Raw genomic sequence first — 46,044 nt, forward strand, 5'->3', positions numbered from 1 at the left:
GGTCAGCGCCTCGCGCACCTCGGTCGGCAGGTCGTCCAGGTCCGGCTCGTTGCGCGCCGGGATGATCACCTCGCTGAGGCCGGCCCGGTGCGCGGCGAGCAGCTTCTGCTTCACCCCACCGATCGGCAGCACCCGACCGGAGAGCGTCACCTCACCCGTCATCCCGAACTCCGGGCGGACCGGGCGGCCGGTGACAAGCGACGCCAGGGCCGTCACCATGGTGATGCCGGCGCTGGGACCGTCCTTGGGCACCGCGCCCGCCGGGACGTGCAGGTGGATCCGGCGTCCCGCCAGGGCGTTCGGGTCGATGCCGAGCCGACGCCCGTTGGAGCGCAGGTACGACAGCGCGATGTGCGCCGACTCCTTCATCACGTCGCCGAGCTGGCCGGTCAGGGTCAGGCCCGGCTCGCCCTCCATGCTCGTCGCCTCGATGAAGAGCACGTCCCCGCCGGCGCCGGTGACGGCGAGGCCGGTTGCCACGCCGGGCACGGCGGTGCGCTCGGCCGACTCCGGGGTGAACTTCGGCCGCCCCAGGTAGCCGGTGAGGTTGTCGGTGTCGACGCGTACCGGCGACGGGTCGGTCGCCAGCGTCACCGCCACCTTGCGCAGGATCTTGGCGAGGCCACGTTCGAGCTGCCGGACACCGGCCTCCCGGGTGTACTCCCCCGCGATCAGCGCCAACGCCTCGTCGGCGATCTCCACCTCGTCGGCGGTCAGACCGGCCCGCTCCCGCTGCCGGGGCAGCAGGTGGTCACGGGCGATGGCGACCTTCTCGTCCTCGGTGTAGCCGTCCAGGGTGACCAGCTCCATCCGGTCCAGCAGCGGGCCGGGGATGGACTCCACCACGTTGGCGGTGGCCAGGAACAGCACGTCAGACAGGTCGAGGTCGACCTCCAGGTAGTGGTCCCGGAAGGTGTGGTTCTGCGCCGGGTCGAGCACCTCCAGCAGGGCGGCGGCCGGGTCGCCCGCGTAACCGGCGGCCAGCTTGTCCACCTCGTCGAGGAGCACGACCGGGTTCATCGAGCCCGCCTCGCGCAGCGCGCGCACGATCCGGCCGGGCAGCGCGCCCACGTAGGTGCGCCGGTGCCCGCGGATCTCCGCCTCGTCGCGGACCCCGCCGAGCGACACCCGGACGAAGTTGCGCCCGAGCGCCCGGGCCACGGACTCGCCGAGGCTGGTCTTGCCGACCCCGGGAGGGCCGGCGAGAGCCAGCACCGCGCCGGAGCCGCGACCGCCGACCACACCGAGGTTGCGCTCGGCCCGGCGGTTGCGTACGGCCAGGTACTCCAGGATGCGGTCCTTCACGTCGGCCAGGCCGGCGTGGTCGGCGTCGAGCACCGCCCGGGCCGCGGCCAGGTCGGTGTTGTCCTGGGTACGCGTACCCCACGGCATTTCCAGCACGGTGTCCAGCCAGGTGCGGATCCAGCCCGCCTCCGGGGAGGCGTCACTGGCCCGCTCCAGCTTGCCGACCTCGCGCATCGCCGCCTCGCGGACCTTGTCCGGCAGGTCGGCGCTCTCCACCCGGGAGCGGTAGTCGGCCGAGCCGTCCGGCTCGTCCTCGCCCAGTTCCTTGCGGATCGCGGCGAGCTGCTGGCGCAGCAGGAACTCCCGCTGCGACTTCTCCAGGCCCTCGCGGACGTCGCTGTTGATCTGCTCGGTGACCTCCTGCTCGGCCAGGTGGTCCTTCACCCAGCCGACCAGCAGCTCCAGCCGGGCGGTGACGTCCGGCGCGGCGAGCAGCTCGGTCTTCTGCTCCAGCGTCAACCAGGGCGCGTAGCCGGCCGAGTCGGCCAGCTCGGACAGGTCGGTCATCCGCTCCACCGCGTCGATGACCTGCCAGGCGCCCCGCTGCTGGAGCACGGAGGTCACCAGGGCGCGGTACTCGCGGGCGAGTTCCCGGGCCTTGCCGGCGGGAGCGGGTTCGTCGAGTTCGGTCGCCTCGACCCAGAGGGCAGCGCCGGGGCCGGGCACGCCGGAGCCGATCCGGGCCCGGGACAGGCCACGGACCACGGCGGCGGGCTCACCGTCGGGCAGCCGGCCGACCTTCTCGATGGTGGCGACCACGCCGACCGGGCCGTACTCGCCGTCGATGCGCGGCACGGCCAGCAGCTTGCGGTCGCCGGTCGTCCGTGCCGCGTCGATGGCGGCCTGGGTGGTCGGGTCGAGGGTCACCGGGATCACCATGCCGGGCAGCAGCACGGCGTCGGTCAGGGGAAGTACCGGAAGAGTTGCCATCGAACACCTGCTATCGCGTTGAGTTGAGCGTGTCTCACTCAAGTAACAAAGCGTTCCCCTTGTTCCGAGGTGTGACCCAGACCACTACTCGACGTTTGCCGACGGACCGGCAGCAGCAGGTCCCGGACCGCCCGGCCCCCGCCGGCCAGCGCCACGGCGACGGGAATGGCCAGGCTTGTCAACGCCAGGGCGAGCACGACCCGGGCGGGCAGCCCGACGCCGACGGCGAGCGCGGTCAGCACCGTGCAGACCACAAGCTTCACCCGGGTACCCGACAGGCTCCCGACCGTGTTCACGACGCGGCCGGGTTCGTGCCGTACAGCCGCGGGTCACCCGGCGGCAGCATCGGCTCGGGGGCGTTGGCGCGCGGGTTGTCGTCGTAGCGGAACTCCCCCTTGCCGTTCGGCGCGGGCCCGGACGCCCAGCGCCCCTGCGCGGCGTCCGTGCCGGAGGAGAAGCCGAGGTAGGTGTAGCCGAACTCGTCGGTGAACTCCCCGGAGTCCGGGAAGGCGTCCGGCACCGGCATGTCCTCCAGGCCGTCCTCCCTGAGCTGCTCGATGGCGGCCAGCCACATGTTCTGGTGCATGGTGTCGCGGGCCAGCAGGAAGCGCAGCATCTGCTTGACGCCCGGATCGTCGGTCATGTGGAACAGCCGGGAGACCTGCAGACGGCCCTGCGCCTCGGCGGTGACGTTGAGCTGGAAGTCGGCCAGCAGGTTGCCGCTGGCGGTGATGAACGCCCCACTCCACGGCACCCCGTTGCTGTCGGCGGGCAGCGCCCCGGCGCCGCCGTGGATGAAGTGCGCCGGGTTCGACCCGGCATAGACCGCCCCACCCCCGGGGTTGTCCGCGATGGCCTCGGACAGCGACAGCGGGGCGTTGTCCAGCAGGCGGGTGATCATCGTGACGATCATCTCGACGTGGCCGACCTCCTCGGTGCCGACGTCGAGCAGCAGGTCCTTGTACTTGCCGGGCAGCCGGCAGTTCCACCCCTGGAACAGGTACTGGTTGGCGACTGTCATCTCGCCCCACTTGCCGCCCAGCACCTCCTGCAGGCGGCGGGCGAACGCGGCGTCCGGAGCGTCCGGCTTGGCTTCGAACTGCAGGTCCTTCACGTGGCTGAACATTCGACCTCCTCGGTGCCGGAATGCTGGCATCGAGGCGGTTCCCATCCCGCTGACCCGGCCGGGCCAACCCGTGTCCCGGTCGGGTCAGCGCAGCGGGTGGACCACCGGCAGCAGCACCTCCAGCGCCACGCCCCGGGGCCGCAGCCGGTGCGCACGCAGCACTCCCCCGTCCACTGCCACCAGGTGTCGTACGATCCACAGCCCCAGCCCGGACATCCCGGCCGCCGGCGCCGCGCGGCGTAGCGCCACCAGCAGCGCCTCGTCCACCCGCCCCTCGTCGGTGACCACGATGCTCAGGCCGGGCCCGCGCAGCGCCGCGTAGACGCCGACGTGCCCGCCGGCCGGCCCGTGCCGCAGCGCGTTCTCGACGAGGTTCACCAGCACCTGCCGGGTCCGACCGGCCGGCACCGGCCAGGAACCCGCCCGTCGGGTGGCGCGAGCCCGTCGCCGACCCGGCGGCACCAGCGCGGCGACCTCCCGCAGGATCCCGGCCAACGGCACGGTGGCCTCCGGTGCGGCCGTCGGCGTCAGCACACCGACGCCGGCGGTCGCGTCGCGCAGCAGGCCCTGCAGGTGGGCGGCCTGGTCGCGGGCCAGTTCGGTGATCGCCCGCCGGTCCGCGCCGGTAAGCGTCCGGCGCTCATCGGCCAACGCCCGGGTCAACGAGGTCAGGGCGCTTACCGGGGTACGGAACTCGTGGCACAACACGCGCAGCAGCAGGTCCGCGTCGACACCCGAGGGCGGTTCGGCCCCCGCCTCCGGTCCGGTCCGGCGCAACCCTCGCAACAACCCCTGCCAGCCGTGGCGTGCCCGCATGCATCCGACTCCCCCCGTTCGGTGCGTACCGCATGATCGGTACCCGCTGGGGAACGGCGCAGACATGCCGGACGCACCCACCCTCAGACTCGCTGTCGTGGACGACCACCCCCTCTTCGTCCGCGGCCTCGAACTGCTGCTTCCGGTGACCACCGACGGACGCGCCGAGGTGGTCGGCTCGACCGGCGACGCCGCCGCGGCCGCCGCCATGGTCAGCCGCTGCCACCCCGACCTGGCGCTTGTCGACCTGCACATGCCACCACCCGGCGGCATCCGCGCGGTGGCAGCCATCCGGCGGACCACTCCACGCGTACGGGTGGTCGCCATGTCCGGTTCCACCGACCCGGCACCGGCGCTGGAGGCGCTGCGGGCCGGCGCCGAGGGGTTCCTGCCGAAGACCAGCGAACCGGAGGAGCTGCTGCCCCCGTTGCTTGCCATCCTCGACGGCTGGGCGGTGCTGCCCGCGGAGCTGCTGCGGGCCCTGCTGGGCCCCTCCCGCGCCGCGTCGGTCGACCTGGACGCCGAGGAGCGCCGCCTGCTGCGGGCGATCGCCGCCGGTCGCAGCACCGTCGACGTCGCCGAGGAACTGCACGTCTCGGAACGGACTGTGAAACGGATGACCGCCGCGCTGCTGCGCAAGCTGCGGGTTTCCAACCGCGCGGAGGCGGCGGCCATCGCCGGACACGCCGGCCTGCTTACCGATTGAAGCCGCCCCGGGGCCTGCGATTCCGCGGCGGTTCCCGGTTTTGTACGCCAGGCAATCGCGACGCGCCGAATGAATGGGACGCCTATTGTTGCGGATTCCCCGGTTGATAGGTCAGACTTTGGACACATCCCGCCACCTACAGGGAGTAATCGGCAATGGCGAGAAAAGTAATCACGGTGCTGACCGACGACCTCGACGGCGGGAAGGCCGACCGGACGGTCGAGTTCAGTCTCGACGGCGTGGCCTACACGATCGACGTCTCAGACGAGAATGCCGGCGTCCTGCGGAAGGCGCTGGACCCGTACATCAATGCGGGTCGGCGGATCGGGCGAGGCCCGGTGGAGAACACGCGGACAGTTCGGCGGCCGGGGCGACCGAGCGGCGCCGGAATGGACCGCGAGCAGAACCGGGCGATCCGGGAATGGGCCGTCAAGAACGGCTACAAGATTTCCGAGCGTGGCCGGATCCCGGTCGAGGTCGTCGAGGCGTACAAGAGTCGCTGACACGCGGCACACAGTGACGGGGTCCCACCGTTTCCGGTGGGACCCCGTCACTGTGTGCGCGGCCGGCCATCCGGGGCTGTGCACCCCGGCCGACCGGCCGACTCTCGAATCAGTTCACGTTGATGCGGATCGAGTCGAAGGCAGGGGTCTGGTTCGCCCGCTCCATCATCGGCAGACGGTGCGAACCGTCACCGGCCCAGACCGAGCACTGCGCCGTACCCGACTCCGGCAGACCCGGAATCTGGATGGTCACCTCGTCCGGCTGGGCGCCACCGCGACCGTCCTCGGTGGCGACGAAGAACGCCGGCACCTCCTGCGGCTCCGGCGGCGCGGTCAGGCTGTCCAGCATCCGGCAGGCGGTGTGGAAGTGACCCCGGACCAGGCCCTGGTCGTTGAGCAGCGAGCTCTCCACGTAGTACCCACCCTGACCGGCCGCGAGGAAGCGGTCGCGAACCAGGTTGCGGGTGCTGACGCGCAGGGTGAAGGGCTGGTTGCGACCGACCTGCTGCGGGAACTGGGTGATGAGCAGCGACGGGTTGTTGGCGGCGGCGCCGACCTCACCGAACTCGGTGCTCACGCACCTGTTGCCCTTCTGGAAACCGTCGTGCGCCTCCAACTTGCTCTCGTCGCAGTCGTTGGCCAGCACGCCCAGTCCCGCGCCGGGAGCGGTGCCGCCATTGTTTCCGCCGTTGTTGCCACCACCGTTGTTTCCGCCACCGGTGTTCCCACCGTTGTTGTTGCCACCGCCGGTGTTCCCACCGTTGTTGTTCCCGCCCCCGTTGTTGTTACCGGTGGGCTGCACCTGACACTCGGCGAGCTGCGCCAAACCCTGGGGGCGCGGACCGACCCGGTCGATAGCCGTCGTGATCCGGTCCAGCACCGCCTTACGCTTGCCGGCCAGCGGCTGCAGGATCGCATTGCGGATGAACGCGGCACCCTTGTTGCCCTCGGCGGCCAACCGGCGATCGGCCTCGGCGATCTGGGTCTGCAACTGCGCGAGATTGCGGTCGACCTCGGCTCGCGCCCGATCCGGCACCTGCGGCAGCTTGGCAAGCACATCGGGACAGGCGACGGCCGAGCCGGTGCCCACCGTGCCGTCCTTGCCGTCCTCGCACTCCGCCACCGACTCCTGACCATCACCCCAGTGGTTGCGCACCCAGCGGCCGTTCTGCCAGGTGCGGCTGGTCGAGGCGCCGCTCGGCGCGGTCGAGCCCGGGCTCGGCGCCACGCACTGGCCGGCGACCGGTCGAGGCTTGTTCGTCCGCCGGTCCTGGGCCGACGAGATCTGGGTAACGGCGACTACTCCGCCGAAGACCACGAGCGTGCCGACAACGGCCAGCAGACGCTTGCTCCGCGCGATGCCGGGTGACCGGCGCGCCCGAGTGGACCTGCGCATCGAATTGCTCTCCTTCTCGATCCGGTAGTGGATTCCTGCCCTCGGCGGACCGACGGATAGATGGCACGCCACGGCGGCGACCACCGCGACCTACCCGGTAACGTGTCGATGGCCGACGATGCCCTTTCCGCACCGTCTCCCGCGTCCGGTCGACGCGGTTGGGGAGATCCTCTTCGTTCGCGCAGGAGTACGGGACGGCGACGGGGAAGGTTCAACAGGCGCACAGAAAATTGCTCCGCCCCCGAGCGGATCGGGTGCGGAGCAGGGTTTCAGCAGGGAAAGCGGTTCGTCAGTCCGCGCAGAGGTGGTCGAACGCGAAACCGCCCACCAGTTCGTCGCGGCGTCGGCTCAGCGCCACGATCTCCGTGGTGAGGTCCGCGCGCGCCAGCAGATCCGGGCCGTCGGGCCGCGCGGCGCGCAGCCGTTCGCCCACCGCGACGGTCGCCAGGTCCTCGGCCAGCCGGGCCGCGTCGACGCCGCAGGAGAAGCGCTGCGCGGTCACCGAGACCCGCTCGATGAGGCACGCGTCGGGGCGCACCTGGACCCAGCTCCAGCCCTGCGCCGGGCCCTCGGCCCAGTGCACGTGCAACCCGCGCACGATCGGGTCGGCCAGCTGCCCCGCCACGTACGCCTCCACCGCCGCCGCGCGGGTCAGCGCGCCGAGGTCGTTCACCGGGCCGGTCCGGCCGTCGGGGAGCCGCCCGAGGATGTCGCGGAAGCCCACCGGAGCGGACTCGTCGTCACGGCCCGCCACGGCGGCACCCGCCACGTACGCCCGCGCGTCGAGCACGTACTCGACGAGGCGCCGGCCGTGCTCGGCGGCCCGCAGCGTCGGTGACCCGATGCGCAGCACGGGCAGCCCGACGGCGGCGCTCACGGCGTCGGTGAGGCGCTCGGCGCGCTGCTCCGCCGACCCGGCGGGCGGGACCGGGCCGATCGCCACCGCGACGACGGGCCGTCCGGTGTCGGTCGCGCAGACCACGAGGTCGAACGCCGCTCGACTGGCCGAACCCCACTGACTGCCCGTGACGCCTGGCGGACGCCCCTGCACCAGCTCGCTGAGCCGGCGCGTCCCGTACACCAGGTGGCCGGCGCGGTCGAACAGCGCGTCGCGTCCACCATTGGCGGGCATCGCCCGCAGCCAGCCGCGGTCGTCGCTGCTCGTCATCTGCCTGATCCATCCGCCGGTCGGTCGAACCGCGCCGAGTCTAGGCGGTCGATCACCCGTCCCGGCGGACCGGCCCGGCCGGCTGCCGCAGCGCCGTGCCCGGTGCGCTAACGGCAGACCGCCGTGACGACGACGGGCGCCTGCGGCAGGGCCGGCGGGTGACAGGCCCCGGGCGCTGCCGGCCGCCAGGCCGCCGCGACGTTGTGGACCATGTCCTCCGGCACGTTCTCGGCCCACCGGGACAGGTCGTTGCCGCCGTTCAGGCCACTGGCGAGCAGCACACCGCTCGAACCTCCTACCCGGAGCGCGACCAGCATTTGCTGCATGCCGACCGCCGGATAGCCGAGCGCGGAACACGCCACATCACCGTCACGCCAGCACTTCCAGGCGAGGGCCGGGTCGGCGATCGCCCGATCCGGGTACGGTGCCGAGAACAGGTCGAACATCACCGTCTCGCCGTAGTAGAGGGTCCGACCGACGCTCTGCCAGAAGTCGAGGGCGTACTCGAGGTCGGGTGCCGGCTTGGCGCAGACGGCACGTTCGTCCCGGCAGGTCGCCCCCGGCCCGGTGTAGCGGCCGTGGCTCCAGCCGAGAGCGAGGATGGGCGTGATGCCGGCGACCGTCAAGCGTTGCGTGTACGCGACGATCTCCTGCCGGTACCGCTCGCCGCCGAAGCGGGGGTCCACGTACGACAGGCCGAGCCAGCAGGCCTCGTTGAGCGGGACGTACACCGCCTGGACGCCGCGTGCGGCGAGCCTGGCCACGGCGGCGTCGTCGACCGGGCCGTCCCAGATGCCGCGCCCCCGCACGCAGCGGGCCTCCGCACCGGTGCGCACGAGCGGCGTCAGCCGTCGGGGGGCTGCCGCGTCGACGACCGGGGAGATGCCCCAGAGTTGGTCGCGCACCACGCTGACGTAGGGCGCCTGCCGCTCCTCGCCCGGTGTCAACACGCGGACGGACGGGTTCACGTCGGTCCACCGCGTCGCGCCCTGGTCGTCGTACGCCTGGGCGTGCAGGTAGTAGGAGCCAGCCGGCAGGTCACGCCACTGGGCGGTGTATGGCGCGGTCGTGTCGGTACCGAGCGAGGTGCGGTCCACCCCGGTGCCCCAGCCGAAGAACTCGACGCGGGTGATCCGCCGGCCGGGCGCGGGCGTGGCGACGGCTTCCGCGTTGATGGTGGCCGGGGCGAAGAAGTGGTCACCGTCTTCCGGCCTGATGATCGCGACGGACGGCCGGTTCGGGTCGGGAACGGGACTGGGTGACCCGGTCGGCCGCGGGCTCGGCGAGACCGGCGGCGGGGTCGACGGAGGCGGGCGCGGAGGCAGCACGGTCGTGCAGGTGACGCCGTTGAGCGTGAAGTTCTGCGGCAGGCCGGTCCGGACCCCGCGCGTCATGACGAAGGGAAAGAACTGCTGCTCGTCGGCCGGCAACGTGACACCGGGCAGGTTGCGGATCGTGACCTCACCGCCGTGCTGTTCCCAGCGCACACCGTCGACGTTCTTGACCTGCTCGGTCGGGTAGCGCAGCGGGAAGGTCAACGTCCACTCCGTGAGTGGCTGGCCGACGCTCAGCACCCTGAGGTCGCCGCGCAGCATCGACGGGTACTGGAAGCCGACCTGGAGCTGCGCCGCACACCCGCTGGCGGCGGACGCCGGGACGACCACGGCGAGAACACCCGAGGCGGCGGCGAGCGCGGCGACGGCCAGAGAGACGATCCGGTTCCTCATCAACGACCCCCGCCATCGATAGATGTCACTGGATCCTCGCTCCGATCGACGTCGGAAGTCAAGGCCGGCGACGCCGCGCGCCCCGCCGGCGCGCGAGCCGGGGTCGCCGGTGCGTCTACTCCGCGGCGCCCATCACCAGGCCCTCGATGGTGTGCTTCTGCCGGATCGGCTCCAGCCGGTCCACCACCGGGCAGGGCAGATGCTTCCGGACCGCAGGGGGCAGCCGTTCCCAGTACGCCCGGGTGACGGCCATGTCGTGGTGGGCCGCGTTTCCCGCGCCGGGCGCGTCGACGCCGAGCACCAGGACCGGGCGGGCCGAGGATGAGACGTTAGGGGTGCCGCGGTGGACGGTAAGCGCCGACCGGGCCGAGATGTCACCGCGCTGCGGATACTTGCGCACCGCCCGCTGCTGGTAGCGGGGATAGCGCTCCCGGGGCGGGAACATTCCGTGGTCGAAATCGGCCCCGTCGTCCCACTGGGTGCCCGGGGCGATCTCGAACGGCCCCATCTCCTCCACCGTGTCGACGGTGGTCAGGTTGAACGCCAGCGAGGTGAGCCGCCGCTGCCGCCGGGTCGCCACGGGCATCGGGAAGTCCCGGTGCCAGGGCTGCATCGCCGCTCCGGGAAAGGGGGTGTCGAAGCCCAACTCGACGATCTCGTACTCGTCGCCGAGGACCGCCCGGCAGACCGACACCACCCACGGATGGGTGACCAGCTCGACGAAGCCGGTCAGCTGCTCCGGATGGATCTCCACGTACCACCGCTGCGGGCCGCGTCCGACCGCGCCGTCGGGACGCGAGCGCGCCTCCTCGAACGCGACGGCCACGTCCCTGCCGACCTGGTCCACCCAGGCCGGGTCGAAGGCGCCCCGACAGGCCGTGATGCCGTCTCGGTAGAGGTCGCCGAGCGCCTCGACCGGAACGTCGCCGTCGGCCGTGGGATGCGTGGCGGGTGCCGCTGACCGAGCCGGTGATTCGCGCATCGGGGCCTCCTCGAGCGGACGACGCATTCCTTACAACGTTGTAGAAGCGTGCCAAGGGCCCGCGCACGACGCCAGCGCTCGACGGGCACCTGTGACCTGGATCACATCCAGCTCGTGTTCCAGGACACCCGACGAGGTGTATCCAGCGAGGTCGCCCCGCAACGGACCGGCTGGGAGGTCAGAGCATGTCGCGTCAGCAGTTCGGCACCCACGCCGCGAGCGGGCCGGCGCCTCGCCGACCCCGGACGGAGAGCCCCCGCCAGTCGCGCCCGGCCGGTGATCCGACCATTCGCCGCCGACCGAACCCGAAGCGAGCGGGACGACACCACCGGCTTCCCCCGCGACCCACCGCCTCCCGTCCCACGGCGATCGCCGACGCAACCGGCGGTGGGTCGCGCCGCGCAGCGCAGCGGCCGACGGACGACAGCGTCACGGCCGCGGACGTCGGGCGGATCGCGGCCGACGCGGCCTGCCGGGTCCCGGGCGTGTCCGACGTCCGCCCGGCCACCGTCCGCGTGGGCGACCGGGCCGTGGGCCTCGACCTGCACCTCGCCATCGAGTACGGCCACAGCGTGCCCGCCGTCGCCGACGCGGTCCGCCGGACGGTCGCCGAGCAGGTGCTCGCCGGCACCGGCCACGCGGTGGCCGCAGTGACGATCACCGTGCGGGACCTGGCGATGCCCGGCGCCGACGACGACACCGCGCCGCGCCCACCTGTCGTACGCCCCGAGCTGACCACGGCGACCGCCAACCGGGTGGCCACCACGCTGCTGGCCCTCGTCCTGCTCGCCGGTGGCGTCCTGCTGGCCGCGCAGGCGCTGCTGGTCACGCTGGGCCGCCCAGCAGCGCTGCTCATCCGCCCCGGCTGGTACGACACGCTGACCTCCACCAGGTGGCACGATCCCGGCGTACGGGGAGCGGCCGTTGCCGCCCTCCTGCTGGGTCTGCTCGTCCTGGTCGCCCAACTGCGCCGGTGGACGCCGGTCCGGCTGCGGGTGGACGAGCGCGACGGCTGGCACCTACGCCGGCGGTGCGTGGAGCGCCGGCTGACCGACGCGGCGGACACCGTGCCCGGCGTACGCGCAACCCGGGTGCGGGTCCGGCGCCACGGCGACCGGTGGCAACCCCGCGTGCGCGCCACCGGTGACCCGGCGGCCCGGGTCGAGGTCGAGTTCGCCGTGCGCCAGGAACTGCGTCAGCTCGCCTCGCCACACGCCGAGCGCATCGAGGTCCGACTGCTGCCCCGCAGGCGGCCGGCATGACCGATGCCGCGCACCGCCTGCTGTGGACGATCGTCGCGCTGCTGCTGGTGGCCGCCGGGGCGACGACGCTGGCGGCCGGCGCCGGCACGCTGCCGGGCGGCGATCCCGACGCGGTACTGCTCGGCGGCGGCCTGGTGGACACGTGGCGACTCGCGACGCCCTGGAGCACCCTGGCCGCGGCGGTCGCCGGCCTGCTGACCGCCGTCGCCGGCCAGCGTCTGCTGCACCGGACGCTCCGCCGCCCCGACCGGGCCCTGCGGGGCACGCTGAGCCAACCCGGCAGTCACCCCGGTCGTACCCGCCTGGCCACCGAGGTTCTCGTCCGCGCGCTGGAACGGGACCTGCTCCACGCGCCCGGGGTGCACCGGGCCCGGGTGGTGCTCACCGGCACGCCGCCGCGCCCCGACGTCTGGGTGCGGGTGGACCTGGCCGGCGACGCCCGCGCCGCCGGAGTCCGCGAGCACGTCCACGACGCCGTACGCCGGTTCGCCACGACGGCCGGCTGCCAACCGGCACACCTCGACGTGACGGCCCGGATCGAGCCGGTCCGATCCTGAGCCGGTCCTCCGGCACCCGTCGGCCACGGTCAGGGTCGTGGGGCCGGGCCGTCGGGGGTACAAGGTCCCTAGCCGGTGCGGTCCGTCGGCCCTGCCGCCGGCGCGGCCGAGGGCGTCCACTGGAGGTGCCACCGGGAAGCGCGGTGCGAGGCAGAGAAGGGACGTGGACACCATGACCGCGACGTTCGAGCGGACCACCGCCGAGACCACCGCTCCGGCGGCCGGCACCACCCGAGAGAAGGCCACCCGGTACGTCCTGGCCGGCATCCGGATGGCGCTCGGCTGGATCTTCCTCTGGGCCTTCCTCGACAAGCTGTTCGGCCTCGGCCACGAGACCGAGTCGAAAAACGCCTGGATCAACGGGGGCAGCCCTACCAAGGGCTTCCTCACCTTCGGTGTCGCCGGCCCGTTCAAGGACGTCTACACCGGCATTGCCGGCGCCGCATGGGCCGACTGGCTGTTCATGGCCGGTCTCGCCGGGATCGGCGTCGCGCTCCTGCTCGGCGTGGGCATGCGAGTCGCTGCCGTGGCCGGTGGACTACTGCTGGTCCTCATGTGGACCGCCGTCCTACCTCCGGAGAACAACCTCTTCATGGACGACCACCTCATCTACGCCGCGGTGCTCGCGGTCCTGGCGCTGGTCAACGCCGGCGACACCGGGGGCCTCGGCAAGCCCTGGGCGAAGCTGCCGATCGTCCGGCAGGTGCCCTGGCTGCGGTGACCGCCACCGCACCGTCGCACGGCGGGCGTCACCACAGGTGACGCCCGCCGCGACGTGTACCCGCCGATCCCCCTCATCGGTGGTCCAGTGGTCGTGTCGGGGCAGGTGGCGGGTCCGCCGCACATCGGTGACGCACTATCCGGCAGGATCGACGGTGACCGGACACATCACCCAACACGGCAGGAGATCCCCGCATGAACCAGGCAGCAGGCGCCCGATCGGGCAAGCCCGAGGTGGGTCCGATCGAGGGTGCGCCGCCGGCCGACCTCGTGACCGAGGACATCACCGTGGGCGACGGCCCGCAGGCCGAGCCGGGCCAGTTGGTAAGCGTGCACTACGTCGGCGTGTCCCACTCCACCGGCGGCGAGTTCGACTCGTCCTGGAACCGGGGCGAGGCCTTCGAGTTCCCGCTCGGCGGCGGTCAGGTCATCGCCGGCTGGGACCAGGGCGTGGCCGGGATGCGCGTCGGCGGCCGCCGCCGCCTCACCATTCCGCCGCACCTGGGGTACGGCGACCGGGGCGCGGGCGGCGTCATCAAGCCGGGCGAGACGCTGGTGTTCGTCGTCGACCTGCTCGGCGTGCGCTGATCGACAGTGGCGGGGGTCGCCCGGCTCGATGCCGGGCGGCCCCTGGCGCGCGGTCGGCCTCAGGCGGCCAGCACCAGGCCGCCTGCAGCGGCCGGCGGACGACGGACGGCCTCGACCAGGTCGGCGGGCACCGGGCGACGAGCGGCCTCGACCACCCGGCTGGGCTCGAGGATCGGCATCACCCGGTGCAGGCCGGTGGCGTGCAGCACCCGGGCCACCACCGGAGTGGGATCGACAAGCACCAGCTCGCCGCCTCGGGCCCGGACGCGCAGATGCGCGGCGAGCAACGCACGCACCCCGGCCGCGGAGAGCAGGCGCAACCCGGACAGCTCCAACTGCACGACCGGCCGCGCCGGCGCGGACCACAGGGCGGACCGGAACGCGGCGACGGTGGCGATGTCGACCTCGCCGGCCACCCGCACCTGGACCACCTGGTCACCCACGCTGACCTGCACGTCGATCCGGTCGCTGCGCTCTCCCATGACGTGAAATCTAGCCCCCACCACCGACAGTTTCGCCCCTCCGCGGAGTGATTCCGGGTACGCCCAGGGTCATCCCCCGAGGTGCCCCTCATCCCCCTAGGGGTCCAGGCCAGGGGCCTCGCGGTCGACCGAACGGCCAGGTGGCGCGCCGCGTGTACGACGCTTCGGGTTCACCGGGCATCGGCGGTGGAGAATGAGCCGATGGTGATCCCACGGCCTCGGCCGCCACGGCTGATCCGGCCCGTCCGCGAACCGGCCACCGTTCCGCCTCCCTTCAGCGGCGTGTGGGCGGCCACGGACAGCCGGCTCGACCAGGTCGACCTCCTACCTCTCCCCGAGGGGGCCGTCGGGCCGGAGGACGTGCTGGTCGACCCGGGCGGCCGGGTCATCAGCGGCGACGAGGACGGCAACCTCTGGTGGTGGCCTGCCGACGCGCCGGCCGGCACCCGGCCCCGGCTGCTGGCCGAGACCGGCGGCCGCCCTCTCGGCATCGAGGCGGACCCGTCCGGGGAGTCGCTCATCGTCTGCGACGCGTACCGCGGGTTGCTGCGGGTCACACCGGACGGGGTGGTCCACGAGCTGACCGGAACGGCGCCGCCGGTGCACCTGGCAAACAACGCGACGGTCGCCCGCGACGGCACCGTCTACTTCACCGACTCGTCGGACCGCTTCCCGGTCTCGCACTGGAAGCGGGACCTGCTGGAGCACCGCCCCAACGGCCGCGTGCTGGCCCACCACCCGGGCACCGGACGCACCGAGGTGGTGACCGACGGGCTGTACTTTCCCAACGGGATCGCACTGACCCCCGACGAGTCGGCGCTCATGCTTGTCGAGACCACCACCCACCGGCTGCTCCGCGTGGAGTTGCGCGGCGGGGTACGGGTGCTCGCCGACCTGCCCGCGTACCCGGACAATCTCTCCGCCGTGGGCGACGGGACGTACTGGATCGCCCTCCCCAGCCCCCGGGTGCCCATCGCCGAACGGCTGCTGCCGCACCCGCGGCTGCGCCAACTCGCCGCGCTGCTGCCCGACGCGATGCAGCCGCAGCCGCGCCGCTACGGGCTGGTCGCGCTCGTCGACGGCGAGGGCGCGGTCCGTCGTACGCTGCACGGCCCGGCCGGCAACTACTGGATGATCACCGGGGTACGACAACACGGCGACCATCTCTGGCTGGGCAGCCTCATCGGGCCCGGCGTGGCCCGCGTACCCCTGGCGTGAACGCGTGACGCCGACCCGGCGCGTGTCGGGCGGTGGCCGACCCCGACGCGGCCGGGATAGTTCCGCGGTGACGGGCCGACCCGCCGCGATGGTGGGTCGGCCCGTTGTCCGGTCTCCCGGCGCCCGGCGCCTCGGTGGCCGGCGTCTTGGCGCCTGGTGTCAGCGTCCGCTGACGGAGGGCGCCGGCGCGGGTGACCCGCCGGCCACCGCGCCCGGGTGCGCCGGGGCGACCGGCGCGGGCTTGAGCCCGGACGGCACCGGCAGGGCGCTGCCCTTGACGAACTCGTCCCAACTCACGTTCCACGCCGTCCAGCCGTTGCCCGGTTGCAGGTCGACCTCGGTGCCCTTGACGGTGACCAGGTCACCGACCTGGGTCACCCCCATCAGCCAGTCCGCTGCCGTGGCGGAGACGTTCGCGCAGCCGTGCGAGGTGTTGGTGTAGCCCTGCTCGCCCTCCGACCAGGGGGCCGAGTGGATGAACTCACCACCCCACGTCAGCCGCTGGGCGTCATCGACGTCGACCACGTAGCCGCCGTTCGGCTCACCCCGGGTGTCGAAGGTGGTCCGCTCGTGCTTCTCCATGATCACCATCTTGCCGCTGGAACTCGGCGTGCTCGGCTTGCCCAGGCTCACCGGGATACGACGGACCTGCTTGCCGTCGCGCAGCACCGTCATCTGCTTCGTGGCGTTGTCGATCTCCAGGGAGACCTGCTTTCCGATCTTCGAGGTGGCGTTCCGCTCGGCGTCCCCGACCAGGTTCTTGCCGATCGGTAGGCCCTCCAGCCCGGCGCGGACACTGATCGTCGTGCCCGGTCGCCAGAAATCGGGTGCCCGGTAATAGACCTGACTTCCGTCGTCCAGCCATGACCAGGCACCCGGCTGCGGCGGATTGGTCTTCACGAACAACCGGCGCTGCACATCCGGCCTGGCCTCTTTCGGAATTGCCGGGTCGAACGCCACGGTTACCGGCATCGCCGTGCCGTACGTCCGGTTGCCGACGAAATAGAGGGTGCTGGTGATCTGCGGCTTCGTGGACTTGGCCATCGTGGTGAAGGTGGTGGTCCGCGTCGTGGTCGCGCCCGAGTCACCGGTCGCGGTCACCTCCGCGGTGTACGTACGCCGAGGTTGCAACGGAGCGCTCGGCACCCAACCCGAGCCGTCCTCACGCGGTTCGGCCTTGACCTGCACACCCTTGTCGTCAGTGAGGCGGACAGCGGTGACCCGTCCGCCCTTGACCGTCGCGCCGACCTCGGCGCTGACCGGCACGTCGCGGGTCTTGTCCCCCGGTGTCACGCTGAGCTCCGGCGCCGTGGCGTGTCCCTTCGCCGGCCCGGCCGCCGAGTCCCGGTCGGCGGTGCACCCGACCAGCACGAGCGGTGCGGCTGCGATAGTTACCGCCAACAGCGTCAATCGCCGCCTAGACGTCATCTTCAGTCCCCCCGTTTTCGGCTTCCCTCTGCCACATTCTGTCGGCCCCGACAGGAGTATCCAGGGCATTCGGAAATAATCGGCGGCGCATTTATCGGCGCATTTTCCGATGCTGCGCCGTTGACGAGAAAAGCGCACTGGTGCGCCCCTCGGTACGGTCCGCACGTCGGCACGGCACCCGACCCGCAACGTCCGGTCCCACCCGGACCCCGCCACGCCCGCACCTATGGCCGCCATTGCACGAGTTCCGCCCCGCGCCCCGCGCCCCGCAGGTGCGGGCGCGGGCAGACACGGGGTGGTGCGCGCGTGGGATGCGGGCGTGGGACGGGTTTGGGCGGCTGCCGCACCTGCTGGGAGGGCTTTTGTCATTTAGAGCGAAACTTCTGCTCATCGAGGCCGAGCTTTGCCTTTGTCCGAAGGCAAGGGTAAGGTCGACTTTCAGATAGAAGGTTGCCCATTCGTCGATCAGCCTGCCTGCCTCCCTTGCCGGGTCGGCCGCGGTCCCCCTGAGGGGCGCCGACCGCAGCCACGCGTCGTCCTCACCGTCCAGCCGGAGCATTGCCTCCGGCCGGTTCGGCGCGCCCCGGCAACGGCAGCTGCTCGACAGTTGCCGACGGCACACCAGCCGCCAGGAAGGGACCACCACCATGGATCACCAGACCAACCGCTCGGCGCCGACAGCGACCTCCGAGGCGCTCAGTCGACGCGGGCTGCTCCGGGCAGCGACCGTATCGGCGGCCGCTGTCGGCGCCGCCGGGCTCCTCGCCGGCCCGGCCAACGCCGCGCCGGCCGGCGACACCGCCGGTCAGTCCCACGGCCGGCGCCGGGTGCCGGTGGACCGCATCAGCATCCAGCTCTACACGCTGCGCGACCAGCTCGCCGCCGATCTGCCGGGCACCCTGACCGCCCTGCGCCGCATCGGCTACCGGCGCGTGGAGCACGCCGGCTTCGTGGGGCGTACGGCTGCGGAGTTCCGGGCCGCGCTGGACGCGGCCGGGCTGCACGCGACCTCCGGGCACACCGCCATCCCGCAGCCGTTCGACGCCGCGACCTGGGAACGTGCCCTCGCGGACGCCAACACGGTGGGCAGCAAGAAGATCGTCCACCCGTACTTCGGTCGGGACGCCGAGGGGCGTCCGTACCGTGATCCGGCCGTTTACCGTGCCCTGGCCCGGGATCTCAACCAGGCGGGCCGGTTGGCCGAGCGTGCGGGGCTCGATTTCGGCTACCACAACCACCAGCTGGAGTTCGTGCCGCTGACCGACGGCTCGACCGGCTTCGAGATCCTCACCGGGCAGACCGATCCCCGGCTGGTCCACTTCGAGCTCGACCTGTACTGGACCTGGCGGGGGGCACACGACCCGGTCGACGTGATCCGGGCCAACCGCGGCCGGATCCGCCAGGTGCACGTCAAGGACCTGGACGTCGAGGGTGGCTTCGCGGACCTCGGCGACGGCGTCATCGACTTCGGCCGGATCTTCACCCACGAGCGGGAGGCGGGCATCGAGGAGTACATCGTGGAGCGCGACGACGCGGGCACCACGCCGCGCGCTCCCGCCGACGCCCTGGACACCGCCCGGGTCGGCTTCGACTACCTCGCCTCACTCCGGTACTGACCAGCAGCTCGGGGGACCACCAGACGAACAGGACGCTTTCGTGTCCGCCCTGCTCCTGGTGACGGCCGGCCTGGCCGCACCAACGACAGGGGCGACAGCAGCACCGGCGGCCGCGCCGCCGGACAACAGTTTCCAGAAGGTGACGCGGCACGATGAGCGGCGGCGACCGGAGAGCATCCGGCCGCCGCCGCTTCGCATTCCGCCCCGGCCGGTCAGCTCCGGCCCGCCGCCGTTGACCGCCGACCTCCCCCCGATCGGCTCCGAGCCACCGCCGTTGACCGCCGACCCTGACCGGTCAGGTCCAGTCGCTGTCGACGTGATTGTCGCGCCAGCGTCCACCCACCGGCGGGGTGTCCAGACGCATCCCGTCGTCGGCGTTTCCGGCGAGGTCGTTGTCCTCGACCCGGCAGTCCACGCAACTGCCCCGCTCGGTGATCCACAGCCCGTGGGTCTGGGTGCTGTTCTCGTGGTTGTCCCAGACCCGGTTGCCGCGGATGGTGGCCGAGTCGAACGCCGCGTCGATCGTGATCCCGGCCCGCCGCTCGGGTGCCGCGGACAGCTCGTACCCGCAGCCCGGAGGCGGCACGTCCCCGCTCCACGCGCTGATGCCATCGGGCCGGACCGGCGCCAGGACGAGTTCGTCGCCGGTGTTCGAGGCGACCATGGCCACGGCCCGTCCCACCCGCAGGACCTTGCCCCGGTGCCCGTCGTGCGGCCAGTTCGCGGACCGGTCCACCATGGAACGCTCGGCGTAGCGGACGGTCTCGCCGCCACCGCTGGCCGCCTGCGCGTACTGTCGCCCGTTGTTGCGGATCCGGTTGTTCAGCAGCACCGCGTCGGTCATCTGGTGGTCGATCCGGACGGCGTCCAGCCCGTTTCCCCAGAGTTCGTTGCTCTCGATCACCACGTCCCGGACCGGGCCCTGATAACCGCGCCCGAGGTCGTGCCCGTGGTAGCCGTGCTGGCCGTTACCGCTGATCCGGTTGCCCCGGACGGTGTACGGGCCCGGGCTGTTGCCGACGCTTACCCCGTCGCGGATGTTGCCGTCGATGACACAGTCGGTGAGCAGCCCACCCCGTCCGGCCACCGCCGCGGTGCCCTGCGCGGAGATGTCGAAGCCGGCCTCCAGGTTGCCGGTCATCGTGCAGGCGGAGACGATGAGACCGTCGGCGCCCCAGTCGGAGATGCCGAAGCGGTTGCCCTGGCTGTGACACCCGATGATGCGGTAGCCGCGGGGCGGGGGCCAGTAGTCCTTCTGCAGCTCCAGGAAGATGCCGTTGGTGCCGTTGGCGAGCGTGGTGCAGTTGGCGATGGTCAACCGCTCCACCGTGCCCCAGCCGCCGATGCCCACGCCGATGCCGGCGCCGCCGATCTGCTCGCCGTTGTCGAGGCGGCCACAGCCGACCACCACCACGCCGTCGATAAGCGAGTCCTGCAGGAAGTCGCAGCCCAGCCCGGTGGCCGCGGTGTGGTGGATGTAGAGGTTGCGGAACACACCGCGCACGACGTACTGCAGGCCCAGGCCCTTGGCGAGGTAGTTGTACTCGGCCATCGCCACTCCGGAACCGTCGATCTGGAAGTCGGCGAAGGTGCAGTCGGCGATGTGCCGGTCCCGGTCGGCACCGTGCTGCACGGTGGTCCAGAAGGCCAGCGGGGTCGGATCGGCACGGTTGCCCTCGTTGCTGAGCATGAACCGGGTCGCCGCCGGGCCGGCGCCGACAAGCGAGACCCCGCTGCGCCACACCGTGCCGGCGTCGCGGATCGAGTAGATGCCCGGCGGGCAGTAGATGACGCGGGCCCGGCCGTCCGAGGCGTACCCGGCGCCGAGGCGGTCCACGAGGGCGGCCAGCGCCGGCTGGTCGTTTGTCGCGCCGTCACCTGTCAGCCCGTACTCCAGGGCGTCGCAGTAGAGGGGGGCACCGGCAGCGGCGGGCCGCCGTACCCGTACCGAGTTCAACAGCAGCTCGTTCGCCACGGCCACGGGCGGGCTCCCTTCGACGCGTCCGGTGCGCTCCGGCGGGGCCGACTTCCCGAGAACGCGGCCGGGAAACCCCGGACACACGCCGGCCCCGGCGCCGCGTGGGCGGTGCCGGGGCCGGGAGTACGCCTCAGACGGCGGCGATCAGCAGCGCCGGGCGCTCCACGCAGTCGGCGACGTGGCGCAGGAAGCCGCCGGCCACCCCACCGTCGCAGACCCGGTGGTCGAACGTGAGGCTCAGCTGGGTCACCTTGCGCACGGCCAACTGCCCGTCGACGACCCACGGCTTGTCCACGATCCGCCCCACCCCGAGCAGGGCCGCCTCCGGGTAGTTGATGATCGGGGTGGAGCCGTCCACGCCGAACACCCCGTAGTTGTTGAGGGTGAAGGTGCCGCCGGTGAGCCGGGCCGGCGCGAGCGTCCCGGCCCGCGCCGCGGCGGTGGTCGCCGCCAGCTCGGCGGCCAACTCGGCAGTGGTGAGTCGCTGGGCGTCGCGCAGCACCGGCACCAGCAGGCCCCGGTCGGTCTGCGCGGCGATGCCCAGGTGCACCCCGGCGGACTGGACGATCCGCTGACCCTCGGTGTCGACACGGGAGTTGAGCTGCGGGAAGCGGCGCAGGCCGCTGAGGCAGATCCGGGCCAGCAGGGCCAGGATACTCACCGGCGCATCGGGCGTCGCCGCGTTGATCGCCGCCCGGGTCTCCAGCAACCCGGTCGCGTCCACGTCGACCCAGATGGTCACCTCGGGGATCTCCCGCCGGCTGCGGGAGAGCTTGTCGGCGATCACCTTGCGCACACCGGTGAGCGGGACGATCACGTCGCCCTCGCCCTGTGCGGTCGGCGCGACCTGCGGGTCCGGCACGGCGGCGAGCCGAGCGACCGGGACGGCAAGTGCCGCCTCGACGTCGGCGCGGCGGATCACCCCGCCGGGCCCGCTGCCCCGGACCGTGCCCAGGTCGACGCCGCGCTCCCGGGCCAGCCGACGCACGATCGGCGAAATGACCAGGGCCGCCGGCCCGGGGGCCGCCGCGCTCCCGACCACAGCCGGATCAGCGGCCGCGAGCAGACCAGAGGCCGCAGCCGGACCACCGCCCGCGACCGGACCAGCGCCCGCGAGCAGGTCACCGCCCGCAACCGATCCGCCGGCCGCATGCAGACCAGGGGCCGCGGTGGGAACGGCACCGCCGGTCGCACCGGCATCCGCCGCGGCGGCTTCGGCCGGTTCGGGGGCCACTGCCAGGCGGGTTCGACGCCGACGGCGGGTCGCGCCGCCGTGCCCGGTGCCGTACCCGATCAGCACGTTGCCGGAGCCGGCCCGCTCCTCCTCGCGGTAGGTGGCGTGCCCGGCGGGCTCGTCGCCGCCGTCCAGCGGCGCGATGGTGATCAGCGGCTGGCCGACCGGGCGGACCTCACCCGCCGCGCCGTGCAGGGTCACGACCCGGCCGGCGTACGGGCAGGGCACGTCGACGACGGCCTTGGCGGTCTCCACCTCGACCACGCTCTGGTCGACGGTGACCACGTCGCCCACGGCGACCCGCCACTCGACGATCTCGGCCTCGCTCAGCCCTTCCCCCAGATCGGGCAGGAGGAAGACCTGTGTCCGCTCGACGGTGGTCATGCCGCCGCCCAACGCGCGTCCGGCTGGTCGTCCCACTGGAGGCGGGCCACCGCGTCGAGCACCCGGTCGACGCCGGGCAGGTGGGTGTGTTCCAGCATCGGCGCCGGGTACGGGATGTCCAGCCCGGCGACCCGCAGCACCGGGGCGTGCAGCGCGTGGAAGCAGCGCTCCTGCACCCGGGCCGCGATCTCCGCGCCGACACCCGCGAAGCCCGGTGCCTCCTGGATCACCACGCACCGGCCGGTACGCCGGACCGACGCGGTGATGGTGGCGTCGTCGAACGGCACGATGGTGCGTACGTCGACGACCTCCAGGTCCCAACCCTCCTCGCGGGCGGCCTCGGCGGCCTCCAGCGCGACCGGGACCGCCGGCCCGTACGCCACCAGGGTGGCGTCGCGGCCGGTACGGCGCACGACGGCCCGGCCGAACGGCTCGGTACGCGCCGGCAGCTCGGCGTCGTCGCTGCCGAAGTAGAGCTTCTTGGGCTCCATGAAGACCACCGGGTCGGGGTCGTCGATCGCCTCGCGCAGCAGCGAGTACGCGTCCTCGACTGTCGCCGGGGTGACGACCTTCAGGCCGGGCGTGTGCGCGTAGTACGCCTCGGACGAGTCGCAGTGGTGCTCCACCCCGCCGATGCCACCGGCGTACGGCACCCGGATGACGATCGGCACGCTGAGCTTGCCGCGGGTCCGGTTGCGCAGCTTGGCGACGTGCGAGGCGATCTGCTCGAACGCCGGGTACGCGAACGCGTCGAACTGCATTTCGACCACCGGCCGCAGTCCGGACATGGCGAGGCCGACGGCGAAGCCGACGATGCCGGCCTCCGCGAGCGGGGTGTCGAAGCAGCGCTTCTCGCCGAAGCGGGCCTGCAACCCGTCGGTGATCCGGAAGACGCCGCCGAGCGCACCGACGTCCTCGCCGAAGACGACCACCCGGTCGTCGGCGGCGAGGGCGTCGGCGAGCGCGGTGTTGAGCGCCTTCGCCATGGTGGTGGCCATCAGGCGTCACCCTCCTCGTCGCGCGCGGCGGCCAGCTCGGCGCGGACCTGCTCGCGCTGCTCGACGAGCTGCGGGGTGGGCTCGGCGTAGACGTGGTCGAAGAGGCTGAGCGGGTCGACAGTGGGCTGGGTGTTCATCCGGGCGCGCAGATCCGCCGCGTACGCCTCGGCCTGCTCGGCGACCTCGGCGACCGCCGCGTCGTCGAGCACGCCACGGGCGCGCAGGTACGTCTCCAGGCGGGCCAGCGGGTCGCGGTCGCGCCAGGCGTCGACCTCGGCGCCGTCGCGGTAGCGGCTGGCGTCGTCGGCGTTGGTGTGCGGCTCCATCCGGTAGGTGTGCGCCTCCACCAGGAAGGGCCCCTTACCGGCGCGTGCGTGCGCGACCGCGCGGGTCAGCACGGCGAGCACCGCGACCGGGTCGTTGCCGTCGACCTGCTCGCTGGGCACCCCGTAGCCGACGCCCTTGTACGCAAGCGACGGCGCGGCGGTCTGCCGGGACAGCGGGACGCTGATGGCGTACCTGTTGTTCTGGACGAAGTAGACGACGGGCGCTTTGAACACGGCGGCGAAGTTGATGCCCTCGTGGAAGTCGCCCTCGCTCGTCGCGCCGTCACCGATGAAGGCCAGCGCCACGGTGTCACGACCCTGGTACGCCTCACCGTGTGCCAGACCGGCGGCGTGCACGCACTGGGTGGCGAGCGGGGTGCACTGCGGCGCGGTGTGCACGGCTGTGGGGTCGTAGCCGCAGTGCCAGTCGCCGCGTAGCAGGGTGAGCACCTCGACCGGGTCGATGCCCCGGGCAACCAGCGCCATCGATTCGCGGTAGGTGGGGAACACCCAGTCGGTGTCGCGAACGGCGAGCACGGCGGCGACCTGGCACGCCTCCTGACCGCGCGACGACGGGTAGACGGCCAACCGGCCCTGCTTGGTGAGCGCTGTCGCCTGGGTGTCGAACCGGCGGCCGAGCACCATCCGGCGGTACAGCTCCCGCAGCGCCTCGACAGGCGGCTCCGGGTAGTCGGTGCGGGCCGGCAGCGGCGTACCTGTCGGATCGAGCAGGCGGACCGGGTCGGCGTCCGGCAGCAGCGGGCGCGCCGGGTCGGGCGGGGTGACCGTCCGACGAGCGCGCGGGGATGCCCTGCGGACCGCCTGGGGTGTGGTCGTCACGGCGGGACCTCCTGGGACGTGTGGTGAGCCTATGCTTCCGCCTGAGGGATGATTGACTCAAGATCCACGCAGAAGGTGGGACGTCTGGCATGCGGGAGGCACGTAGGTGAGCCAGGAGACCGGAGACGCAGCGGGCGGGCCAACCGGATCGGGACGATCGGCCCGAGTTCTGGACGAGGTCGACAGGCGGATCCTGGACGAGCTGGTCCGCGACGGGCGGACGTCGGTCCGCACCCTGGCCGAGCGGATCCACATCTCGCGCACCAACGCGTACGCCCGGGTGGAGCGCCTGCTGCGCGACGGCGTGATCACGGGCTTCCGGGCGCAGGTGGCGCCCGAGGCTGCCGGGTTGGGCACGTCGGCGTACATGGCGTTGACGATCGAGCAGAACACCTGGCGGGAGGTGTCGGCCGAGCTGGCCCGGGTGCGCTACGTCGAGCACGTCGCGCTCCTCAGCGGCGAGCACGACGTGCTGGCCCTGGTCCGGGCTCCGGACAACGCCGCCCTGCGGGACGTGGTGCTGGATCGGGTGCAGCGCATCGCCGGAGTCCTGTCGACGCGGTCGTGGTTGGTCTTCGAGGAGTTCGACGGGAGACAGAGCCCGTGGCAGTAGCGCCATAACACGAACCAGATGACAAATACCCTGATCGGCCGGTTTAGGGAATAAATCCCCCGTACGCTCCGCGACGTGGCTATCGCAAACGAGTTGTGGACACAGGCCAGGGTCGTCGCCACCCCGCCGCCACCGCCCGCGCCGACATCGACGCCCGCCGGCCCGCGCTCCTTCCGCGGGGACATCGAGGGCATGCGGGCGGTGGCCGTACTGCTGGTGCTCCTCGGCCACGCCGGAGTGCCGCACCTGCCCGCCGGCTTCGTCGGCGTGGACGTGTTCTTCGTGATCTCCGGCTTCCTCATCACCGGCCTGCTGCTCGACGAACTCGACAACCGTGGGCGCCTCTCACTCGCCACCTTCTACGCCCGGCGGGCGAAGCGCCTCCTACCCGCCGCCGCGACGGTGCTCGTCGCCACGCTGGTGCTCACCTACTTCTTCCTTCCTCGCGGCCGCTGGTCCACGACGGCCTGGGACGTCATCGCCAGCGCCTGCTACGCCATGAACTGGCGCATGGCCGGGCAGTCCGTCGACTACGTCGCCGCCAACAGCGCCCCGAGCATCGCGCAGCACTTCTGGTCCCTCGCCGTCGAGGAGCAGTTCTATCTCGTCTGGCCCCTGCTGCTGCTCGCCCTCGGCTGGTTCGCCCGCCGTCGGGGACGCGGGCACCGCGGCCTCTACCTGCTCGGACTCGCCCTGATCGCGGTCCCGTCGTTCGCCTGGGCGCTGTACGCCTCACCGACCGACCCGTCGGCGTACTACGTCACCACCACCCGGATGTGGGAGCTGGCGCTCGGCGGCGCCGTCGCCGTCACGGCGACGCGGTTGAGCCGATCTCCGCGCCTGGTGGCCGTACTCCTCGCCTGGGCCGGGCTGCTCGCCGTCGGCGCGTCGGCCGTGCTGATCGGCTCGACGGCCGGCTTCCCCGGGTACGCCGCGCTCGGCCCCACAGTCGGTACCGCCGCCGTTCTCGCGTTCGGACCGGCGGCCGGCCGCGCCGGGCCCGCCCTCCTGCTCGGCAGACAACCCCTGCGCTACGTCGGCGGGATCTCCTACTCGCTCTACCTGTGGCACTGGCCGGTGCTGATCGCCGCGCAGGCGCAGTTCGGCGACCTCGGCGTCGGCGCCGCGCTCGCTGTCGTCGCGGTCTCGGCGGTACCCGCCGCGCTGACGTACCACCTCGTCGAGAATCCGGTACGCCGGTCCCGGACCCTCACCGACCAGCCGGCCGTCGCCCTGCGCGTCGGCGCCGTGTGCACCGGCGCGGCCGCGCTGGCCGGCCTGGCGTTCCAACTGGCCATTCCCTCGACGGACAACCCGACCCCCGCCTCGTCGGTCATCATGGGCCAGGTGCCCGGCGCCAGCACGCAGGCGGCCCCACCGGCGGCGCCCGGCGCCGCGGCTCTCGGCTCCTCGCCCCGCACCAGCCCGGCCGGACTACCAGTCGACCGGGTCGACTCGATCACCCCCAACCCGGTGACGGCGGCGCGCGACGCACCGTCGTTCCTGACGACGAAGAGTTGCCACGTGTCGGTGGAATCCTCGACGCCCGAGGTGTGCGTCTACGGCAACCAGAACGCGGCGACCACGATCGCGCTCGTCGGCGACTCGCACGCCGACCACTGGGTTCCGGCCATGCGGCGCGCAGCGGAGACGAACGGCTGGCGCCTCGCCACCTACACCAAGTCCGGCTGCCCGTTCCTCACGGCGGAGATCACCCAGAACGACAGGCCCTACACCTCCTGCACCGAGTGGAACCGGAAGGTACGGGAGGGGCTGCTCGGCGGGAACCGGCCCGACCTCCTGGTCGTCACCAACGCCGAGTATCCGGTCGACGGCGAGCCGGGGCGGTCCGCGATGGCCCGCGAGATGAGAAAGACGTGGAGCGGCATGGTCGGGGAGAAGATTCCGGTGGTGGTGCTGCGGGACACGCCGCTGCACCTCACCGACATCGCCGAGTGCGTGTCCAAGAACCCGAAACGCCTGACGAAGTGCGCCACTCCCCGGCAGGAGGCCCTCGGCCGTGGAGGCGGTCCCGCTCAGGAGGAGGCCGCCGACGGCCTCGACGGCGTCCGTCTGGTCGACCTGAACGACTGGATCTGCCCCGCGGACCGCTGCGCCCCCGTCATCGGAGGCGTCCTCGTCTGGCGCGACGCGCACCACCTGACCGCGACCTACTCGGCGTCCCTCGCACCTCGGGTGGGCGCCGCGCTCAAGCCGGTGATCGCCGGGCTGTGACAGCTACGTCCGGCGGGAGGCTCACCGCTCGGGCGGGGCCTCCAGGCCCTCCCGGTCGGCCAGCTCCAGCAGGGGCTCCAGCGAGTGCCGGTCACCGTCGAGGCCGGCGTGCGGGTCGCCACGCTCGGCGAACCGGGCCGGCACGGTGAGCACGTCGAAGTCCTCCGGTCGGGCGTCGTCCAGCTCGGCCCAGTCCAAGGGGGCCGACACGAGCGCCCGGGGGGTCGGCCGAATCGAGTACGCCGAGGCCATCGTGTGGTCGCGCGACATCTGGTTGTAGTCGACGAAGACCGGCCGGTCCCGCTGCTCCCGCCACCACGTCGTGGTCACCAGCTCCGGCAGCCGGCGCTGCATTTCCCGACCCAGCGCGAGCACCGCCCGGCGACACTCGCCGAAGCTCCACCTCGGCTCGATCGACAGATAGACGTGCAGGCCCCTGCCGCCGGTGGTCTTCGGATAGGCGGTCATGCCCAGCTCGGCGAGGAACGCCCGCACCTCCCGGGCCACCGGCACCACCTGCTCGAAGCCGACGCCGGGCATCGGATCGAGGTCGATGCGCAGCTGGTCGGGGCGTTCCACGTCGGCGGCCGACACCGGCCACGGGTGGAAACGCAGGGTGCCCAGGTTGGCCGCCCAGATCACCACTGCCAGCTCGCTCGGCGCGACCTCGTCGGCGGTCCGGCCGCTGGGGAAGGTGATGTGCGCCGTCCGCACCCAGTCGGGCGCGCCCGCCGGCAGCCGCTTCTGATAGAACGCGTCGCCGCGGTTGGTCTGCCGGGTCGCGATCGTCGCGCCCTCGAAGACGCCGCGCGGCCAGCGTTCCAGCATGGTCGGCCGGTCCCGCAGCGCGCGCAGGATGCCGTCGCCGACAGCCAGGAAGTAGCGGACCACGTCCAGCTTGGTCAGCCCGCGCTCCGGGAAGTACGGCTTGTCGGGGCTGGAGACGCGGACCAGCCGCTCCCCCACCCGGATCTCCTCCGCCGCCGTGGCCACGCCCCAGAGGGTACGGCGTGGGACGCCGGCCCGGGGGCGACCGGCCGGACCAGCCTGGCGCGCTGCCGCCCCCAGCCGACCAAGGCGCGGTTACGCGGTGCGGCGCCCGGGTAGGGGGTCGGCATGGCGGAACTGTCGACGCTCTGGATCATCCGGCACGGGGAGAGCACCGCGAACGTGGCGGCCACCCGGGCCGAGGCTGACGGCGCGGAGCTGATCGGGCTCAGCCACCGCGACGCCGACGTGCCGCTCTCCCCCACCGGCGAGGAGCAGGCTCGGGCGACCGGCCGCTGGCTCGCCGGGCTACCCGAGGACCGGCGCCCGGACGTGGCGGTGGTCTCGCCGTACCTGCGGGCGGTGTCCACGGCCGAGCTGGCGCTGCACGGCACCGGGGTGCCGGTGAGCCGGGACGAGCGGCTGCGCGACCGGGAGTTGGGCATCCTCGACGGCCTCACCGGGCACGGGGTGCGCCGACGGTTTCCGGACGAGGCCGAGCGCCGCGACCGGCTGGGCAAGTTCTACTACCGGCCGCCCGGCGGTGAGGCCTGGACCGACGTGGCGCTGCGACTGCGAACGCTGCTCGGTGACCTGCGCCGCGACCACGAGGGCCAGCGGGTGCTGCTCTTCGGCCACGACGCGCTGGTCTTCCTGCTGCGTTACCTGGTGGAGGGGCTGACCGAGCCGGAGCTGATGGCGCTGACCCGCGAACACGTGATCGCCAACTGCTCGATCACCGACTGGACCGCCGACGACGACGGCCGGCTGACGCTTGGTGGATTCAACGAGATCGGCCACCTGCACCGGCAGGGCGCCGAGCCGACCAGGGAGGACGAGATCCATGCCGAACCGGTCTGAGGTTCAGGTGATCACGCCGGGGCTGTTGCGGGACTGGGCGCTGCCGGTGCCGGCCGGCGGCAAGGAGAGCCGGGGCACCGTGCTCGTGATCGGCGGGTCCCGCTTCACCCCCGGGGCGGTCCTGCTCGCCGGGGTGGCCGCGCTGCGCGCCGGCGCCGGGGTGCTCCAGCTCGCCGCCGCCGAGTCCACCGCGGCCACGCTGAGCATCCAGGTGCCCGAGGCGCTTGTGGTCGGGCTGCCGGAGACCTCCGACGGCGCGGTCGCCGCCGATCGGGACGGCCAGCTCGGCGAGCTGGTCGGCGCCGCTGACGTGGTGGCGCTGGGCCCCGGCCTGAAGGGCATCGACGAGACGGGCCGGCTGCTGGATCTCGTCCTGGAGGCGGCGGGGCAACACACCCCGCTGGTCCTCGACGCGTACGCCCTGGGCGCGCTCAGCCACGAGCCGAAGCTGTTGGTCGGCTCGGGCCGCCCGGTGGTGCTCACCCCGAACGTCACCGAGGCCGGGCACCTGCTCGGCCGGGATCCGGGTGACGACCTGGGCGCCGAGGCCGCCGAGCTGGCCGACCGGTACGAGGCCGTCGTCTCGCTCTACGGCCACGTGGCCGCCCCGGACGGGCGCGGCTGGCGGGAGGAGAGCGGGGACGCGGGGCTCGGCACGTCCGGCAGCGGAGACGTGCTCGCCGGCCTGCTGGCCGGGCTGCTCTCCCGGGGCGCCGACCCGGCGCAGGCCGCCTGCTGGGGGGCGTTCGCACACTCGGTGAGCGGCCAGCGGCTGATCCCCCGCTATGGCCGGATCGGTTTCCTGGCCCGGGAACTGCTCGACGAGATCCCGCGCACCCTGGCGACGGTCTGAGGCGGTTTCACCTGTTTCCCCGTTCGGCGTGGGGGTACCGGAACCCCACCAGCCGAGACTTTTCAGGGGGGGTCATGCCGGTGTCGACCGATGCCATCGTCCTGCTCAAAGAGGACCACAAGGAGATGCGCCGTCTGTTCAAGGCCTTCCAGGATGCCGAGGAGGGGCCGGCGTCGCATCCGGCTCAAGGTTGCGGATGATCACGGCGGTGACCAGCGGCTCGCAAGGTAGGTCCGGACGATTCCGAACTAAGGCGTCCGGAACTACCTTGCGGATGCGCTATACAGGCAGCAGTCGTGTCTGGTTCTCGGTGACGAGTAGCACCTCACCGTCGCGCAGCGCCCAGTGTGGCCTCCTTGCGCTGGTGTACGCGGCCGACACGGCGTCACAGGCGGCGGTCTCCGGATGGCCGGGGGAACGCACATGCGGCACGAACGGGCGGTCAAGCAGGCCAAGCCCGGTCATGATCGGTTCGGCGACGGCGGCGGGGTTGTCGACGAGTTCCAGACCGTTCAGGTCAGGGGCCAGGACGCAGGCACCGGCGCTGTAGCCGCCGTAGACGACCGCGCCGCGACGTAGCAGATCGAGCAGCACAATGTCGGCGCCCGTGTCGGCCAGGACCCGGCGCAGCACGAAAACGTTGCCGCCACGGACCCACACGATGTCGTAGGTGGCGAGGCTGGACACCATGGCGGGCTCACGCAAGTCGATCAGCGTGACGTCGAGGCCAACCGCTTCGAGATCGTCAAGGTCGCGCCGCAGGCCGGTCTCACGCGTCTCAGTGGGAAGCCCGTCGAGGGCGTTCGGGATCAAGGCGGTGCGCCGGCCGTTGCCAGCTAGGGCGACAAGCTGGTCAGGATGCGCTCCGGTACGGAACGACGACAGGTACAGGCGCATCGAAGCAGTATGGCGCTACGCGCCCGGAGTGGGAATTCGTCCGTTGCGAGCTGGCGCCGGCGCTCCAGAGGAGTACCCCGGATAACTCGGCATCGCGCCACCAACCCGGCATGTAAGGGTGACTCGCAAGATTTTCCGGACGGCTCGCAAGATCACTCGCAGGCCTTTCCCGGACACTCGCAGGATTCGCGCGGACGCGACAGCCGGCGAGCAAGCGGCAGAAGCTGGTGAACCAGATCCTGGAGGCCCTCACGGTCCACACCTACCTGGAGAACGAGGTGATGTACCCGGAGGTCCGCCGGCTCCTGCCCGACCTGGAGGACGACATCCTCGAGTCGTACGAGGAACACCACGTCGCGGACGTGCTCTGCCTCGAACTGGCCGCCATGGACGCCGACGACGAGCGCTTCAACGCCAAGACGACAGTGCTGATCGAGAACGTCACCCACCACGTCGAGGAGGAAGAGGAGGAGTGGTTCCCGAAGGTCCGCGAGGCGTTGGGACGTAAGCAGCTCCAGGAGATCGGCGAGAAGATGATCGCGCTGCGCGCGGACGCGCCGCGTACCCCCACCCAGCCGAAGGCGATCAAGAAGGCACGCGACGCGGTGACGGCCTGAGCCCACCACCGCCTGACGAGGGGCCCGGCGCGATGCCGGGCCCCTCGTCGCGTACCGCGGATCAGTCGCCCGAGCCCGGCTCGGCCATCCGACGGTGCTGCTCGGCCTTGAGCTTGTCCGGGATGATCTTCCCGGCGGCCGTCTGCACCTTGTTCACCAGCGAGCCGGCGGTGACGGTCTGGTCACCCTTCATCAGCGCGGCGAAGCCCTGCGCGGCGACCTCGGCCGGGTCGTCCTTCTTCCCGGAGCCCACCCGGGTGTCCTGCATCTCGGCCCGCTCGAAGAACGCGGTGTCGGTCGGGCCGGGCATCAGCGCGGTCACCGTGACGCCGGTGTCCTTCAGTTCGTTGCGTAGCGCCTCGGCGAAGGACTGCACGAACGACTTCGACGCGTTGTAGACCGCCTGGAACGGTCCCGGCATGGTGGAGGCGATCGACGAGGTGAACAGCACCCGGCCCGCGCCCCGCTCGACCATGCCGGGCAGCAGTCGCTTGGCCAGGTGCACGGTCGACCGCACGTTGAGATCGACGATCTCCAACTCGTCGCGCAGGTTGGTGCCGCCGACGAACGCGCCGCCGGCTCCCCGACCGGCGTTGAGCGCCAGCGCGTCCAGGGGACGTCCGGTCCTGGCGACCGCGCTCACCAGCTCCTCGACGCCCTGCTCGGTGGACAGGTCGACGCGGACCGGCTGGATCTGGGCACCGCCGTCGCGGCGCATCTTGTCGGCGGCCGCGGCGATGCCGTCGTCCTCGGCGGCGACGACCAGGTCGAAGCCGTGCTCGGCGAACTGCACGGCCAACTCGTAGCCGATTCCGCTGGACGCACCGGTGACAAGTGCGAGCGGACGGCCGGTGGTCGGTGTGGTCATGGTTGTCGACTCCTCTCCTACGGGTGCGGCAGACCTCTCTGAAGTGCCCTCCCACGGGCGGTCCAACCACCTCGGCGTGTCACGTCGGTAGGTCGGCCGGGTCCGCCCCGGCCGACCCCGGTAGGATCGGCGCGGGCCGTTACTGGCGCGTGGGGATGGATAACCATCGGGGAGCGGCCCCGTCACACGGACGTTTGCCGAGCGCCTGGGCCTTCCCGCACGTCTGTTGGAGGTCGCATGTCGCACAACGCCGAATCCACCGCATTCCGGAGCGCCCTCGAGGTGATCCGGGCTGTCGAGCCGCGGGTGGCCGACGCCATCGGCGCCGAGCTGACCGACCAGCGGGAGTCGCTCAAGCTCATCGCCAGCGAGAACTACGCCTCCCCGGCGACCCTGCTGGCCATGGGCAACTGGTTCAGCGACAAGTACGCCGAGGGCACGGTGGGGCGTCGCTTCTACGCCGGCTGCCAGAACGTCGACACCGTCGAGGCCCTCGCCGCCGAGCACGCCCGTGAGCTGTTCGGCGCGGCGCACGCGTACGTGCAGCCGCACTCGGGTATCGACGCCAACCTGGTCGCCTTCTGGGCGGTGCTCGCCGACCGGGTGGAGTCCCCCGCGCTGAAGAAGGCCCAGGTCCGCCAGGTCAACGACCTCAGCGAGGCCGACTGGTTCGCGCTGCGCCGCGAGCTGGGCAACCAGCGGATGCTCGGCATGTCGCTGGACGCCGGTGGTCACCTCACGCACGGTTTCCGGCCGAACATCTCCGGCAAGATGTTCGACCAGCGCAGCTACGGCACCGACCCGGCGACCGGCCTGATCGACTACGACCGGGTGGCCGAGGCGGCCCGCGAGTTCAAGCCTCTGATCCTGGTCGGCGGCTACTCGGCGTACCCCCGGAAGGTGAACTTCCGGATCCTGCGGGAGATCGCCGACTCGGTCGGGGCCACCTTCATGGTCGACATGGCGCACTTCGCCGGCCTGGTGGCCGGCAAGGTCTTCACCGGCGACTTCGATCCGGTGCCGCACGCGCACATCGTCACCACCACCACCCACAAGTCGCTGCGCGGCCCGCGCGGCGGCATGGTGCTCTGCCAGCCGGAGCTGGCCGACCAGGTGGACCGGGGCTGCCCGATGGTGCTCGGTGGTCCGCTGCCGCACGTGATGGCCGCCAAGGCGGTCGCCCTCGCGGAGGCCCGCCGCCCCGACTTCGCCGACTACGCCCAGCGGATCGTCGACAACGCGCAGGCCCTCGCGGAGGGGCTGCTGCGCCGCGGCGCGAAGCTGGTCACCGGCGGCACCGACAACCACCTGGTGCTTATCGACGTGTCCGGCTACGGGCTCACCGGCCGGCAGGCCGAGCAGGCCCTGCTGGACTCGGGCATCGTCACCAACCGCAACTCGGTCCCGCAGGACCCGAACGGCGCCTGGTACACGTCGGGCATCCGGATCGGCACGCCGGCACTGACCACCCGGGGGCTGGGCACCGCCGAGATGGACCAGACCGCGGAGCTGATCCACACCGTGCTGACCCAGACCACCGCCGGCGCCAACGCCGACGGCACCCCGTCCAAGGCGAAGTACACGCTCGACGCCGACCTGGCCGACAAGATCGCCCGCCAGGCCACCGACCTGCTGGCCCCGTACCCGCTCTACCCGGCCATCGACCTGGCCTGACTGTCGCGCCGGCCGAGCGGTCGGCGGCACTCGCCCCAACGAGCGGTATACCGCGGCGTCATAACTATGACTCCGCGGTATACCGCTCACCGTTGTGACCGCCCCGGCGGGCGGCCGGGGGTCAGTTCAGGGGACGCTTGAGGTGATAGCGGTGGACCTCGGTGCTGCCCTGCACGTTGTTCACGTCCTCGGCGGCCGAGACCAGCTCCCAGCCCTCCCGGCCGGCCCGGTTGAGGTGCGCGATGGCCGTGTCGCCGTAGGCGGTGATGTCCTTACGCGATCCGTCCGGCCCGTACCAGACGAACGAGACTGTGAAATTGCGGCCCTGTCCCTGATAGCGGCGGACGAGCAAGGCGTACTCCCAGGCAACCATGCGGCCCATTATGACCGTCCACGCAGGAGCTCGTCGGTGATGAGGGCGGCGAGCCGGTCCAACCCCGTGTCGATCTGCTCGGGTGTCACCGCGCTCACCGACAACCGCAGCGCGCACACCGGCGCCGTGTCGTCGTAGAAGTGCGCCATGGGCGTCCAGAGCACGCCGTAGTCCCGCGCCGAGCGGTCGAGCAGCGCGTCGTCGACAGCGAACGGCACGGTCACCACCACGAAGAACCCCCCGGCCGGCACCGTCCACCGCACCGCCGCCGGCCGGCCGGGCGAATCCGGGAAACGCCGGGCCAGCCCGGCGACGAGATGACGCAGATTGCGGGCGTACGCGGCCCGCTCCCGGGTGTTCGCGGGCACCAGGCTGCACCCGTGCTCCAGCAGCCGCCCGCCGATCACCGCCTGGGCGATAGGCGAGGTGTTCACCGTGACCATGCTCTTGATCATGGCGAGCTGGTCGGCGAGCGGGCCGACCCGACCGTCCGGCCCGGCCACCCGCTGGTCGGCGATCACGTAACCGACCCGCGCGCCGGGCAGCACGGTCTTGGCGAACGAACCGAGGTAGACCACCCGACGGTCGGTGTCCAGCGCCTTGAGGGTGGGCGGACGCGGCCCGTCCTCGACGGGAAACAGCCCGTACGGATTGTCCTCCAACAGCAGCAGGTCCTCCTCGGCGGCCAGCGCCAACAGCCGCCGTCGGTCGGCGACGTCGATGCTGACCCCGGACGGGTTGGCGAAGTCGGGCAGCACGTAGCAGGCGCGCGGCCGGCGGCCCTCCGCCCGGGCCCGGCGTACCTGTGCCCGCAGGTCATCCAGGTCCACCCCGGACGGCCCACCCGCGACCGGCCACACCGGCAGGTCCACCAGCCGGGCCGCCCCGGTCAGCCCGACGTAGGTCGGGGCGACCGCCAGCAGCACGTCCGCCGGACTGGCCCGCAACGCCCGCAGCACCAGGAACATCGCCTCCTGGCAGCCGACGGTCACCACGACGGTCTCCGGGTCGACGGTGATCCCCTCGTCGACAGCGAGGTTGCGGGCGACGAGGTGGTGCACGATGCCCTTGGTCCGGCCGTACTGCAGCAGCAGCCGTCGGGCCTGCTCGGGCGTGTGACCCCGCTCGTCGACGAGGTGCCTGTGGAACGTGTCCAGGTGCCGGTGCACCGCCGCGACGTCGAAGAACTCCTCGTACGGGCGTCCGGCCGCGAGCGACACCGCCGCCGGATAGCGTTCGGACACCTCGTTGAGGAAGTTCATCGAGGTCAGCGCCGGGTCACCAAGCGCGGGGTGCAGGTCGGCGACGCTCAGGTCGGCAGGCTCGGTCGCGGCCACCGCTCAGCCCACCCCGAGCGTCCGCAGCTCGGCCGCCCCCGCCGGGTCGGCGCAACCGGCCAGGGTCAGGGCGTCGCGCACCTCGGCGGCGAGCACCGCCAACGCGTCCTGCGCGCCGCGCCGCCCGCCGACGGCCAGCGCCCAGAGCAGCGGACGACCCACCAGGACACCCGCCGCGCCCAACGCCAGCGCCCGCAGCACGTCGGTGCCCCCACGGATGCCGCTGTCCAGCAGCACCTGAGCGCCGTCGCCGACGGCGTCGACGACCTCCGGCAGCATGGTGACGCTCGCCGGCGCCCCGTCCAACTGCCGGCCGCCGTGGTTGGACACCACCACCGCGTCCGCCCCGATCCGTACCGCCTCGATCGCGTCGCGGGGATCCAGCAGCCCCTTGACGACGAGCGGCAGGTCGACGTGCTCCCGCAACCAGGCCAGGTCCGCCCAGCGCAGGGCCGACTCGAACGACGCCTCGGTGTGCGCGGCGATCCCGGACACGCCGGGGGCGCCGGTGTGCGCCAACGCGTCCCGGCCGTGCGGCAGGTTCGCGGCGACCACGTCGGCCGGGAGGCGGAACGCGTTGCGCAGGTCACGCGGGCGTCGACCGAGCACCGGAACGTCCACGGTGACCACCAGCGCGTGGCAGCCCGCCGCGACGACCCGGTTCAGCAGGTCGCGGACCAGCGCCCGCTCGCGCAGCCAGTAGAGCTGGAACCAGACCTCCGCGCCGGCCCCGGTGATCTCTTCGATCGGCGTACTGCTCAACGTGCTCGCCACATACGGCACGCCGGCCGCGCCGGCCGCCGCCGCGAGGCCCACTTCCCCGTCCGGGTGTACGAGCCGCTGGTACGCCATGGGGGCCACCCCGACGGGCATCGCGTACGGCCGGCCGAGCAGTCGGGCGCCGAGATCCACGTCGTGCCCCCCGCGCAGCACCCGGGGCAGCACGGCGACCCGGTCCAGCGCGGCCCGGTTGGCGGCCAGGGTCACCTCGGCCGCGCTGCCGCCGGCGACGTAGTCCCACACGTCCGGGGCCAGCACGGCCCGCGCCCGCTGCCCGTAGTCGGCGAACGTCACCGCAGGCGCCCCGGTCGGCAGGTCGGCCAGCACCGGCTCAGCCACCGCGCACCCCCGCGTCGGCCGGACCGACGTCGGCCGGACCAGCGACGGCCGGGCCGTTGTCCGCCTGGCCGGCGGCTGGTTCGTCGCGTTGCGGCGGGAGCCCGAAGCGTTCCCGCAGGAACGCCGCCGCGACCGCCTGCGCCCGCCTGCCGTCGGTGAACACGCCGGGCATGGCGAAGAACCCGTGGATCATCTGCGGATAGTGGTCGAGGCGGGTGGGCACACCGGCGTCGCGCAGCCGCTGCGCGTAGCGCTGCCCCTCGGCGCACAGCGGGTCCAACTCGGCGGTGACCACGAGCGCCGGAGGCAGGCCGGCCAGGTCGTCGGCGAGCAGTGGCGACGCCAGCGGGTCCCGAGAGTGCTCCGGGTCGGCCAGGTAGTGCGTGCGGTACCAGGCCACCGACCGGCGGTTGAACAGCGCCGGGTCGTCGTCGACCGGGCCGGACGGCTCGCCGCTGACGTCGGTGTTCGGATAGACCAGCAGCTGCGCCACGAGCGCGGGCCCGCCGGAGCGGCAGAGCAGGCTCACCGCCGCGGCGAGGTTCCCGCCCGCGCTGTCCCCGCCCACCGCCAGCCGGGTCGGGTCCACGCCGAACAGGTGGGCGTTCGCGGCGATCCACACGGTGGCGGCGTGGCAGTCGTGCACCGCCGCGGGGAAGGGGTGCTCCGGGGCCAGTCGGTAGCCGACGGTCACCACCTGGCATCCCACCGCGTTGGCCAGTCGTCGGCAGATGCCGTCGGCGGTGTCGATGCTGCCGAGCGTCCACCCGCCGCCGAAGAAGTACAGCAGGGTGGGCAGCGGCCCCGGCCCGGCCGGCCGGTACAGCCGGATCGGCAGGTCCCCGCCGGGGCCGGGGATGCGCTCGTCGCGTACCTCGGCGACCTGCTCGACCGCGCCGCCGCCGGCGCGGATCGCGGCCAGGTCCGCGGCGCGCGCCTCGGTGAGGGTCTGCGTGTACAGCGGCGGCGTGCCGGCCGCGGCGCGGGCGGCCCGGTAGGCCGCCACCTCCGGGTGCAGGGCCATGCGGGTCTCCTATCCGCCGGTGCTGACCAGCAGTTTGTCGATGCCGCGCAGGAAGAGACTGCCGCTGTACGTCGGGGACTCGGTGACCGCGAGCCGGGGGAACCGGGCGAACAGGCGGGGCAGCGCGAGGCGGCCCTCCAGCCGGGACACCGCCGCGCCGAGGCAGAAGTGCAGGCCCACCCCGAAGGCCAGCGACGGCGGCCCGGGGCGGGTGGGGTCGAAGGCGTCCGGATCGGGAAACCGCGCCGGGTCCCGGTTGGCGGCCCCGACGATGATGAGCACGTTGTCGTCGCGGGCGACAGGCACGCCGGCCAGTACGGTGTCCTCCGGCGCCGCCCGGGCGAGGAAGTGCACAGGGCTCTGCAGGCGCAGCACCTCGTCGACGCAGCCCCGGGCGAGGTCGTCGTCGGTGGGCAGCGCGGTGACCGCCCCCGGGTGGTCCAGCAGCAGGGGCAGGCCGTTGCTGAACATGTAGACGGTGGTGACGAAGCTGGCGTTGAACAGGACGATCAGGTTGCTGATCAGCTCCTCCTCGGTCAGCTCCACCTCGCCCGAGCCGACCGCCTCCACCAGGCCGCTGATCAGATCCTCGCCGGGCGTGCGGCGGCGGTGGGCCAGCAACTCCCGGTAGAACGCCCGCAGCTCCTGCGCCGCGGTGTTCGCGGCGGCCAGCCGCTGCGGGGTCTTCCCGGCCACGTCGAGGAACTCGTCGATGCGCTCCACCCGGTCCCGGTACCAGGGCAGCTCCGCCGCCGGGATGCCGATGAACTCCGCCATCACCAGGGCGGGAATGGGGTACGCGAAGTCGGCCACGAAGTCGACGACACCGTCACCGGCGTCGGCCATCCGGTCCAGCAGCTCGTCGACGACCCGCACGATCACCGGCTCCAACGCGCCGAGGCGGCGCGGGGTGAAGGTACGGGAGAACACGTGCCGCATCCGGGTGTGATCAGGCGGGTTGATGAACATCATCGAGGTCTGGAAGGTGCGCAGGATCTCGTGGTCCTCCCAGCCCGGCGGGGGCTGTTTGGTCCACTGCGGATCGCGCAGCAGCCCGTCGATCAGGTCGTAGCCGACAGCCACCGCCGACACCGTGCGGTGCTCGGCGCGCGGCGGCACGGCGCTGACCGGCCCCAGCCGGTGCAGTTCGGCGTACCACGGGTACGGATTCTGGCGGCCCTCTTCGCTGTACAGGCCGGTGAGCAGGTCCTGCGCCGTCACGACGTTCTCCTCCCCAGGATGTCGGCGCCCGGGGGCGGCGGGATCGGCCGCCGCCCCCGGGCCGGTGTCACAGGCCGAGCAACCGCAACGGCACGGCGTCGGCCATCGCCTGGTTGCCGGCGTCGTTCGGGTGGATGTGGTCCCCCGAGTCGTACGCGGGCAGCAACTGGCTGGGCCGGGCCGGGTCGCGCAGCACCCGGTCGAAGTCGAGCAGCCCGTCGAACTCCCGGCTGCCCCGCAGGTACGCGTTCACCGCCTGCCGGGTGGCCTCCTTCTCCGGCGTCCACACACCCGGGGCGCCGTGCCCCTCGTACGGGGTCAGCGTGGCCGCCAGGCTGGTCAGCCCGCGCTGCTGGAGCTGCTGGTTGATCTGCCGGAGGGTGGCGATGATCGCCTCCGGCGAGTCGTTGGACATCCAGATGTCGTTGATGCCCAGGTGCGTGACGACCGTGCGGACCCCGGTCTGGCCAAAGACGTCCTCGTTGAGGCGGGCCGCGGCGTTCGGGCCGAGCTGGAAGTAGCCGGGGTAGTCGCCCGCGCCCGGCTCGGTGCCCTCGTGGTTGAGGCGGTTACCGGCCAGGCTCAGGTTGAGCACACCGGGGGTGCGCCGGTCCGGCCGGTCGGCGAGCAGCCGGTCGGAGAGCAGGTCGGGCCAGCGCCGGTTGGCGTTGACAGTGCTGCCGTTGCCGTCGCCGATGGAGTCGCTGAGCACCACAAGCGCACCGGGGCTGGCCTTACGCTGCACGTCCACACCGGACAGGAAGAACCAGCAGCAGGCGGGTCGGATGGTGAACCCGGTGCCGTCGGCGGCCCCGGTCAGGTCACCGGCGCCGATGAAGTTGGTCTGCTGGGACTGCCCGTGGAAGGTGGTCGGCCCGGTCGGTGTCGGGAAGTGCAGGGTGACCACCAGGTCGGTGTCGTCCGCGACGGTGAAGGTCAGCGGGTCGCTGAGCAGCTCGGCGCCCCGGTTCATGGTGGCCGAGGCGGCGCCGGTGAACGTCAGCGCGCGCAGCGAGGCCGGGTCGATGTCGGAGACGTCGTCGACGGTAGCGGTGTTCGGCCGGGCCACGGTGGCACGACCCACCCGGACCGCCTGCTCGCCGTAGAGGTTGCTCAGCCGTACGCGCACCGCCGGGCCGCCCACCGAGACGTGCACGACCATCCGGACGCTCTGGTCGTTCAGGCCGGTGTTTGTCAACCCGACCGAGTTGCCCCGGGTCACCGCGGCGGCCCAACTGCCCGCCCACTCGCCCCGGTCCGGCCGGGCGGCGACGGTCGGGGATCCGCCGGCGCTGGCGACGACGGCGGGTGTGGCCGTGACCAGCAGCGCCGCGGTCGCGGCGACGACATGCCATCTCTTCGGGGTCGACATTGAACCTCCATCGTGTGGCAGCCCAGGGCCGTCCGCTGACAGCTTCCGCCTGGACGATGGTCCAGAAACCTAGCCGCCGCCGATGACGGGCGTCAATCAACCTGATCGACGCGATCAAATGTCCACCGGGCCTGGCAGATCGCCCTTCTCACCCGGTCCCGCCCCGTCCTCGCCGGCCTAGGCTCGCAGGCGGCGGCGGTGCGGTCGTCTCGTCACCGGGAAGCGGCCCGGGGCCGCCGCTTTCTCGGATGGGGGCTGCCGAATGACTGACGGACCCGGGCACACGACGACGTACGTGGACAGGGCACTGGATCTCTTCGCCGACTTCGGCGACCGCGAGGCGCTCGTCGGTGGTGACCGCCGCATCACGTACACGGAGGCCGCCGCGCTGGTACGCGCGATGGCCGCGGCCCTGACCCGACACGGCGTACGGCCCGGCGCGGCGGTGCTGGTGACAGTGGCGAACGCGGTGGAGGGGCCGCTGCTCCAGCTCGCTCTGCACCTGCTCGGCTGCCGGACGATGTGGGTCGCCCCGGTCACCGCCCGCCGGGAGGTCGACGAGTTCATCCGGCTGGCCCGCCCCGACGCGCTTGTCTACGACGCCCGCGACCCGGCCAGCCTGGGGCCGGAACTGGCCGCCGCGCTGCCCGGCGTACCGGTGTGCTGCCTGGGCCCCGGCGGTGCCGGCCCGGACGTCACCGCCGCCGACACCGGGACGACTGAGCTGCCGGCATCCGTGCCGGCGCCGGAGTCGTTCCTCCAGACCAGCGGCACCACAGGCGCTCCCAAGCTGGTGCACCACACCGAGAGCTTCTACGCCCAGATCCTCACCCTCGCGGCCGATTTCCGGGCCGCCGGATTCCCGCTGCTGCGGCACCTGTCGCACTCACCGATGTGGCTGGCCAGCGGCCAGATCACCACCCTGTTCAACCTGTTCACCGGCGGGGTGCTGTTCCTGCGCGACGACTGGGACCCGGTGGCGTTCGTGGCCACCGTGCAGCGGGAACGGATCAACTCCACCTTCGTCACCCCGCCGATGCTCTACGAGCTGCTGGACCACCCGGCGCTGGTGGGCGCCGACTTCTCGGCCATGTTCATGTTCAACGTGGGTGCCGGGCCTGCCGCGCCCGCCCGGCTGCGCCAGGCCATCGCGCGGTTCGGCCCGGTGCTGCGCATCGTGTACGGCCTCAGCGAGGCCGTGGTCATCACCGCGCTGCCCGGGCTGACCGACGATCCGGAGCACCCGGAGCGGCTGCGCTCCTGCGGGCGGCCCTACGGCGACGTCCGCATCGAGATCCGCGACGACGACGGCACGGTGCTGCCGACGGGCCGCGACGGTGAGGTGTGGGTGCGGACCCGGCTCAGCTTCGCCGGCTACCACGGCCAGCCCGAGTTGACCGCGCAGACCCTCGTCGACGGCTGGGTGCGTACCCGCGACATCGGCCACCTCGACGACGACGGTTTCCTCTATCTGGTCGACCGGGCACACGACATGATCGTCACGACCCGGCGGAACTGGGCGATCTTCTGCCGGCCCATCGAGGACGTGCTGGCCGGGCACCCGCAGGTACGGGCCGCCGCCGTGATCGGCGTACCGGACGAGACGGTCGGCGAGGTGCCGTACGCGTACGTGGTGACCGGGCCGGGCGCGACGGTCACCGGGACGGAGCTGATCGACCTGGTGACCGCCGAGCTCAACGAGATGTGGGCACCGGCCGCTGTGGAGTTCGTCGACAGGTTGCCGGTGAACCGGTCGGTGAAGGTGGACAAGCGGGCGCTGCGCGAGCGGTACGCCGCACGCCGGGCGGCGGCGGTCGGGGCGTGACGCCCCGCCGGCAACTGGTGGTCCTGGTCGGCGCGGACCTGGTCTCCAACCTGGGCACCCGCATCTCGGTGGTGACCATCCCCTGGCTGGTGCTGGTCACCACCGGCAGCCCCACCAAGATGGGCCTCGTCGCGTTCGCCGAGACACTGCCGTACCTGCTGTCCAGTGCTCTGGGCACGCCCTGGGCGGACCGGATCGGCCTGCGCCGCACCTCCATCCTCTGCGACGCGGGCAGCGCGGTGGCCATGGTGGTCGTCGCGTTGACCCCGTGGCTGGGCTTCGCACCCCTGGTGGCGCTCGTCGCGGTGGCCGGTGGGCTGCGCGGCATCGGCGACCGGGTCAAGCACGTCATGTTCCGGCCGGTAGCCGAGGCCGCCGGGGTGCCACTGATTCGCCTGACCTCGGCGTACGACGGGTTGAGTCGGGTGGTGACACTGTTCGGCGCGGCCGTGGGCGGCCTGTTGATCGCCGCGTTCGGGGTGAGCGAAGCGATCCTCATCGACGCGGCCAGCTTCGCGATCTGCGCGCTGCTCATCGGTCTGCTGGTGCGGCCGCCGGCCGCCCCGGCGCAGCCCACCGCCCCGGTCGGCTACCTGCGCGCGCTGCGCGACGGGTTCGGCTACCTCGGTCGGGACCGGCCACTGCTGGGCATGCTCGTGGTCGTCTCGGCGCTGAACATGGTCGCCAACGCCAGCGTGGCCGTCTACATCCCGTTCTGGGTCGCCCGGGAACTGCACGGCCCGCGCGGGCTCGGTCTCGTGCTGGCGGCGTTCTCGGCGGGCGCGCTGCTGGGCAACGTGCTGTTCACCGCCCTCGGCACTCGGCTGCCCGGCCGACTGACGTTCCTGCTCGGGGCGACGGTCGCCGGCACGCCCCGGCTGGTCGCGCTCGCGATCAGCGACGAGTTGCCTGTCGTCCTCGTGGTGACGTTCCTTTCCGGCATCGGCATCGCGGCGGTCAACCCGCTGCTCGGGGTGGCGCTCTACGAACGGGTGCCGCCGGATCTGCAGACCCGGGTGCTCGGCATCGCCGGTTCGCTGGCCTTCGTGGGCCTGCCGGTCGGCGCGCTGCTCGGCGGCTGGTCGGTGGACGCGCTCGGGCTCACCCCGGCGCTGCTGGCCATGGCCGTGGCGTGCCTGCTCGTCACCGCGTTCCCACTGGTGGCCAGGACGTCCAACCCGAAGACGCCGGCACCATCGGCCCCCGTCGCCCGCCCGCCCCGCAAATCGGTTGCGGGCGGCTAGCGGAGCCCGCAGGCTCGGGCGGATGAGCACACAGCCCGTACCCGACGTGCCGCACACCGATGAGGCGACGGCCACTCGCATCGATGTCGGTCTGGTCCGTCGACTCGTCGCCGAGCAGTTCCCCCGGTGGGCCGAGCTGCCGGTGCGCCCGGTCGAGGTCGGCGGCTGGGACAACCGCACCTTCCACCTGGGCGAGGACATGACAGTGCGGCTGCCCAGCGGCGAGGGGTACGCGTCGCAGGTCGCCAAGGAGCAGCGCTGGCTGCCCTGGCTCGGCGCGCGGCTGCCGCTGGAGATCCCCGTTCCGCTGGCCCACGGTCGGCCCGGCGCGGACTATCCGTACCCGTGGTCGGTCTACGGCTGGATCGACGGCCGGACCGCCACCGCCGAGCGAATCGAGGACCTCACCCGGTTCGCGACCGACCTGGCCGCCTTCCTGCGCGCCCTGCGCGCCGTCGACGCCACCGACGGTCCGGTGGCCGGCCCGCACAGCGCCTGGCGCGGCGGCCCGCTGTCCACGTACGACCCGGAGACGCGGGCGGCGATCGAGGCGCACCGCGACCGGCTGCCCGTCGACGTGGTCACCGACATCTGGCAGGCCGCCCTCGACGCCACCTGGGACGGGCCGCCGGTCTGGTTCCACGGCGACGTCGCGGACGGCAACCTGCTGGTCCGCGACGGCCGGCTGGCCGCCGTCATCGACTTCGGCTGCTGCGGTGTCGGCGATCCCGCCTGCGACACCGTGATCGCCTGGACCCTGCTGCGCGGCGCCTCCCGGGCGGCGTTCCGCGACTCGCTCGACGTCGACGCGGCCACCTGGGCGCGCGCCCGCGGCTGGGCGCTGTGGAAGGCGCTCATCACTCTGGACGCCCCGGCGCCGGCCACGGCGGCCTGGGCCCGGCAGGTGCTCGACGAACTGCTCGCCGAACACGCCGTGTCCCACTGATCCGCCCCGCCGGGAGCGTCGGCCGCCGGGGCCGACCCGTCGGCGGCCGGCCCGGGCCGCGTCGGTCGCCGGGCCCGAACCCGTCAGGGGCCGGTTCGGGCCGGGGTGGCGTGTTCGGTCTTGCAGCTCGGGCAGCGCAGCTTCGCCCCGGCGGCGACCGGCACACGCAGCCGCTGCCCGCAGCCGCAGGTGAACAACTCCCGGGCCGCGCGCAGGTACTCGGCGCGGTCGCGGCGTGGCCAGCGGCCGTGGCAGCGGGCACACCACTTCGGCGGGTAGCTGTGATACCAGGCCAGCCCGAACGCTCCGGAGACCATCAGCGCGCCGGGGACCAGCAGGCCCAGTGGCGCGAGCAGGGCGGGCCACAGACCGCCGACGCCGTCGGACACCACCGCGCCGACCACTGCCAACACGACCACCGGCACACCGAGCAGTGTGAACCCGAAGCCCCATGCGAAGGCCAGCAGCGACAGCAGGAACACCACTCCCATGGCGCCGGGCGCCCACCGGCGGACGCCGTACCCGCCGCAGCGTGGACAGTTCGGCGAGGCCCGGTGGGGTACGGCCCGCAGCGCCTTCGGCGCGAGCCACTCGGTCAGTTTGCCGAGGATCGCCTCGACCAGCTTGCTCGCCAGGGCCTGTAGAAACGAGCTGAGCACCCGACTCCTCCCTCGGACCGACACGCCAACCCCGGGGAGGCTGGCCCACAGTCATCGTGGCCGGTCCGTGCCAGGGCGCCGCACCACCGCGCCGGCCCAGCGCATCGACGACGCCAATCCGACAGTGCCAACTGACAGCCTCGTTCGTCGTCCGGCGACACCAGCTGTCCGGGCCTGGCCGTGGGTGCGGCGGTCGGTTAGCGTGCCGGCATGCCATCGACGCTCGACGAATCGACGGATCCGTACTGCCTTCGTCCCGGCGAGGCCGCCGAGCTGCTGCGCGGGCACCCGTGGCGGCGGTTCGTGGCGATCGGCGACAGCGTCGTGGAGGGCATGTGCGAGCCGACCCCGGGCTACCCGGACGTGCAGTGGGTCGACCGGGTGGCCGCCGAGCTGAACGCCGCCCGCCCCGGGCTGGCGTACCGCAATCTGGGTCGGCGCGGGCTGCGCGCGCACCAGGTGCGGGCCGAGCAGCTCGACCCGGCGCTGGCCTTCGCGCCGGACCTCGCGCTCGTCGTCTGCGGCGGCAACGACGCCTTCCACCCGAAGTACGACGCGGACGTGGTGGACGCCGAGCTGACCGCGATGATCACCGCGCTGCGGGACGCCGGCGCGGACGTGATCACCGTAGGCATGTTCGACGTCTCGCACAGCCCGGCGGTGCCCGACGCGCTGCGGCCCGGCCTGGGCGAACGAATGCGCCGCCTGTCAACACACACGGCAAGGCTGGCCGAACGCCACCACACCATCCACGTGCACCTGACGGACCACCCGCTGACAGCAGACCCGACCCTCTACAGCACCGACGGCCGCCACGGCAGCGCCCGCAGCGACGCCATAGCGACAACCGAAACCCTCCGCACCCTCTCGAACCACCTCCACCCCTCTGCACCTCCCCCACCTCCACCCCTCTGCACCTCCCCCGCCCAACCCCGTTGATCATGAAGTTATCGCCACGACACGCCGGGTGGTTTCTAGGCTTCAGTGCAACTGATCTTGGTTGTGGTGGAGGTGCTGGTGGCGAGGCCT

General features: G+C 72.5%; 41 protein-coding genes, 2 pseudogenes and 1 riboswitch (1 of these 44 only partly in view). Of the genes and pseudogenes, 19 read left to right on the forward strand and 24 right to left on the reverse strand.

Annotation, left to right across the window (positions count from 1 at the left end):
• The 4 genes from lon to ACLQ26_RS31420 all read right to left on the reverse strand — a co-directional run.
• Positions 1-2,235: the 5' portion of an endopeptidase La gene (gene lon, locus ACLQ26_RS31405; protein ID WP_425747987.1), read on the reverse strand. Its footprint begins 96 nt before the window's first position; 2,235 of the gene's 2,331 nt are visible here — the first part of the coding sequence; it begins with the start codon at positions 2,233-2,235; the stop codon falls past the left edge of the window.
• Between the two features lie 38 nt (positions 2,236-2,273).
• Positions 2,274-2,498, reverse strand: coding sequence for a hypothetical protein (locus ACLQ26_RS31410; protein ID WP_425747988.1), 225 nt, complete (start codon positions 2,496-2,498; stop codon positions 2,274-2,276).
• Between the two features lie 29 nt (positions 2,499-2,527).
• Positions 2,528-3,361: a manganese catalase family protein gene (locus ACLQ26_RS31415; protein ID WP_425747989.1), complete on the reverse strand. Its 834-nt coding sequence runs from the start codon at positions 3,359-3,361 to the stop codon at positions 2,528-2,530.
• Positions 3,362-3,445: 84 nt separating this feature from the next.
• Positions 3,446-4,177: a sensor histidine kinase gene (locus ACLQ26_RS31420; RefSeq protein ID WP_425747990.1), complete on the reverse strand. Its 732-nt coding sequence runs from the start codon at positions 4,175-4,177 to the stop codon at positions 3,446-3,448.
• Positions 4,178-4,274: 97 nt separating this feature from the next.
• On the opposite strand from ACLQ26_RS31420, the gene ACLQ26_RS31425 reads away from it, so the two are divergent.
• A complete protein-coding gene (locus ACLQ26_RS31425; RefSeq protein WP_425747991.1) occupies positions 4,275-4,883 on the forward strand; it encodes a response regulator in 609 nt (202 codons plus the stop codon).
• 155 nt (positions 4,884-5,038) lie between these two features.
• Positions 5,039-5,386: a histone-like nucleoid-structuring protein Lsr2 gene (locus tag ACLQ26_RS31430; RefSeq protein WP_363688052.1), complete on the forward strand. Its 348-nt coding sequence runs from the start codon at positions 5,039-5,041 to the stop codon at positions 5,384-5,386.
• 109 nt (positions 5,387-5,495) lie between these two features.
• Here the strand turns inward: ACLQ26_RS31430 and ACLQ26_RS31435 are convergent, their stop codons facing one another.
• The 4 genes from ACLQ26_RS31435 to ACLQ26_RS31450 form a co-directional block, all read right to left on the reverse strand.
• A complete protein-coding gene (locus ACLQ26_RS31435; RefSeq protein WP_425747992.1) occupies positions 5,496-6,782 on the reverse strand; it encodes a hypothetical protein in 1,287 nt (428 codons plus the stop codon).
• 289 nt (positions 6,783-7,071) lie between these two features.
• A complete protein-coding gene (locus tag ACLQ26_RS31440; RefSeq protein ID WP_425747993.1) occupies positions 7,072-7,950 on the reverse strand; it encodes a hypothetical protein in 879 nt (292 codons plus the stop codon).
• Between the two features lie 107 nt (positions 7,951-8,057).
• Positions 8,058-9,677: an Ig-like domain-containing protein gene (locus ACLQ26_RS31445; protein ID WP_425747995.1), complete on the reverse strand. Its 1,620-nt coding sequence runs from the start codon at positions 9,675-9,677 to the stop codon at positions 8,058-8,060.
• Positions 9,678-9,792: 115 nt separating this feature from the next.
• Positions 9,793-10,659: a phytanoyl-CoA dioxygenase family protein gene (locus ACLQ26_RS31450; protein WP_425747996.1), complete on the reverse strand. Its 867-nt coding sequence runs from the start codon at positions 10,657-10,659 to the stop codon at positions 9,793-9,795.
• Positions 10,660-11,144: 485 nt separating this feature from the next.
• Between ACLQ26_RS31450 and ACLQ26_RS31455 the strand changes: the two genes are divergently transcribed.
• The 4 genes from ACLQ26_RS31455 to ACLQ26_RS31470 all read left to right on the forward strand — a co-directional run bounded on the left by ACLQ26_RS31455 (position 11,145) and on the right by ACLQ26_RS31470 (position 13,786).
• Positions 11,145-11,921 carry an Asp23/Gls24 family envelope stress response protein gene (locus tag ACLQ26_RS31455; RefSeq protein ID WP_425747997.1) on the forward strand — a complete coding sequence of 259 codons (777 nt, stop codon included), beginning with the start codon at positions 11,145-11,147 and terminating at the stop codon, positions 11,919-11,921.
• Complete coding sequence (locus tag ACLQ26_RS31460) at positions 11,918-12,478, forward strand: hypothetical protein (RefSeq protein ID WP_425747998.1); 561 nt, start codon at positions 11,918-11,920, stop codon at positions 12,476-12,478. The genes ACLQ26_RS31455 and ACLQ26_RS31460 overlap by 4 nt, the downstream gene beginning before the upstream one ends.
• Positions 12,479-12,641: 163 nt before the next feature.
• The gene (locus ACLQ26_RS31465) at positions 12,642-13,199 is read left to right on the forward strand and encodes a hypothetical protein (RefSeq protein WP_425747999.1); all 558 of its coding nucleotides are present in this window, start codon (positions 12,642-12,644) and stop codon (positions 13,197-13,199) included.
• A 194-nt stretch (positions 13,200-13,393) separates the two neighbouring features.
• Positions 13,394-13,786 (forward strand): FKBP-type peptidyl-prolyl cis-trans isomerase, encoded by a 393-nt coding sequence (locus tag ACLQ26_RS31470; protein WP_363688066.1) that lies wholly within the window; start codon positions 13,394-13,396, stop codon positions 13,784-13,786.
• Between the two features lie 59 nt (positions 13,787-13,845).
• Here the strand turns inward: ACLQ26_RS31470 and ACLQ26_RS31475 are convergent, their stop codons facing one another.
• Entirely contained in the window at positions 13,846-14,268 is a 423-nt protein-coding gene (locus ACLQ26_RS31475; RefSeq protein ID WP_425748000.1) for an STAS domain-containing protein, read from the reverse strand.
• Positions 14,269-14,469: 201 nt separating this feature from the next.
• On the opposite strand from ACLQ26_RS31475, the gene ACLQ26_RS31480 reads away from it, so the two are divergent.
• Positions 14,470-15,486, forward strand: a complete 1,017-nt coding sequence (locus tag ACLQ26_RS31480) for an SMP-30/gluconolactonase/LRE family protein (protein ID WP_425748001.1) — start codon at positions 14,470-14,472, stop codon at positions 15,484-15,486.
• 159 nt (positions 15,487-15,645) lie between these two features.
• Here the strand turns inward: ACLQ26_RS31480 and ACLQ26_RS31485 are convergent, their stop codons facing one another.
• Positions 15,646-16,914 carry an Ig-like domain-containing protein gene (locus ACLQ26_RS31485; RefSeq protein WP_425748002.1) on the reverse strand — a complete coding sequence of 423 codons (1,269 nt, stop codon included), beginning with the start codon at positions 16,912-16,914 and terminating at the stop codon, positions 15,646-15,648.
• A 647-nt stretch (positions 16,915-17,561) separates the two neighbouring features.
• On the opposite strand from ACLQ26_RS31485, the gene ACLQ26_RS31490 reads away from it, so the two are divergent.
• On the forward strand, positions 17,562-18,530 hold the full coding sequence (locus ACLQ26_RS31490; RefSeq protein ID WP_425748003.1) for a sugar phosphate isomerase/epimerase family protein: 969 nt from the start codon (positions 17,562-17,564) through the stop codon (positions 18,528-18,530).
• A 295-nt stretch (positions 18,531-18,825) separates the two neighbouring features.
• Here ACLQ26_RS31490 and ACLQ26_RS31495 read toward each other — a convergent pair whose 3' ends face one another.
• The 4 genes from ACLQ26_RS31495 to pdhA form a co-directional block, all read right to left on the reverse strand.
• Positions 18,826-20,511, reverse strand: a complete 1,686-nt coding sequence (locus ACLQ26_RS31495; protein ID WP_425748004.1) for a right-handed parallel beta-helix repeat-containing protein — start codon at positions 20,509-20,511, stop codon at positions 18,826-18,828.
• Positions 20,512-20,638: 127 nt separating this feature from the next.
• Positions 20,639-22,138: a dihydrolipoamide acetyltransferase family protein gene (locus ACLQ26_RS31500; protein WP_425748025.1), complete on the reverse strand. Its 1,500-nt coding sequence runs from the start codon at positions 22,136-22,138 to the stop codon at positions 20,639-20,641.
• Positions 22,123-23,127, reverse strand: coding sequence for an alpha-ketoacid dehydrogenase subunit beta (locus ACLQ26_RS31505; protein WP_425748026.1), 1,005 nt, complete (start codon positions 23,125-23,127; stop codon positions 22,123-22,125). Before ACLQ26_RS31505 ends, ACLQ26_RS31500 begins: the two co-directional genes overlap by 16 nt.
• Entirely contained in the window at positions 23,124-24,290 is a 1,167-nt protein-coding gene (gene pdhA / locus ACLQ26_RS31510) for a pyruvate dehydrogenase (acetyl-transferring) E1 component subunit alpha (protein ID WP_425748005.1), read from the reverse strand. Before pdhA ends, ACLQ26_RS31505 begins: the two co-directional genes overlap by 4 nt.
• Positions 24,291-24,396: 106 nt before the next feature.
• Here pdhA and ACLQ26_RS31515 point away from each other — a divergent pair, with 106 nt between their 5' ends.
• The gene (locus ACLQ26_RS31515) at positions 24,397-24,903 is read left to right on the forward strand and encodes an Lrp/AsnC family transcriptional regulator (RefSeq protein WP_425748006.1); all 507 of its coding nucleotides are present in this window, start codon (positions 24,397-24,399) and stop codon (positions 24,901-24,903) included.
• 75 nt (positions 24,904-24,978) lie between these two features.
• A complete protein-coding gene (locus tag ACLQ26_RS31520; RefSeq protein ID WP_425748008.1) occupies positions 24,979-27,138 on the forward strand; it encodes an acyltransferase family protein in 2,160 nt (719 codons plus the stop codon).
• Positions 27,139-27,159: 21 nt separating this feature from the next.
• On the opposite strand, the gene ACLQ26_RS31525 is transcribed toward ACLQ26_RS31520, so the two are convergent.
• A complete protein-coding gene (locus ACLQ26_RS31525) occupies positions 27,160-28,131 on the reverse strand; it encodes a DNA polymerase domain-containing protein (protein ID WP_425748009.1) in 972 nt (323 codons plus the stop codon).
• Between the two features lie 123 nt (positions 28,132-28,254).
• Between ACLQ26_RS31525 and ACLQ26_RS31530 the strand changes: the two genes are divergently transcribed.
• From ACLQ26_RS31530 to ACLQ26_RS31540, 3 genes are all read left to right on the forward strand, one after another.
• Positions 28,255-28,986 carry a histidine phosphatase family protein gene (locus ACLQ26_RS31530; RefSeq protein WP_363688086.1) on the forward strand — a complete coding sequence of 244 codons (732 nt, stop codon included), beginning with the start codon at positions 28,255-28,257 and terminating at the stop codon, positions 28,984-28,986.
• A complete protein-coding gene (locus ACLQ26_RS31535) occupies positions 28,970-29,839 on the forward strand; it encodes an NAD(P)H-hydrate dehydratase (RefSeq protein ID WP_425748010.1) in 870 nt (289 codons plus the stop codon). Before ACLQ26_RS31530 ends, ACLQ26_RS31535 begins: the two co-directional genes overlap by 17 nt.
• A gap of 74 nt (positions 29,840-29,913) precedes the next feature.
• The gene (locus tag ACLQ26_RS31540; protein WP_425748011.1) at positions 29,914-30,039 is read left to right on the forward strand and encodes a hypothetical protein; all 126 of its coding nucleotides are present in this window, start codon (positions 29,914-29,916) and stop codon (positions 30,037-30,039) included.
• 79 nt (positions 30,040-30,118) lie between these two features.
• On the opposite strand, the gene ACLQ26_RS31545 is transcribed toward ACLQ26_RS31540, so the two are convergent.
• A complete protein-coding gene (locus ACLQ26_RS31545; RefSeq protein WP_425748012.1) occupies positions 30,119-30,736 on the reverse strand; it encodes a Type 1 glutamine amidotransferase-like domain-containing protein in 618 nt (205 codons plus the stop codon).
• 161 nt (positions 30,737-30,897) lie between these two features.
• Between ACLQ26_RS31545 and ACLQ26_RS31550 the strand changes: the two are divergent.
• Positions 30,898-31,353: pseudogene (locus ACLQ26_RS31550) on the forward strand (hemerythrin domain-containing protein); the annotation flags it as partial.
• A gap of 61 nt (positions 31,354-31,414) precedes the next feature.
• On the opposite strand, the gene ACLQ26_RS31555 reads toward ACLQ26_RS31550, so the two are convergent.
• On the reverse strand, positions 31,415-32,221 hold the full coding sequence (locus tag ACLQ26_RS31555) for an SDR family NAD(P)-dependent oxidoreductase (protein ID WP_425748013.1): 807 nt from the start codon (positions 32,219-32,221) through the stop codon (positions 31,415-31,417).
• A 128-nt stretch (positions 32,222-32,349) separates the two neighbouring features.
• Positions 32,350-32,439, forward strand: a riboswitch (ZMP/ZTP riboswitch).
• A gap of 19 nt (positions 32,440-32,458) precedes the next feature.
• Here ACLQ26_RS31555 and ACLQ26_RS31560 point away from each other — a divergent pair.
• Entirely contained in the window at positions 32,459-33,895 is a 1,437-nt protein-coding gene (locus tag ACLQ26_RS31560; RefSeq protein WP_425748014.1) for a glycine hydroxymethyltransferase, read from the forward strand.
• A 121-nt stretch (positions 33,896-34,016) separates the two neighbouring features.
• Here ACLQ26_RS31560 and ACLQ26_RS31565 read toward each other — a convergent pair whose 3' ends face one another.
• The 6 genes and pseudogenes from ACLQ26_RS31565 to ACLQ26_RS31590 form a co-directional block, all read right to left on the reverse strand.
• On the reverse strand, positions 34,017-34,277 hold the full coding sequence (locus ACLQ26_RS31565; RefSeq protein ID WP_007460594.1) for a hypothetical protein: 261 nt from the start codon (positions 34,275-34,277) through the stop codon (positions 34,017-34,019).
• The gene (locus ACLQ26_RS31570; protein WP_425748015.1) at positions 34,277-35,605 is read right to left on the reverse strand and encodes a PLP-dependent aminotransferase family protein; all 1,329 of its coding nucleotides are present in this window, start codon (positions 35,603-35,605) and stop codon (positions 34,277-34,279) included. The genes ACLQ26_RS31565 and ACLQ26_RS31570 overlap by 1 nt, the downstream gene beginning before the upstream one ends.
• A 3-nt stretch (positions 35,606-35,608) precedes the next feature.
• Complete coding sequence (locus ACLQ26_RS31575) at positions 35,609-36,709, reverse strand: alpha-hydroxy acid oxidase (RefSeq protein WP_425748027.1); 1,101 nt, start codon at positions 36,707-36,709, stop codon at positions 35,609-35,611.
• A gap of 118 nt (positions 36,710-36,827) precedes the next feature.
• Positions 36,828-37,748: pseudogene (locus ACLQ26_RS31580) on the reverse strand (alpha/beta hydrolase); the annotation flags it as partial.
• A 9-nt stretch (positions 37,749-37,757) separates the two neighbouring features.
• Positions 37,758-38,969: a cytochrome P450 gene (locus tag ACLQ26_RS31585; protein WP_425748016.1), complete on the reverse strand. Its 1,212-nt coding sequence runs from the start codon at positions 38,967-38,969 to the stop codon at positions 37,758-37,760.
• A 67-nt stretch (positions 38,970-39,036) separates the two neighbouring features.
• Positions 39,037-40,341 (reverse strand): SGNH/GDSL hydrolase family protein, encoded by a 1,305-nt coding sequence (locus ACLQ26_RS31590; protein ID WP_425748017.1) that lies wholly within the window; start codon positions 40,339-40,341, stop codon positions 39,037-39,039.
• A 262-nt stretch (positions 40,342-40,603) separates the two neighbouring features.
• Here ACLQ26_RS31590 and ACLQ26_RS31595 point away from each other — a divergent pair, with 262 nt between their 5' ends.
• The 3 genes from ACLQ26_RS31595 to ACLQ26_RS31605 are packed head-to-tail and all read left to right on the forward strand — an operon-like array spanning position 40,604 to position 44,356.
• Positions 40,604-42,166 carry an AMP-binding protein gene (locus ACLQ26_RS31595; RefSeq protein WP_425748018.1) on the forward strand — a complete coding sequence of 521 codons (1,563 nt, stop codon included), beginning with the start codon at positions 40,604-40,606 and terminating at the stop codon, positions 42,164-42,166.
• Positions 42,163-43,410 carry an MFS transporter gene (locus ACLQ26_RS31600; protein ID WP_425748019.1) on the forward strand — a complete coding sequence of 416 codons (1,248 nt, stop codon included), beginning with the start codon at positions 42,163-42,165 and terminating at the stop codon, positions 43,408-43,410. Before ACLQ26_RS31595 ends, ACLQ26_RS31600 begins: the two co-directional genes overlap by 4 nt.
• 22 nt (positions 43,411-43,432) lie before the next feature.
• Entirely contained in the window at positions 43,433-44,356 is a 924-nt protein-coding gene (locus ACLQ26_RS31605; protein WP_425748020.1) for an aminoglycoside phosphotransferase family protein, read from the forward strand.
• 83 nt (positions 44,357-44,439) lie between these two features.
• On the opposite strand, the gene ACLQ26_RS31610 is transcribed toward ACLQ26_RS31605, so the two are convergent.
• A complete protein-coding gene (locus tag ACLQ26_RS31610; RefSeq protein WP_425748022.1) occupies positions 44,440-45,015 on the reverse strand; it encodes a hypothetical protein in 576 nt (191 codons plus the stop codon).
• A 210-nt stretch (positions 45,016-45,225) separates the two neighbouring features.
• Here ACLQ26_RS31610 and ACLQ26_RS31615 point away from each other — a divergent pair, with 210 nt between their 5' ends.
• A complete protein-coding gene (locus tag ACLQ26_RS31615) occupies positions 45,226-45,954 on the forward strand; it encodes an SGNH/GDSL hydrolase family protein (RefSeq protein ID WP_425748023.1) in 729 nt (242 codons plus the stop codon).
• The last annotated feature ends 90 nt before the right edge of the window (positions 45,955-46,044 follow it).

It is taken from the genome of Micromonospora sp. DT43 (assembly GCF_049841645.1).
GTDB lineage: Bacteria > Actinomycetota > Actinomycetes > Mycobacteriales > Micromonosporaceae > Micromonospora.

Bases quoted from the DNA above. Each gene is read 5' to 3' on its own strand.
- ACLQ26_RS31415 (WP_425747989.1), bottom strand. From the start codon at position 3,361: ATGTTCAGCCACGTGAAGGACCTGCAGTTCGAAGCCAAGCCGGACGCT.
- ACLQ26_RS31420 (WP_425747990.1), bottom strand. From the start codon at position 4,177: ATGCGGGCACGCCACGGCTGGCAGGGGTTGTTGCGAGGGTTGCGCCGG.
- ACLQ26_RS31430 (WP_363688052.1), top strand. From the start codon at position 5,039: ATGGCGAGAAAAGTAATCACGGTGCTGACCGACGACCTCGACGGCGGG.
- ACLQ26_RS31435 (WP_425747992.1), bottom strand. From the start codon at position 6,782: ATGCGCAGGTCCACTCGGGCGCGCCGGTCACCCGGCATCGCGCGGAGC.
- ACLQ26_RS31440 (WP_425747993.1), bottom strand. From the start codon at position 7,950: ATGACGAGCAGCGACGACCGCGGCTGGCTGCGGGCGATGCCCGCCAAT.
- ACLQ26_RS31445 (WP_425747995.1), bottom strand. From the start codon at position 9,677: ATGAGGAACCGGATCGTCTCTCTGGCCGTCGCCGCGCTCGCCGCCGCC.
- ACLQ26_RS31450 (WP_425747996.1), bottom strand. From the start codon at position 10,659: ATGCGCGAATCACCGGCTCGGTCAGCGGCACCCGCCACGCATCCCACG.
- ACLQ26_RS31460 (WP_425747998.1), top strand. From the start codon at position 11,918: ATGACCGATGCCGCGCACCGCCTGCTGTGGACGATCGTCGCGCTGCTG.
- ACLQ26_RS31470 (WP_363688066.1), top strand. From the start codon at position 13,394: ATGAACCAGGCAGCAGGCGCCCGATCGGGCAAGCCCGAGGTGGGTCCG.
- ACLQ26_RS31475 (WP_425748000.1), bottom strand. From the start codon at position 14,268: ATGGGAGAGCGCAGCGACCGGATCGACGTGCAGGTCAGCGTGGGTGAC.
- ACLQ26_RS31480 (WP_425748001.1), top strand. From the start codon at position 14,470: ATGGTGATCCCACGGCCTCGGCCGCCACGGCTGATCCGGCCCGTCCGC.
- ACLQ26_RS31485 (WP_425748002.1), bottom strand. From the start codon at position 16,914: ATGACGTCTAGGCGGCGATTGACGCTGTTGGCGGTAACTATCGCAGCC.
- ACLQ26_RS31490 (WP_425748003.1), top strand. From the start codon at position 17,562: ATGGATCACCAGACCAACCGCTCGGCGCCGACAGCGACCTCCGAGGCG.
- ACLQ26_RS31530 (WP_363688086.1), top strand. From the start codon at position 28,255: ATGGCGGAACTGTCGACGCTCTGGATCATCCGGCACGGGGAGAGCACC.
- ACLQ26_RS31535 (WP_425748010.1), top strand. From the start codon at position 28,970: ATGCCGAACCGGTCTGAGGTTCAGGTGATCACGCCGGGGCTGTTGCGG.
- ACLQ26_RS31540 (WP_425748011.1), top strand. From the start codon at position 29,914: ATGCCGGTGTCGACCGATGCCATCGTCCTGCTCAAAGAGGACCACAAG.
- ACLQ26_RS31545 (WP_425748012.1), bottom strand. From the start codon at position 30,736: ATGCGCCTGTACCTGTCGTCGTTCCGTACCGGAGCGCATCCTGACCAG.
- ACLQ26_RS31555 (WP_425748013.1), bottom strand. From the start codon at position 32,221: ATGACCACACCGACCACCGGCCGTCCGCTCGCACTTGTCACCGGTGCG.
- ACLQ26_RS31560 (WP_425748014.1), top strand. From the start codon at position 32,459: ATGTCGCACAACGCCGAATCCACCGCATTCCGGAGCGCCCTCGAGGTG.
- ACLQ26_RS31565 (WP_007460594.1), bottom strand. From the start codon at position 34,277: ATGGGCCGCATGGTTGCCTGGGAGTACGCCTTGCTCGTCCGCCGCTAT.
- ACLQ26_RS31590 (WP_425748017.1), bottom strand. From the start codon at position 40,341: ATGTCGACCCCGAAGAGATGGCATGTCGTCGCCGCGACCGCGGCGCTG.
- ACLQ26_RS31595 (WP_425748018.1), top strand. From the start codon at position 40,604: ATGACTGACGGACCCGGGCACACGACGACGTACGTGGACAGGGCACTG.
- ACLQ26_RS31605 (WP_425748020.1), top strand. From the start codon at position 43,433: ATGAGCACACAGCCCGTACCCGACGTGCCGCACACCGATGAGGCGACG.
- ACLQ26_RS31615 (WP_425748023.1), top strand. From the start codon at position 45,226: ATGCCATCGACGCTCGACGAATCGACGGATCCGTACTGCCTTCGTCCC.